Here is a 56,783-nt window from a genome sequence, read left to right as displayed (position 1 = left end):
GCGCTGCTACGCACCGGTGCCCGGTCCGGCGATGCGATTTTCGTGACCGGCACGATCGGCGATGCGGTGCTGGGGCTGGAGGCGGCGCGTGGCAACATCGCTGACCCGGGCGGTTTTTTTTCCACGCGCCGCTTGCTGCCAGAACCAAGGATAGGCCTGCCGCTCGCGGGCCCGGTTCATGCCGCGATCGATGTGTCCGACGGTCTGATCCAGGATCTCGCGCATCTCTGCACCAACGCACGCCTCGGCGCGGTGATCGAGGCGGCGCTGGTGCCGCAATCATCCGCCGCGCGCGCTGCCGGCGATGCCTGGCTCGAAACGCGCCTGACCGGCGGCGATGACTACGAATTGATCCTGGCCGCACCCGCCACGGCCGAGCCTGCGCTGCGCGCCGCGTGCGGCACGGTGCCGCTGACGCGGATCGGCACAATGACCGCCGCGCACAGCAACATCATCATCAACGATGCTTCAGGCACCCCTCTACATTTCGCCCGGCAAGGCTGGCAGCATTTCTGAGCCGGTTCAGGCCGGCGCGGTAAACGCCACGTCTTTCTTGAAGGAAAACGGATCGGTCGGGTTGCGCTGTGCCAAGATATCCGCAAGCCGCAACTCGACCGATCCCAGAATCCGGGGATGCGTCAGGCAGTAGAACTGATCCGCCTCGATCGCCGCAAAGGTCTTTGCCGCGACATCACCAGCACTCAGCCGCCCCGAAGTCACCGCCTTGCGCGTCTGTTCGTCGGCAAGCCGCTGGCTCTCGGTAGCCGGCGTCGTGTTCGTCAGACCCGTCGGCCGGTTGCGCCCGGCATCCTTGATGCCGGTATCGACGAAGGCTGGGCACAGCACAGTAACACCGAGCTTCGATCCGGTGATCCGCAAATCCTGAAACAGCGTTTCGGACAGCGTGACCACGCCATGCTTCGAAACATTGTACGGCCCCATCGTCTGCGCCGAGAGCAACCCTGCGACCGAGGCGGTGTTGATGATATGACCTTCATGTTTGCCCGCGATCATGCGCGGTACGAAGCAGCGCACACCGTGGATTACACCCCACAGATTGACCCCGAGCACCCATTGCCAATCGGCAACAGAATGTTCCCAGATCAAGCCGCCAGTGCCGACGCCGGCATTGTTGAACAGCAGATGCACATGGCCAAAGGTATCGAACACGGTGGCGGCGAACCCATCCATCGCATCGGCGTCACTAACATCGAGCCGATGCGCGATCACCGCAGCACCCGCAGCTTGAAGCTCTGCGGTGATGGCATCGAGTGCGTCCTGCTGGATATCCGCCAGCGCCAGTTTCATCCCCCGTGCCGCCGCAATCCGGGCAAACTCGCGCCCGAAGCCGCTGCCCGCCCCGGTAATGACGGCGATGCGATCTTTGAAAATCTTCATGGAACCACCACGATTTTTCCGGTCACCTTGCGGTCCGCCATGTCCTGCAGCGCCTGCGCCGTGTCGGCCAGCGGATAGGCCTTCGAAATCAGCGGCCGGATCTGGCCGTTCTGCAACATCGCGAACAAATCCTGCATCATCGCGATCTGGTTCTTGGGCTCGCGCCGGGCGAAATCGCCCCAGAACACGCCCACCAGCGAAGCCCCTTTGAGCAAGGGTAAATTAAGCGGCAGGCTAGGGATTTCACCATCCGCAAAGCCGATGACGAGATACCGGCCACGCCAGGCAATCGAACGGAACGCCGGTTCGGCAAACCGTCCGCCGACCGGGTCGAAAATAATATCGGGCCCGCGCCCCTCGGTATGTGTCTTGATCGCGGCGCGGAAATCCTCGGTGCTGTAGTTGATCGTGGCATCGGCGCCGCGGTCGCGGCAGATCACCAATTTGGCATCGTTCGAGGCAGCGGCGATCACTTTCGCGCCGCGCGCCTTCGCAATCTCGACCGCCGCCAGCCCCACGCCTCCGGCCGCACCCAGCACCAGCACGGTATCGCCCTGCTTAACGCCGCCGCGATCGATCAGCGCGTGGTGCGAGGTGCCGAACGCCAGAATGAAGCCTGCGGCGACATCGTAGGGCACATGGTCAGGGATCGGCACGCACAGATGCGCATTAAGCGCGATTTTCTCAGCAAACCCGCCGGTCGAGCACAAGGCTAGAACGCGATCGCCGATCTTGAAGTCGGTCACGCCTTCGCCAACCGCCTCGATCTCGCCTGCCACTTCCGCGCCCGGGGTGAACGGCAGGGTCGGCTGGACCTGATATTTTTTCTGAATAATCAGAACATCGGGAAAATTCACGCCCGCAGCATGAATTTTGATGACGACCTCACCCTCACGTGCGACCGGATCGGCAATCTCGCGATGCTGCAGCGTCTCCGGCCCGCCCCATGCCGCGCAGACGATTGCGCGCATTAGAGCGGCAATCCCGGTTCGGACAATCCATCCGCGATCATCACGTTCGGATAGCCGCCCGACCGTGCCGGATCGGTGTTCTGATAGCGGCGCTGTTCCAACCGCGCCAACTGGTCCCGGTGGACTTCATCGGGGCCATCCGCCAGTCGCAAGGTGCGCTGATGGGCGTAGGAGCTCGACAGCCAGGTATCCGCCACCCCGCCGCCGCCGAACGCCTGGATCGCCCAATCGACGATCTTGCACGCGATATTCGGTGCCACCACCTTAATCATCGCAATCTCGGCCCGGGCCCCCTTGTTGCCGACCGTGTCCATCATATACGCGGCTTTCAGCGTCAGCAGCCGCGCCTGATCGATCATGATCCGTGATTCCGCGATGCGCTCACGCCAGACGCTCTGCTCGGCAACCGGCTTGCCGAACGCGGTGCGCGATTCCAGCCGGCGGATCATGCGTTCCAGCGCGCGTTCGGCAACACCGATCGAGCGCATGCAGTGGTGAATCCGTCCCGGCCCAAGCCGGCCCTGGGCAATTTCGAAGCCGCGGCCCTCGCCTAACAGAATGTTTGCGGCCGGGACGCGCACATTGTCAAAAATCAACTCGGCATGGCCGTGCGGTGCATCATCATCGCCGAACACCGGCAGCGCACGCTTCATGGTGACGCCGGGATGGGGAAACGGCACCAGGATCATCGATTGCTGCTTATGTCGATCCGGGTTGGTCGAGTCTGATTTTCCCATCACGATCAGCACATGGCAGCGCGGATCCGGCGCGCCGGAGATCCACCATTTATGGCCATTGATGACATATTCATCGCCATCGCGCCGGATCTCGGTCTCGATATTGGTCGCATCGGACGATGCCACGCGCGGCTCGGTCATCGCGAAAGCCGAGCGGATTTCGCCGGCCAGCAGCGGCTTCAACCACCGCTCCTTGTGCTCCGCCGCCGCATAGCGGGTCAGCACTTCCATATTGCCGGTATCGGGCGCCGAACAATTGAACGCCTCAGGCCCGAACGGGCTGCGCCCCATGATTTCGGCAAGCGGCGCGTATTCCATATTGGTCAGCCCGGCGCCATGCTCGGACTGCGGCAGAAACAGATTCCACAACCCTTCGGCTTTGGCCCTCTGCTTGATCTCGCCTAACAAAGCGAGCGGCTGCCAGCGGTCGGCCTGGCTGTGCGCGGTATGGAACAGCGCCTGCTCGTTCGGATAGATATGCGCCGCCATGAAATCCGCGACGCGCGCGCGCAAGGCCTCGGTCTTGGTGGAATAGTCGAAGTCCATAGCGGCATTTCCCTTATCATCGTGCAATTTTCCCCGATTGTGCGGCTTGCCCTTGCGTTACGCAAGTCCCCCATGCGGCATTGCGCCGCAAGCTTGACACGCCGTGGCGCGATCAGGATGCTCCCTCCCAAGCGGAGGAAACTTGCATGAATGACGCATCGGCACCGAAACTGGTTGAGGTTCTGCCGCAGCATCGCCTCGATGATGCGCGGCTGACCGACTATCTCGCCCGTCACATCGCGGGCTTCACGCCGCCCGCCGTCATTCGCCAGTTCCAGGGCGGCCAATCGAACCCGACCTATCTGATCGAGGCATCGGGCCAGCGCTACGTGCTGCGCAAAAAACCACCCGGCACGCTGCTGCCCTCGGCCCACCAGATCGACCGTGAATACCGCATCCAGAGCGCGCTCGCTGCCACCGCCGTGCCGGTCGCGCCGATGCTGCACTACTGCGACGACGAAACGATTATCGGCACGAGCTTCTACCTCATGGCGCATGTCGCAGGTCGGGTGTTCCACGATGTCATGATGCCCGGCGTCAGCGCGTCCGATCGCGGGGCGATCCAGCGCAATCTGATCGAGGCGATCGCAGCGCTGCACAGCGTCGATTACCGTGCGGTCGGGCTCGAAAGCTTCGGCCGGCCGGACAATTACGTCGCCCGCCAGATCGATCGCTGGACCCGCCAATACGAGGCCTCGAAAACTGAAGACCTGCCGGCCATGACCAACCTGATCGCGTGGCTGCGTGCGAACATCCCCGCGCGCGACGAAACCGCGATCGTGCACGGCGATTTCCGGCTCGGCAACATGGTCGTCGATCAGGACCAACCCCGCATCGCGGCCGTGCTCGACTGGGAATTGTCCACGCTCGGCCATCCGCTCGCCGACCTCGCCTATTGCTGCATGTCCTACCACCTGCCGCCCGGATCGGGTCCCGCTATGGCTGGCTACCAGGGCATCGATGTCGCCGCGATGGGGCTGATGAGCGAGGCCGAAGCGCTCGCCCTCTACGCCAGCCTGACCGGGCGCGCGGCGATCGAACACTGGCAGTTCTTCATGGGATTCTCGCTTTTCCGCTCCGCCGCGATCGTCGAAGGCGTCTACGCCCGCTCCCTCGCCGGCAACGCGGCGGATGAACGCGCGGGACGCATGCACGACATGTGCATCGCTGTCGCTGAAACCGGTTGGAACGTCGTGCGCGCGCGTTAGGATCAGGTTAGAACTTCTTTTTTGTAAAAAAGAAGCAAAAAACTTTCTGACTCTGGGGCGCGGGCGGTTTCACGGCCACGGGCCCAGATTAACAGAGTTTTTTTTGCTTCTTTTTTGTTCACAAAAAAGAAGACCTTACCCTTCCCTTGCCCCCGCGCCCCGTCACCTTGCGCCCAAGCGTGCCCGCCCTGTATGGCTTAGCCCACACGATCGAGCGATCGCCAGCAAAAGGTCCCGGCCATGAAATTGTTCTACTCTGCCACCAGCCCCTATGTTCGCAAGGTGATGGCCTGCGCCATGGCGCGCGGCATCGAGGCGCAGCTCGAAAAAATCCCGACCAATCCGCACGAAAGCCCGGCCGCGCTGGTCGCCGCCAACCCGTTGTCGAAAGTGCCGTGCCTCGTCACGCCGGACGGGTTTGCCCTGTTCGACAGCCCGGTGATCTGTGAATATCTCGATACGATTGGCGAAGCCCTGCCGCTGTTTCCCGCCAGCGGTGCGGCGCGCTGGGTCGCGTTGCAGCATCAGGCGATCGGCGATGGCATTCTCGATGCCGCGGTGTCGCGGCGGATGGAGAGCGTCAAGCCCCAGGAAGCCGCGCGCGACGCCTATATGCTGCGCCAGAAACAAATCGTCGAGCGCAGCCTCGCGACGCTTGATCGCGATCTGCCAGGCAAATTGCTCGACATCGGCACCATCGCGCTCGGCTGCGCGCTCGGCTACCTCGATTTCCGCTTCGCCGATGAAGCCTGGCGCAACAACGCGCCCCGGCTGGCCGCCTGGTTCGACGGCATCGCGACCGATCGCGTCTTTGCGGAAACCGTCCCACCCGGCTGATCGCGCCCGATCGGCCTTGCGCCATCGTCCTGATGCGTGCCCTGATCCCCGATTTGACGTCCGTGCCCACCAGCGGTTGAATGCCTGAAAACAATCAGGAGGACGCCATGGATGCCATTGTCTCGCAACCGAGTCTGACCGTCACAGGCTGGCTCGACCGGTTCGGTGCCGCGCTGGAACGCGGCGATGTCGCTGGAGCGGTCGCGCTGTTCGCGGCCGATTGCTACTGGCGCGACCTCGTCACCTTCACCTGGAACATCAAGACGGTCGAAGGTCGCGACCAGATCACCGACATGCTCTCGACAGTCCTCGCGGACATCGCACCGAGACATTTCATCATCGAGGGTGAGGCGAGCGAGGCGGGTGGCGTGACCGAAGGGTGGTTCACCTTCGAAACCGCCACCGCGCGCGGCCGCGGCCATATCCGCCTGCAAGCGGGTCTGTGCTGGACCCTGCTGACCACCATGACCGAACTCAAGGGGTTCGAGGAACCGCGCGGCGCCGCCCGCCCGATGGGGGCGGCGCACGGCGTCCAACCCGGCCGTAAATCATGGCTCGATGAACGTCATGACGAAGCCGCCAGCCTCGGCATCACCGAGCAGCCCTATTGCGTCATCATCGGCGGCGGTCAGGGCGGCATCGCGCTCGGTGCCAGGCTGCGCCGGCTCGGCGTGCCGACCATCATTCTCGAAAAAAACGAGCGCGCGGGCGATAGCTGGCGCAAGCGCTACAAATCGCTCTGCCTGCACGATCCGGTCTGGTACGATCATCTACCGTATCTGCCGTTTCCGGATCACTGGCCGGTGTTCTCGCCGAAGGACAAGATCGGTGATTGGCTGGAATCCTACGTCAAGATCATGGAGCTGAATTACTGGACCCATACCGAGGCACAATCGGCCCGATACGACGATGCGGCGGGCACCTGGGTGATCGAGGTTCTGCGCAACGGCGTGCCGATCACGCTGCGGCCGCAGCATCTGGTCCTGGCCACCGGCGTGTCCGGCTTTCCCAACGTGCCCAGCTATCCGGGCCACGAAACCTTCCTGGGCGAGCAGCACCACTCCAGCCGCCACCCCGGCGGCGAGGCCTATGCCGGCAAGCGCGCCGTGGTGATCGGGTCGAACAATTCCGCGCATGATATCTGCGCCGGGCTGTGGGAGCACGGCGCGGACGTGACCATGGTGCAACGATCCTCCACCCATATCGCGCGGTCCGACACATTGATGGATCTCGCCCTGGGCGGGCTCTATTCCGAACAGGCGCTGGCCAACGGCATCACCACCGACAAGGCCGACCTGATCTTCGCCTCGATCCCGTACCGGATCATGGCCGAGTTCCAAAAGCCGGTTTACGCCGAGATGAAGCGCCGCGACGCCGATTTCTATGCCAGGCTCGAACAGGCCGGCTTCATGCTCGATTTCGGCGATGACGGTTCGGGCCTGTTCATGAAATACCTCCGCCGCGGCTCGGGCTATTACATCGATGTCGGCGCGTCCGACCTGGTCGCGAACGGCAGCATCAAGCTGAAATCGGGCGTCAGCGTCACGGCCATCAAGCCACACGCCGTCGTCCTCAGCGATGGCTCGGAACTGCCCGCCGATCTGATCGTCTACGCCACCGGCTATGGTTCGATGAACGGCTGGGCCGCGAAACTGATCAGCCAGGAGGTGGCCGACAAGGTCGGCAAATGCTGGGGCTTCGGCTCGGACACCACCAAGGACCCTGGCCCGTTCGAGGGCGAGCTGCGCAACATGTGGAAGCCCACCCAGCAGGACGGGCTATGGTTCCACGGCGGCAATCTGCACCAGTCGCGGCACTATTCCCTCTATCTGGCGCTGCAACTCAAGGCCCGGATGGCAGGCATCGCCGGCGCGGTTTACGGCCGGCAGGCGGTGCATCACCGCGCGTAGCAGCGCAGGGCGTTGGTCGCGAACACCGGCTCCGCCGCCGCGGGCATGACATCGCGCACCAGCGCCTGGGCGGCGGCGAGCCAGGGCTGGTAATCGGCGGCAAGGCGCAGCACCGGCCAGTCGCTGCCCCACATCACGCGCGCCGCGCCAAACCACTCCAGCACGCAGCGCGCCGCCGGCGCGACCGCGGCGAACGCCGGCGCCGGCCCGGCCTCGGTGATCAGGCCCGAGAGTTTGCAGCTGATATCGGTCTCCCCGGCAATGCGACGCATCCCGTCCGACCACGCCGTCACGTCATCCGAGGCGATGTCCGGCTTCGCCGCATGATCGATCACCATCGCGAGCTGGGGATGGCGTCGCGCCAGGGTGAGGCAATGCGGCAGATGGCGCGGGCGGATCAACAGATCGAGCACTAGCCCGCACGCCGCCATCGCGTCCAGCCCGCGCGCCACGTCAGGCCGCAGAATCCAAGCGGCATCGGCCATGTCCTGCAACATCGGCCGCAACCCGACCAGATCGGGCGCGCGGGCCAGCGCCTCGATCCGGCGGACCGCGTCAGGTGCTGCCAGATCGGTCCATCCCACCACGCCGTGCACGAAGCCGCCGGCGTGCTGCGCGACGTCGAGCAGATAATCCGTCTCCGCCGCGGTCGGTGCCGCCTGCACCAGCACCACGCGATCGACGCCGCTGGCAGCGGACCGCGCATCCGCGATGGTGAAATCACGGCAGATCGGCAGATCCGGCGTCAGCCAGCCGTAATCCCCCCGCCCGACCTGCCAGACATGCAGATGGGAATCGACGATCATAGCCCGGTCAGCGCGCGGTCCAGATGCACATAACCGCCATCCACATGGTGGAACTGCCCGGTGATGTGGCGCGCCGCATCCGACAGCAGAAACACCACGCTCGCGGCGATCTCGGCCGGTGTGGTCATCCGTGCCCCAAGCGGGATCATCCTTGTGATCGCCGCGCGCCGCGCCGCCGGATCGGGCATGCTTGCCAGCCACTGCCGATACATCGGCGTGTCGACCTCGGCCGGCACGACGGCATTGACCCGCACCCCGGCTCCGGCGAGTTCGGCCGCCCATTCCCGCGTCAGGCCCAGCTGCCCGGCCTTGGCGGCGGCATAGCCGGAGGCGCCGCCCTGACCGGTGAGCGCCACTTTCGAGGCGATATTGACCACCGCCCCCCGGCGCGCCCGCAGATGCGCCGCGCACAGATGCATCATGGTGTAATAGGGCACCAGGTTGCGTTCGAGCGAGGCGCGGAACGCCGCGACCCCGGCATCGAGCCCCGCGCCGTCGTTCACCCCGGCGTTATTGACCAGCCCATCGATCCGGCCGTGGGTCTCGATCACGTCGCTCACCGCCGCGGCACATTCAGCCGGATCACCAAGGTCGAGCGCATAGGCCTCGCCCGCAACCGGCCGCGCCGCGCGATCGAGCACGATCGGCACGGCATGTTCCGCGCGCAGCGCGGCAACGATCGCCTCACCGATGCCGGCGGCCCCGCCGGTCACCAGAATGACCCTTCCGGTCAGACCCATCTCCATCACGGCGCTCCGGTGAAGGCGTAATCGCGCAGCGATTGCGGCTTGATCGCAATCGAGTAGCCCGGCGCCCGCGGCGGCATATAGGCCGCATCGCGAACGACGCAGGGATCGATGAAATGCTCATGCAGATGATCGACATATTCGACCACGCGGTCGTCCATCGTGCCGGAAATCGCCAGGTAATCGATCATCGCCAGATGCTGCACATATTCGCACAGCCCCACCCCGCCGGCGTGGGGCCAGACCGGCAGCCGGTATTTCGCGGCCATCAACAAGACCGCCAGCACCTCGTTCAACCCGCCCAGCCGGCACGCATCGATCTGCACCACATCGATCGCGCCGCGCATGATGAACTGCTTGAACATCACCCGGTTCTGGCACATCTCGCCGGTCGCGACCCGGATCGGTGCCACCGCCGCGCGGATCGCCCGATGCCCCTCGACATCGTCAGGGCTGGTCGGCTCCTCGATGAACCACGGATCGGCAAAGGCCAGCCGGCCGACCCAGTCGATCGCTTCATCCACCTCCCAGACCTGATTGGCATCGATCATGAACCGGCACGCGGGGCCGGCGATCTCGCGCGCAATCCGTAACCGGCGGATATCATCCTCGACCGATTGGCCCACCTTGAACTTGATGTAGCGAAACCCCTGATCGACCGCCTCGCGCACCAACCGGCGCAGTTTATCATCGTCATACCCGAGCCACCCGGCCGAGGTGGTGTAGCACGGATACCCTTTCGCCAGCAGCGTCTGCATCCGCGCGTCCTTGCCGGCCGCCGCGTCGCGCAGCAGCGCCAGCGCTTCCTCTGGCGTGATGCAATCGGTGATGTAGCGAAAATCGATCGCGCGGACCAACGCCTCCGGGCTCATCTCGCCCACCAATTGCCAGACCGGCTTGCCTTCAGCCTTCGCCCATAAATCCCACACCGCATTGACGACGGCGGCGGTCCCGAGGTGGATCGCCCCCTTGTCCGGCCCGATCCAGCGCAGCTGGGAATCACCCGTCACATGCCGCCAGAACCGCCCGGAATTGTCGGTGATCCAATCAAGCTCCAACCCCACCACCAGCGGTGCGATCGCGCGGATCGCCGCAACCGCAATCTCGGTTCCCCGTCCGATGGTGAAGGTCAAGCCATGCCCGTCCAGCCCGTCCTGATCGGTATGCAAAATGACATAGGCGGCGGAATAATCCGGGTCCGGGTTCATCGCGTCGGACCCGTCCTTCAGCCGTGAGGTCGGAAACCGCAGATCGAACGTCTCAAACCCGGTAATCCGCACCTGCGTCATCTCCCCGTTTCATCGTTCGATCGCGGTACACTGGATCAATGGCCGGACCAATGATATGGCGTTATCAAATGCATCAGGGTCGCGCAAGCGGACCGCGAAGGAGTCCTCACCCATCATGGCACTGGCGCCCATCCGCAACCGCCGCCTGTACCGGCAGATCGCGGACCAGATCAGCGACCTGATCGCCGCCGGCACCTATCCGCCGGGCAGCTATCTGCCCGCCGAGCGCGACCTGTCGGCGAGCCTCGGCGTCAGCCGCTCCTCGGTGCGCGAGGCGCTGATCGCGCTCGAGGTGATCGGCCTGGTCGATGTCCGCGTGGGCGATGGCGTACAGGTATGCGCCCTGCCGCCGGAACCCATCGCGTCACCCGCCCGCGCCTCGCTGATGCAGCAGGCGATGCGCCTGACCAAACCAGGCCCCGATCCCGAATTGCCGGTGGCGCTCGACCTCGATATCGAAATCCCGCCCTTCGCTTTGTTGCAGGCACGGCGCGTGATCGAGCCCGAATCCGCCGCCCTGGCCGCACGGCGCGCGACCGAGGCCGATATCGCCGCGATCGAGGCCGCCTTCGCCGCCGATGCCGCCGAGACCCGCGCCCGTTCGACCACCCACCCCGGCGACCGGATGTTTCACATCCGCATCGCCCAGGCGAGCGGCAATGCGGCGTTCGAGCAATTCACCATCATCCTGCTCGGCCACGCCTATGGCGGCATGTTCCGTCGCCTGCAGTCGCTCTACACCACGACGGATATGGCGTCCCGCTCGCAGATCCAGCACGCCGCCATTCTCGATGCCATCCGCGCCGGCGCCGAGGCGCGCGCCCATGCTGCCATGGCCGCCCATCTCGATATGGTGATCGATGTTTTCATGCGCGACTGAGGTTATCGCGCGCTGACCCGCGCGGCGCCGCTTGTCAGACGCGGCGCTTGTTGGTACGCGGCATTATTGGTCCGACCTTTAGGCCAATAAATCAGGCCGGTGCGGCGGTCGCCGCCGTCGGCCAGGGGGAAACGAACATGCGGACATCATCCGCACCGCCGCACCGCCCGCCTGCGCGAGCAGGTCGATGAGCGCATCCGGGACCGCATCGAGCACCGCGGCGCTCGAAGTGTCCGGCATCGAAAAACGCTTCGGCGCGGTCGAAGTTTTGCGCGGCGTTTCGATGCAGGTCGCACCCGGCGAGGTGCTCGGCGTGGTGGGCGACAATGGCGCCGGCAAATCCACCCTGATGAAAGTGATCTCGGGCGTCCATCGGGCCGATGCCGGCCGCATCCGCCTCGCCGGCCACGATGTCGCGTTTCGCACGCCGCGCGATGCGCGCGACGCCGGAATCGAAACGATCTACCAGGATCTCGCGCTTGCCGACCATCTCGATGTCGGCGCCAACATCTTTCTCGGCCGCGAACCGATCCGCCGGTTCGCCGGGCTGATCCCGATGCTCGACGAACGCAAAATCCACGGCGAGGTCGCTGCCCTGCTCGGAAGGATCGAAAGCCACATCCCCGATCCCTCCGCCCGGGTGCTCGATCTTTCGGGCGGCCAGCGCCAGGCCGTCGCGATCGCCCGGGCGCTGTATTGGAAAGCCAAAATCGTCATCATGGACGAACCGACCGCGGCCCTCGCGGTGATGGAGACGGAAAACGTCCTGAAAATGGCCCGCCAGCTCGCCGCCGAGGGCATCGGCGTGCTGTTCATCGGCCATAATCTGGTCGAAATCCTGAAAATCTGCGACCGCGTGATGGTGATGTATCGCGGCCGCAAAGTGTTCGACGTGCGTTGCGCCGATACTTCGCAGACCGAACTGATCCGCTACATGACCGGCTACGCCGATGCTGAAACCAATAAAACCGAAGGGGAGTACCAATAATGTCAAGAATTACACTGTTGCTCGCAGGTGCCGCACTGCTTGCCGTCCCGCTGCAGGCGATGGCGAAAGACGCCACCGTCGCCGCACTCGCCACCCCGGCAAAACCGGCGAAGGCCTATCATTTCGAACTGATCACCAAATCGAACGCCTCGCCCTATTGGCTCGCGGTGCGGTCCGGCGCCGATGCGGCCGCCAAAAAATACGGTGCGACCGTCAGCTTCGAGGCACCCGCAAGCGGCCTCGATCTCGCCGGGCAGATCGGCATGGTCAACAACGCGGTCACCGCCGGCACCGATGGCCTGATCCTCGCCGCGCAAAACCCGCAGGCCCTGCTCAAACCGGTGAAATCAGCACTCGCCGCCCATATCCCGGTCGTCACGGTCGATTCCGGCCTGTCGCCCAACATCGCCGACACGTTCCTCGCGACCTCGAACATCGGTGCGGCAGCCGCGCTCGCCAAATACACCGCCGCACACCTGATGCACGGCAAGGGCCAATACGCAATCGTCGATTTCAACCACACCGCCTCGACCGGCATCGCCCGCCCGAAGGGCTTCATGCAGGGCATGAAAGCCTATACCGGCATCAAGCGGATGGGGCCGATCCAGTATTCACAAAACGACGTCAGCACCGGCCTGCGCATCGCGACGACCATGCTGACCCAGTATCCCAAGCTCGACGTGATTTTCGGTGCGAACGACCGCGCGGCGCTCGGCCCGGCCGAGGCGGTGCAGCGGGCGCATTCCAAGGTCAAGGTGGTCGGGTTCGACGCCGATCTGGGCGAGATCGCCTATGTCAAATCCGGCATCATCCAGGCCTCCATCCTGCAATCGCCCTACGACATGGGCTATTACGCTGTGGTCGCCCTGCTCGACAAAATCGCGGGCAAAACCCTGCCGAAGCGCATCAGCACGCCCTATTTCCTGCTGACACCGGCGAACCTCGGCTCCACCAAAGCGACCGCCGCAATCCGCCAGTACGCGCCCGACTACAAGCCGGCCGGCTGATCGCGGAAATGGACCAGAGCGTCGCGCCCAAGCCCGAAATCGAGACCGTGCCGCGCGGGCGCGCCGCCCTGCGCTTCGTGCGGCAACTGGCCTTCGCACTGATCAGCATTGTTGTGCTGATCATCATTTTCGGGATCCTGAACCCGCGCTTCCTCAGCGCGATCAACTGGTTCCACATCACCCAGCAGGTCGCCGTCATCGCGATTCTCGCAATCGGGCAGACCTTCATCATCGCAACCGCCGGCATCGACATCTCGCAGGGCTCGGTGGTGGCGTTATCCTCGATGATCTGCGCGATCATCCTGGTCGATACCCATCTGGGAATGATCGCGGCGGTGGCGCTGACCCTGCTGCTCGGTGCGGTGGTCGGTGCCATTGTGGGCGGCTCGATCGTGGTGCTCGGCGTGCCGCCGTTCATCGCGACCCTGGGCATGCTTGCCATTGCGATGGGGGCTGCCCTGCTCACCACCAACGGCACCCCGGTGTTCGGCCTGCCGAATGGTTTCCAGGCGATTTCGCAAGGCACCATCCTCGGGGTCCCGAACATGGGCTGGATCGCGATCGTGATCGCCCTGATCGCGGCCACCCTCGCGATCGGCAGCAACGCCGAGGCCGCACGGCGGGTGGGGATCAACGTACCGCGTCACCTGCTGATGATCTATATGCTCGGCGGCATCATCTCCGCGCTCGCCGGCATCGTCTACCTGTCCTACACCGCGGCGGCCCAGCCGACCTCAGGTGGCAATTATGAACTCTACGCCATCGCCGCCGTGGTGATCGGCGGCGGCTCCCTGTTCGGCGGCGTCGGCACCATTCTCGGCAGCGTGCTGGGCGCCCTGCTGATGACCATCCTGAAAAACGGCACCCAACTCGCCGGCATTTCCTCCTACGTGGAACAGGTCATCCTCGGCATCGTGGTCGTCGGCGCTGTCTACGTCGATAATTTGCGGCGACGGCTACGTTAGTCAGCACGACCCAGCCTCGGCGCATCCGGCTTATCAACCGTTGAAATCACTGAAAAAACTAGCTTAGGGAATATCCGCCATTAAATCACACCCATGTCATCGGGCTTTAGGGCATCAAGATTGGCGGGGTTTGGGAATGGGTTTGGGAGTTGGTTTCCCGGAGTGTGGCGCGCGGGGACGGATGGCTTCGTCGCGCGCGCGCCTTGTGATGACCGGGCGACGAGCGGTGGATGGGGGCGGTTATTCGTGCGCGAGCGCGTCGATGCGGGCCTGGGCGGTGATCAGGCGGTCCGAGGCGTTGCGCCAGGCAGTGGGGTCGGCTTCGTCGACTTCGCGGTATTCGGTTTCGGCGGCGGTGAGTTGTTCCGCGGCGGTGTCACGGTTGATGTCCGCGAGTTTCATGATTTCGTCGGCGAGGACCGTGCAGCGGGTTTCGGTGATTTCCGCGAAGCCGCCGGAGACAAAGAAGCGGTCGATGATTTCATCGTCCTCGTAGATGTCGATCATGCCGCCGCGCAGGGAGGTGATGAGTTTGGCGTGTTCGGGCAGGATGCCGAGGTCGCCTTCGGTGCCGGGGATGACGACCATGGAAACCTGCCGCGCGAGCAGCAGGCGTTCCGGGCTGATGATTTCGAGCGCGAGGGTCATTGGTTCAGACGGTGGCGTTGAGGGATTCGGCTTTTTTCACCGCGTCCTCGATGGTGCCGACCATGTAGAAGGCGGATTCCGGCAGATGATCGTATTCGCCGGCGCAGATGGCCTTGAAGCTGCGGACGGTGTCTTCGACGGCGACGAACAGGCCGGGCGAGCCGGTGAAAACCTCGGCGACGTGGAAGGGCTGCGAGAGGAAGCGTTCGATCTTGCGGGCGCGGGCGACGGTGAGTTTGTCGTCCTCCGAAAGCTCGTCCATGCCGAGAATCGCGATGATGTCCTGGAGGGATTTGTAGCTTTGCAGGATGCGCTGGACTTCGCGGGCGGTGTTGTAGTGTTCCTCGCCGACGATGCGCGGATCGAGCGCGCGGGAGGTGGAGTCGAGCGGGTCGACCGCCGGGTAGATGCCTTTTTCGGAGATCGCGCGGTTGAGCGTGGTGGTGGCATCGAGATGGGCGAAGGAGGCGGCGGGGGCGGGGTCGGTGAGGTCGTCGGCGGGGACGTAGATCGCCTGGACCGAGGTGATCGAGCCTTTTTTGGTCGAGGTGATGCGTTCCTGGAGCGCGCCCATGTCGGTTGCGAGTGTCGGTTGATAGCCGACGGCCGACGGGATGCGGCCGAGCAGGGCGGAGACTTCGGCGCCGGCTTGGGTGAAGCGGAAGATGTTATCGACGAAGAACAGCACGTCCTGGCCTTCCTCATCGCGGAAGTATTCGGCCATGGTGAGGCCGGACAGGCCGACGCGCATGCGGGCGCCGGGCGGCTCGTTCATCTGGCCGTAGACCAGAGCGACTTTGGAGCCTTCGGTGGTGTCGTCGCCGAGTTTGATGACGCCGGCATCGATCATTTCATGGTAGAGATCGTTGCCTTCGCGGGTGCGCTCGCCGACGCCGGCGAACACCGAGACGCCGCCGTGGCCCTTGGCGATGTTGTTGATCAGTTCCTGGATCAGAACGGTTTTGCCCACGCCGGCGCCGCCGAACAGGCCGATCTTGCCGCCCTTGAGGTAGGGAGCGAGCAGGTCGATGACCTTGATGCCGGTGACCAGGATTTCCGAGGAGGTGGCCTGATCCTGGAAGCTGGGGGCGTCGCGATGGATCGGCATGGTGGTTTTCGCACCGATCGGGCCGCGTTCGTCGATCGCTTCGCCGATCACGTTGAGGATGCGGCCGAGCACTTCCGGGCCGACCGGGACCGATATGGCGGCACCGGTGTCGGACACTTCGGCGCCGCGGGCGAGGCCATCGGTGCTGTCCATCGCGATGCAGCGGACGGTGCGTTCGCCGATTTCCTGGGCGACTTCGAGCACCAGGCGGCGGTCGCCGACCTTGGTTTCGAGCGCGTTGAGGATGAAGGGGAGGTCGCCTTCGAACTGAACGTCGATCACGGGGCCCATGATCTGGGTGATGCGGCCGGTGTTGTTGCTTGCCATGATATTGTTTTCCTAACTCGGTCTCACAGCGCTTCGGCGCCGGAGATGATCTCGATCAATTCGCGGGTGATGTTGGCCTGACGGGTGCGGTTGTAGTTCATGGTCAGGCGGTTGATCATGTCGCCGGCGTTGCGGCTCGCGCCATCCATCGCGGTCATCTGGCTCGCGTAGAAGCCGGCGCTGCTTTCGAGCAGGGCGCGGTAGATCTGGATGGCGAGGTTGCGCGGCAGCAGGCGGTCGAGCAGGGAGCCGTCATCGGGTTCGATTTCGTAGTCGGCCGTGCCGGATTGTTCGGGTTTTTCGTTGTCGTTCGCGGGGCCGCCGGCGGCCGGGATGAGGGGGGTTTCGGCGACGGTCTGGACCATGACCGAGACGAATTTGTTGAACATCAATGTGCAGACGTCGAATTGGCCGTCATTGAAGGCAGCGATGATGCGATCGGCGATCGCTTCGGCGTCCTTAAATTCGACGGTTTTGCGGCCGACGAAATTGACGTCGCCCATCATGATGTCCGCCATGTCGCGGCGGAAGGAGTCGCGGCCCTTGCGGCCGACCGCGAAGAGTTGGACGGATTTGCCCTCGGCTTGCAGGGCGCGGACGCGGGCTTTGGCGGCGCGGCTGATCGAGGCGTTGAACGGGCCGGCGAGGCCGCGATCGGCGGTGACGGCGACGATCAGGTGGCGCTTGTCCGCCCCGGTGCCGACCAGGAGTTTCGGCGCGTTGGGATTGCTGGCGGCACCCTGGGCGAGGGCCGCCATCATTGACGCCATGCGGGTGGCATAGGGTTGCGCGGCCTCGGCCTGGCTCTGGGCGCGGCGCAGCTTGGCGGCCGCGACCATTTTCATCGCCTTGGTGATCTTTTGCGTCGATTTGACGCTGGAGATACGGTTGCGGAGGGATTTCAGGCTGGGCATCGGTTGGGTCCGCCGATCACGCGAAGCTGTTGGCGAAGGATTTGATGAAGTCGATCAGTTTCGCTTCGGTGTCCTTTTTGATTTCACGGTCGTTGCGGATTGCGTCCATGATTTCGGGCGACTGGGCTTTCAGCTCGGAGAGGAGTTGGGCTTCGAAATCGCCGATCCGGTCGATTGCGATGGCATCGAGATAGCCGCGGGTGCCGACGAAGATCGAGACGACCTGCTCTTCGACCGGCAGTGGCTTGTACTGCGGCTGCTTGAGCAATTCGGTGAGGCGCGCACCGCGGGCGAGGAGTTTTTGGGTCGAGGCGTCGAGATCGGAGGCGAACTGGGCGAAGGCGGCCATTTCGCGGTACTGCGCGAGCTCGAGTTTGATCTTGCCGGCGACCTGTTTCATCGCTTTGATTTGCGCGGCGGAGCCGACGCGCGAGACCGAGGCGCCGACGTTGACGGCGGGGCGGATGCCTTTGAAGAACAATTCGGTTTCGAGGAAGATCTGGCCATCGGTGATCGAGATCACGTTGGTCGGGATGTAGCCGCCGATGTCGCCGGCCTGGGTTTCGATCACCGGCAGGGCGGTGAGGCTGCCGCCGCCGAATTCATCGGACATTTTCGCGGCGCGTTCGAGCAGGCGCGAGTGGACGTAGAACACGTCGCCCGGATAGGCTTCGCGGCCGGGCGGGCGGCGGAGCAGGAGCGACATCTGGCGGTAGGCGACGGCTTGTTTGGAGAGATCGTCGTACACGATCAGGGCGTGCATCGAATTGTCGCGGAAGTATTCGCCCATCGCGCAGCCGGTGTAGGGGGCGAGGAATTGCATCGGCGCCGGTTCGGAGGCGGTGGCGGCGACCACGATGGAGTACTCCATCGCGCCGTTTTCCTCGAGGGTGCGGACCAATTGGGCGACGGTGGAGCGTTTCTGGCCGATCGCGACGTAGATGCAATAGAGCTTCTTGTTTTCGTCGTCCTGGGCGTTGAGCGGCTTCTGGTTCAGGATGGTGTCGATGATGACGGCGGTCTTGCCGGTCTGGCGGTCGCCGATGATCAGTTCGCGCTGGCCGCGGCCGATCGGCACCAGGGCATCGATCGATTTGATGCCGGTCTGCATCGGTTCGAACACCGACTGGCGGGGCATGATGCCGGGGGCCTTGACCTCGACCATGCGGCGTTCGGTGGACTCGATCGGGCCTTTGCCGTCGATCGGGTTGCCGAGGGCATCGACGACGCGGCCGAGCAGCCCCTTGCCGACCGGGACATCGACGATCTTGCCGGTGCGGGTGACGGTGTCGCCCTCGCGGATGGCGCGGTCTTCGCCGAAGATGACGATGCCGACATTGTCGTTTTCGAGGTTGAGCGCCATGCCCTTGACGCCGGCGCTCGGGAAATCGACCAGTTCGCCGGCCATGACGTTGGCGAGGCCGAACACGCGGGCGATGCCGTCACCGACGGAGAGGACCTGACCGGTTTCGGCCACGTCGGTTTCGGTGTCGAAACTCGCGATCTGTTTTTTGAGGATTTCGGAGATTTCGGCGGGACGGATGTCCATGTCAGGCGGCTCCCTTCATTACAAAGCGCAGCCGTTGCAGGCGCGATTTCAAGCTGGTGTCGTAGAGTTTCGAACCGATCTTCACAACCAGGCCGCCGAGGAGGCTGGGGTCGACCGATTCGCTTATGGTGACGCGGCCATAGCCGGCTTCCGCGAGGCGGGCGGCGAGTTGGGCGCGCTGGGTATCGGTGAGGGGATGCGCGGAGGCGACCTCGGCGGTGATGATGCCGCGTTTTGCCGCGACATAGGCAGCGAATCCGCTGATCAGCTCCGGCAGGTCGCGCAGGCGGCGGTTCATGATGGCGGTGCCGATGAAATGGCGCACGAGGTCGGAGAAGCCCTGGCCGGCCAGCACGGCTTCCATCGCGCGCGCGCCTTCGGCGGCATCGATCGAGCGGCTGGCGATGAGCTGGCGGAGTGGGGCGGAATCGTCGATCAGGGTGCCGAGGGCGGAGATTTCGCTGACGGTCTGGTCGAGCTGCTTGCGCTCATCCGCGAGGTCGTAGAGCGCGCGGGCGTAGCGGGCGGACAGACCGGAGGCGCGGTCGGCGGGCGATGATGCGGCAATGGTGGACGACACAAGTTGGACCCTGCTCTCGGTTCATTCTGACGTTTCAACCCCGGAAGGACGTCTTGCGATGATCGTGCAATCACCATGGGCGCGTCTGTCCGTTCACTCCTTCGAGCGATGCGCGCCACTAGCATAGGCATCCTGTCCGCGCAACGCATTCGAGGTCAGGAATGAGATGGGAGATCACAGGAACGAGATGGGATCGATGTCGATATCGATGCGGGCGGCGCGGGGCAGGGTGGCGCGGGCGAGCCAGGCGCGGATGATCGGTTGCAGGGCGGTGGTGCGGGGGGCGCGCAGCAGCAGGCGGCGGCGGTGGCGGCCGCGCAGCATGGCGAAGGGCGCGGGGGCGGGGCCGAGAACGATGACATCGTCGGTGGGGGCGGTGCGGGCGAGGGCGTTGGCGGCGGCATCGGCGATTTCGGCCTGATCGGCGCTGATGATCACGCCGGCGAGGCGGCCGAACGGCGGCCAGTGGCCGGGTTCGCGCAAGCTGGCTTCGGCGGCGCGGAAGCCCGCGAGATCGCCCGAGCAGAGTGCGCGCATCACCGGATGATCCGGCGCGAAGCTTTGCAGGATGACGCGGCCGGGCAAGGCAGCACGCCCGGCGCGGCCGGCGACCTGGTGGAGCAGCTGGGCGCTGCGTTCGCCGGCCCGCAGATCGCCGCCGCCGAGGCCGAGATCGGCATCGACCACGCCGACCAGGGTGAGGTCGGGGAAATGCCAGGCCTTGGCGATCATTTGGGTGCCGATGATGATGTCGACATCGTGCGCGATGATGGCGCGGGTGGCGGCGGCGGCTTGTTCGGGCGTGGTGATGACGTCGCTCGCCATGACGATGCGGCGGGCATCGGGGAAGAGTTCGGCGACTTCCTCGGCGATGCGTTCGACGCCCGGGCCGATCGGGACGAAGCTGTGTTCGGCGCTGCAGGACGGGCAGAGGATGGGCTGGCGCTCGGTGTGGCCGCAATGGTGGCAGAGCAGGCTGATGCGGGCGCGGTGTTCGACCAGCCAGGCGGTGCAGTTGGGGCAGGTGACGCGGTGGCCGCAGGCGCGGCAGAGGGTGAGCGGGGCGTAGCCGCGGCGGTTGAGGAACAGCATCGACTGGCCGCCGGCGGCGAGCGTGGCGGTGAGGGCTTCGATCAATACCGGGGAGAGGAATTTGCCGCGCGGCGGCGGGGCGAGGCGGAGATCGAGGGTTTCGATGCTCGGCATCGCGGCACCGCCGTGGCGGGCGGTGAGGGTGATGTGGCGGTAGCGCCCGGCCTCGGCATTGATCGCGGATTCCAGGCTCGGCGTGGCGGATGCGAGGATGCAGCCGGCGGCGGCGAGGCGGGCGCGGACCACCGCCATGTCGCGCGCGTGGTAGATGACGCCGTCTTCCTGTTTGTAGGCGGCTTCGTGCTCTTCATCGACGATGATCGCGCCGAGATCGGTGAAGGGCAGAAACAGGGCGGAGCGCGCGCCGAGCACGAGCTGGGCGGTGCCGTTGGCGATGGCGTGCCAGTTGGCGCGGCGTGTCGCGGGCGAGAGGCCGGAATGCCAGAGGGTGGGGGCGGCGCCGAAGCGCGGAAGCGCGCGGCGAGGCGGGCGGTGAACTGGGTGGAGAGCGCGATTTCGGGCAGCAGGACCAAGGCCTGGCGGCCCTGGCGCAGGGCTTGCGCGACGGCTTCGCAATAGATTTCGGTCTTGCCTGAGCCGGTGACGCCTTCGAGCAAGGTGACGCTGAACACCTGGGCTTCGATGCTGGCGCGGATGGCTGCTGCGGCGGCGGCTTGTTCGGGCGAGAAGGTGGGGGGTGCGGCATCCGGATCGAGCCGCGGGGCGCCGCGGTCGCGCCGGATTTGGATGAGCAGCCCGGCATCGGCCATGGCGCGCACGATGGCGGGCGAGACGCCGGCGGCGGCGGCGAGGGCGGCGGTGTCCGGCCGGTCGAGCGTGGCGAGGGCATCGAGCACGGTTTGGCGGCGGGGGCTGGTTGCGGTGGTGGGGGGGGTCGCGGCCCAGCCGAAGCGGTCGGGCGGGCGGTCGAGCAGGTTGGATTTCAGGGCGAGGGCCAGCACCTCGCCGCGCGGGGCCATGGTGTAATTGGCGACCCAATCGATGAAGCGGCGCAGGGTTGCCGGCAGGGTTGGTGCGTCGATGATGGCCGCGATGGGTTTCAGGCGGTGGTCCGGCATGGCGGCGTCGGGCGGATCGTCCCACACCACGCCGGGCACCATGCGCTTGCCGAGCGGGACGGTGACGATGGTGCCTTGTGGCAAGGTGCCGGGCGTTGTGACGAGAGCGTCGGGCAGGATATAGTCGAACGCGCGGTCGAACGGGTAGGGCAGCAGCACCGCAACGCAGGTCGCGGTCATTGCGCTGGCTCAGACGTTGAAGCGGAACAGCAGGACATCGCCGTCCTGGACGGTGTAGTTGCGGCCTTCGATGCGCAGCTTGCCGGTATCGCGGGCACCGGCTTCGCCCTTGTTGGCGATGTAGTCATCGTACGCGATGGTTTCGCAGGCGATGAAGCCGCGTTCGAAATCGCCGTGGATCACGCCGGCGGCGGCGGGGGCGAGCATGCCGCGCGTGATGGTCCAGGCGCGGGTTTCCTTGGGGCCGACGGTGAAATAGGTGATCAGTCCCAACAGCTCGTAGCCGGCGCGGATCACGCGGTCGAGCCCGGAATCGGACAGGCCGAGGCCTTCGAGGAATTCGGCGCGTTCGTCGAGCGGGAGCTGGGCGACCTCGGCCTCGATCGCGGCGGAGACGACGACGGATCGTGCCCCCTGGGCGGCGGCCATGGCGGCGACGCGGGCGGATTGGGCGTTGCCGGTGGCCGCCGAGGCTTCCTCGACATTGCAGACGAACAGGACCGGCTTGGCGGTGAGCAGGTTGAGGCGCTTGACCGCTTCCTCCTCGCCCTTGGGGATGGCGGTGCGGGCGGGTTTGCCGGCTTCGAGCGCGGCGAGGATGGGTTCGACCAGAGCGAGCTCGGCGGCGGCGATGCGGTCGTTGCCGCGGGCTTTTTTCTGCAGGTTGGGGACGCGCTTGAGCAGGCTGTCCAGATCGGCGAGCATCAGCTCGGTCTCGACGGTTTCGGCATCGCGCAGCGGGTCGATACTGCCTTCGACATGGGTGACATCGTCATCGACGAAGCAGCGCAGCACATGGATGATGGCATCGACCTCGCGGATGTTGGCGAGGAACTGGTTGCCGAGACCTTCCCCTTTGGCCGCACCGCGGACCAGGCCGGCGATGTCGACGAATTCGAGGCTGGTCGGGACGATTTTCACCGATTTGCCGATTTTCGCCAGGGCGTCGAGCCTGGGATCGGGCACGGCGACGCGGCCGACGTTGGGCTCGATGGTGCAGAACGGATAGTTCGCCGCCTGCGCCGCGACGGTGGCGGTGAGCGCGTTGAACAGAGTGGATTTGCCGACGTTGGGGAGGCCGACGATGCCGCAGTTGAAGCCCATGGTTTTGCCTAGTGGTTGGGTGAGGAAGAAGACTTCTTTTTTGGAAAAAAGAAGCAAAAAACTTTTATTTGCTGGGCAGGAGGCACGGTGCCGTCAGGGGCAACGCACCGGGGGTCAGAAAGTTTTTTGGTTCTTTTTTTCAAAAAAGAACCCTTACCCTACCCCCTTCGTCTCCAGCGCCACCCTGGTCATGAACTCCTCTGGCTTGCCCTGCGCCAGCAGCGGCGCTGCATCCGACACCGATTCCAGCGTCGGGATCAACCAATCCTCGTCGCCCTTGGCGAAATTGCCCAGCACCCAGCCGTGGACGCGGGCTTTGTCACCCGGGTGGCCGATGCCGAGGCGGACGCGCCAGTACTCCGGCGAGGCGAGATGCTGGTCCATGCTGCGCAGCCCGTTGTGGCCGGCGGCACCGCCGCCGTGCTTGACCCGGATTTTGCCGGGAGCGAGGTCGAGCTCGTCGTGGAAAACGGTGATGGCGGCGGGTTCGAGCTTGTAGAAGGCGGCGGCCGGCTGCACCGAGAGGCCGGAATCGTTCATGTAGGTCAATGGTTTGAGGGCGACGATTTTTTCGGTACCGATCGTGCCCTCGGCCACCAGACCGGAAAATCGCCGCCGCCAGGGGGTGAACCCGTGGCGGTCGGCGATGATGTCGATCGCCATGAAGCCGATGTTGTGCCGGTGCCGCGCCATTCCCGGTTCGGGATTGCCGAGGCCGACCCACAGCTTCACGGCGGGTTACTTCTTGGCGGCGGGCTTGGCGGCGGCCTTGGCAGGAGCGGCCTTCGCGGCCGGTGCTGCGGCCTTGGCCGGACCACCCTTGCCACCCTTGGCCGGTGCGGCCGCCGGTGCGGCACCCGGCTCGGGCGCTGCTTCGGCGATGACCGTGGGGGCGGCGACCGTCGCGACCACGAAATCGCGGTCGATGATGGTCGGGCGGGTCTTTTCGGTGCCCTTCAGATCGTGCCAGCGGATGTTGTCGTTGATGTCGAGCGGGCCGAGATCGGCTTCGAAATGATCGGGGATCGTATCCGGATCGCACCAGACTTCGACCGAGTGGCGCACCACGTTCAGCACGCCGCCGCGCTTCATGCCGACCGAGAGCAATTCGTTCATGAAATTGACCGCAACCGCGACGCGGACCGGCTCACCGACGGCGAGGCGCTGGAAATCGATGTGTTCGGGCTGGTCGGTCACCGGGTGGAACTGCACGTCGCGCATCAGGGCGCGCGTCTTGCCGGTGGCGGTTTCGATTTCGTACAGGCGCGAACGCCAGCCGCCGCGCTTGAGTTCGCGCATCACCACGCGCGGGTCGATTGCGATCAGGCTCGGGTCCTGCTTTGCGCCATAGATTACGCCGGGCACCATGCCGGCTCGCCGTGTCGCACGCGCCACCCCCTTGCCGGCCCGCGCGCGATCCTCGGCCGCAATAGTCTCGAAATTGGCCATGTGTCGCTCCTTTAACCAATGAAAAAAGGTCGGCCTCCAGGGGTGCCGACTGGGGCGGGCAGTAGCGGATTGGGGGGGGTTAGGCAAGCGGCGGCGGGGTAGCGGGCGGGCGTTATTGATCCGCGTGGGGGTGCGGGGTGGAAACGGCCGGTGACGGGGCGCATGGAAACTGTTAGATTTTCGGTAACGTTGGGGGGTGTGCATGATTTCATACGGTCCGTTTGGTGATCCGGTCCGGGCGAAAATCGGGCTGAACCGTTTGATCGGTCACAAGCTTGGCGTCACGCGTGCGGCGAACATGGGGATCATGTGGCGAGACGGGGATCAGTGCCAGTTCCTCCAGCCATGTCTGCCGTATCCGAACGGGTATTCGGAACTGATGGTCGTGACGGCGGATCATGTGAAGAAGCCGGCGCCGAAGCTCGATGATGTATCGGCTGGTAAAATGGCTTGGGAGGTGGCGAATGACGTGGCGGATGCGGCGTTCGTTTATCTTTCGTACGCTGCCGCGACCGCAGCGATCAGCGTTGCCGCCGCCGCTGCTGCGGATGCCACTTTGACGGCCGGTGTTATTTTCATGGCGGCGTTCACGGGCGTTGAAGCTGTGGATGGGGTGACTCTTCTGCTGGCCGATGGAACGATGACAGTTTTGGACGCGATTGATAAGGCCACCGGAACGGATTACGCCCGGTCCCTGAAATCGAGCAAAATCTACAATTTCATTGAGACTTGGGGGCCGATTATCGCATTGCCGGCGGTTGCGCACGATATATTCCTGGCATCCAGTATTCCGCGCGATGTGCGTCTTTTGACTGAATTACGGGCCCAGATGCTGACGCGCGCGAGAGCGGTGCTGCGGGAAATGAGGGCGACGGAGGCGTTCATCGGCGCCGAGGGCGATCTGGCGGCACGCGATTCATACGAGTTCCTCAAGGAGAGCGTTCATGAGTTGCGGGAAAATCTGGTGGATATCAAGCGCGATCTAAAGCTACTGACGCGTGTTGGATTACCGGCTGATGCGATCGGTCTGATCAACGATGAAGTTAATTGGCACGATATTCGCGATGGTGCGATGGCGGATTTGACCAGCATGGATGTTTCGATACGGAGCGGTTTCACCGGCATCGATGCTGCGGCGGGACGATGGGCGCATAGTGCAGGGGCGTGGTTAGGGGCCGGCACGGCCCGCGCCGCTTCTCATATGCCGCGGCAGGTTGGGTCGAGTTACCAAGCTGCCCGGTTCGGTGGTATTCATAATAGTCCGGGCGAGGCCAAATTGAAGATTAAGAGCATGTTTCCGATCACGCTGCATCTGATTGGCGGAACCCATGCCAAGCGGGTAAAGGGCAAGAAATGAAAAACTTTCGATTCGAAGCAAGGGTACGTGATGATGATCGTTTTGCTGAGGGGAAGCGTTTCGGGTTTTATTTGATTTGTGCGATGAATTCTTATGCTTTTGCACTCATTACTGCTGGAGTTTTGATATTTCGTAGAAGTATAGGCTTTGATATAAATTTAATGGTGGCAGTGGTTATAAGTTTCGGCGTTGTCTTTTCGTTTTTTATGTATTTTGGCGTCATAAGAAAGCGAATGATCGTTATTCCCATTCTCAGGGTGTGGACGATCTGCTTTCTTATGTTGCAATGTTTGGTCTTTGTGGTCGCACTTGCGGTCTGGTTGCATTACGGGGTGCACAATCCGGCGCTTGCAGCGGCAGACAGCGCGCTGGCGGCGGGACTTTCGTTGATCGGCCTGTTTTTCGGAGTGTTCGGTCTGGTGCGTGGCATGAGGCATCGGTGGTTCGAGGCTGTGCTGCTGCCGCGGTAGCGGGGCGGCTTCATGGGCATTGCGGCTACTGCGGGACGATGGGCGCATCGTGCAGCGCATGGTTAAAGGGGCGGTACGGCCCGCGCCGCTTTTCATGCTCTGAGGCAAGTTGGGTCGAGTTACCAAGCTGCCCGGTTCGGTGGCATTCATGATAGTCCCGGCGAGGCCAAATTGAAGATTAGGAGCATGTTTCCGATCACGCTGCATCTGATTGGCGGAACTCATGCCAAGCGGGTGAAAGGCAAGAGATGAAAAACTATCGGTTGGATTCAGGGGAAGGTGAAGCTGACCGTTTAGCGGAGGCGACGCGGTTCGGCTTTTATTTGATTTGTGCGATGTTTTCTTATGGTTTCGCAGCCCTTACTTCTGGAATTTTGATATTTCGTAGAAGTTTAGACTTTGATATGAATTTAATGGTGGCCGTGGGCATAAGTCTCAGCGTCTTCTTGTTGGTATTTATGTATTTTGGTGCCATCAGAAAGCGAATGATCGTTATTCCCATTCTCAGGGTGTGGACGATCGGCTTTCTTACGTTGCAATGTTTGGTCTTTGTGGTCGCACTTGCGGTCTGGTTGCATTACGGGGTGCACAATCCGGCGCTCGCAGGGGCAGACAGCGCGCTGGCGGCGGGACTTTCGTTGATCGGCCTGTTTTTCGGGGTATTCGGTCTGGTGCGTGGCATAAGGCATCGGTGGTTCGAGGCTGTGCTGCTGCCGCGGTAGCGGGGCGGCCTGATGATCGAGCGTTTTTTGGTCCTTTTTTGCAAAAAAGAACAGGGTTCCTGGCTTTCCAAACGTTCAATCGGCGGGTCAGTCGGCGGCGGCCTGGATCGGGTTGATGGCTTCGTCGTGCCAGGCGCTGTCGCCGGTGAGGCGGAGGCGGCGGGTGTGGTATTTCACGATGGTGGAGCGGTGGCCGACGCTGATGATGGTGGCGCGGGGCAGGGCGGTGGTGAGGGTTTGATACATCAGGGCTTCGTAGTCTTCATCGAGGGCGGAGGTGGCTTCGTCGAGGATGATGACGTCGGGTTCGAGCAGGATGCAGCGGGCGAAGGCGATGCGTTGTTGTTCGCCGGGCGAGAGTTCGCGGTCCCAGGGTTCGGCGGTGTCCAGTTTGGTGGCGAGGCGGCCGAGGCCGACGCTGGTCAGCACGGCGGCGACGCGGGTGGGGTCGAGCGGTTGGTTGTAGGGGAAGGTGAGGCTCTGGATCAGGGCGCCGTTGGGCAGGTAGGGGCGTTGCGGGATGAACAGCACGCGCCCGGCGGGGGTGTGGACACTGCCCGCGCCGAACGGCCAGATGCCGGCGATGGCGCGGATGAGCGTGCTTTTGCCTGAGCCGGTCGGGCCGCTGATCAGCACGCGGTCGCCGGGGGCGACGTGGAGGTTGAGGTTGGCGATCAGGCAGCGATTGTCGGGCACGGTCAGCGAGAGATTGTCGATATCGAGGGCGCTGGTGGGGTTGGTGGCGTACTCGATCTGGGGCGCGGCGGCGTCGGTTTCATGGTGGCGGAGGCTGACTTCGAGCGTGTAGAGACGATCGATCACGGCGCGCCATTCGGTGATCGACAGATACCCCGATCCGAGCGTGCTGAAATTGTTGATGATGAAGGCGAAGGCCTGCTGCGTCTGGTTGAAGGCGCCGAAGGTCTGCGACACGGTGCCGATGAGGATGCGTTTGGCGAGGTAGGAGGGCAGCACCAAGAGAAACGGCAGAATGCCCGATGCGCCGGAGTAGGAAAACGAAAACAGATTGACCATGATGGTCCGCCGGATTCGTTGATAGAAGATATCGACGACCGGTGCGAAACGCGAGGTCAGGCGGGCGGCTTCGGCGCCGCCGCTGTGGGCGGTGGCGATGGTTTCGGAATTATCGCGGACGCGGATGAGTTCGAAGCGGAAGTCGCCGACGGCGCGCTGCTGGATGTTGTTGAGAAAGAACAGCGGACGGCCGATCAGCAGCATCAGATACGTGCCGCCGAAGGCATATACCAGATTGAACCAGAACAGCATGCCGGGGATGTAGACGCCGAACATGCGGAGATTGCGCGAAAGTCCCCAGAGCATGAAGCCGAACGAGACGATGGTGACCGCCGATTGCAGCGCGTTGATCGGCAGGTTGACGGTCTGGCCCGAGAAAAAATCGACGTCGTCGGAAATACGCTGGTCGGGGTTGTCGACCTTCGTGGCATCGATCTGCATGCGGTAATGGGTTTGATTGCGCATCCAACGGCCGAGCAGGTGATTGGTGAGCCAGCCGCGCCATTCGATTTGCAGTTTCTGGATCGTGTATTGCTGCACGGTGCTGATCAGGGTGATGACGGCGACGATGCCGAAGAACAGGAAGCCGAGAAACCAGAGGCGGTTGACGTCGTATTTCTGCATCGCGTTGTAGAAACTGCCGTTCCAGACGACGATGGCGTAGTTCGCTGCCACGACCAGCAGTGTCAGGACGACGTTGACGATCGCCAGGAACCATGCGGTTTTTTTGCGCTCGGAGCGAAAAAACGGCCCGACCAGATAGCGGAGCCGATAAAAAAATCCGGTGCGGGCAAGGTCAGCGTCCATCAATCTCTCCTAGAAGCGTCGGCATTGGCGGTGGCGAGCGTCCCTGATTCGAAAAGTTTTTTGGTTCTTTTTTTCAAAAAAGAACGCCTTACTTTTTCATCTACGCATCGATCTGCATAGCCCCCGACTGCCGGCGCCAGAGATTCGCATAAATCCCGCCGCGCGCAAGCAGTTCCTCGTGTTTGCCTTGTTCGACGATGCGGCCGGCGTCGAGGATGATCAGGCGGTCCATGCGTGCGATGGTCGAGAGGCGGTGGGCGATGGCGATGACGGTGCGGCCTTCCATCAAGCCGGCGAGTTGTTCCTGGATGGCGGCTTCGACTTCGGAATCCAGCGCCGAGGTCGCTTCGTCGAGCACCAGGATGGGTGCGTCCTTGAGGATGACGCGGGCGATGGCGATGCGCTGGCGCTGGCCGCCCGAGAGTTTGACGCCGCGTTCACCGACATGGGCATCGAAGCCGCGCCGACCGTCCCAGTCTTCGAGTTCCTCGATGAATTCGAGGGCGTGGGCTTCGCGGGCGGCGTCGAGCACGTCCTGCATGGTGGCTTCGGGGCGGCCGTAGCGGATGTTTTCGGCGATCGAGCGGTGCAGCAGCGAGGTATCCTGTGTCACCATGCCGATGGCGCCGCGGAGGGATTCCTGGGTGAGGGATTTGATATCCTGGCCATCGATGGTGATGCGGCCGGTGGCGGGGTCGTGGAAGCGGAGCAGCAGGTTGACCAGGGTGGATTTGCCGGCGCCGGAGCGGCCGATCAGGCCGACGCGTTCGCCGGGCTGGATATCGAGCGAGAGATCGTGCAGCACGCCGCCGCGCGCGCCTTTTTCACGGATGCGGCCGTAGTCGAAGGTGACGTGCTCGAATTTGATCAGGCCCCGGTGGAATTTGAAGGGGATGGCATCGGGTGCGTCGCCCATCTGGCGGGGTTGGGCGATCGAGCGCATGCCGTCCTGCACGACGCCGAGATTTTCGAAGATGGCCGAGATGCTCATTGAAATCCAGCCCGAGAAATTCGCCATGTTCCAGGCCATCGGCAGGGCGGTGGCGACGGCGGCGAGGCCGATTTTGCCGTGGACCCAGAGCGCGATGGCGACGGTGCCGGTGCCGGCGACCATCAGCGCGTTCAGCACGGTGAGCGAGAAGATCCAGCCGGTGACCATGCGGGTCTGGCGGCGGAAGATCCGGGTATGGTTATCGACGGTTTCCTGCACGAAGGAATCTTCATCCGACGAGCGGGCGAAGAGTTTGACGGTCAGGATGTTGGTGTAGCTGTCGACGATGCGCCCGGTCAGGGCCGAGCGTGCCTCGGACACGCCGCGCGAGCGTTCGCGCAGACGCGGCACGGTGAAGACCATCAGGCCGGCATAGGCGATCAGCCAGGTCAGGATGGGCAGGCCAAGCCGCCAATCGGCGTGGCTGAGCAGCAGGATGGCGGCGGTGCCGTAGACGATGAAGTACCAGACGGCGTTCGTGGTCATCACCATCGATTCGCGCAGGGCCGGGCCGGTCTGCATGACGCGGTTGGCGATGCGGCCGGCGAAATCGTTCTGAAAGAAACTCCAGCTTTGGCGCACCAGATGGAAGTGGTTCTGCCAGCGGATCAGGTTGGTCAGGCCGGGGTTGATCGCCTGGTTGGTGAACAGATCCTGCATCAGCCGCGCGGTCGGGCGGAGGATCAGCACGACGAAGCCCATCAGCGCGAGGATGCGCCAGTGGAGCGCGAGCAGGTTCTGCGGCGCCGTGTGGGACAGCATGCTGGTGATCTGGCCGATGAACAGCGGCAGGGTGAGGTCGAGCCCGGCGACCATGATGCCCGAGACGAACAGCCCGGCGATCAGCCAGGGTGCCTGGCGGAGAAAATGGACATAGAACCGGCCGAGCGCGCGGGGTTCGCCCTGGACCGGCAAGGGGCGGTGGGGTGGGCGCGCGGTCGGGTTGAGCAGGTGTTCGAAAAATGAAAACATCGGGGTTGATCGCCGCCGCGGCCGGGTAGCGTCAAGCAAAAAATGGCGGTGGGAGCGGCAATTATTTTCTGTCTTTCAGCGGCTTGCGGATGGTCGTTTGGATGGTTTTGGGCTTTAGAACGGTCATAAAATACTGTCGTGGGAGGCGCTGTCGCAATTTCGTGATCGGGTCACGGGAGTTTGGCTTGAACTGGTGGGGGCGGATGCCAACGCTAAGCAGGGTCGGCGGCGGCCGGTTTTCGTCACATTCATTCATATTGAATGTATGTAAATCATATCTTGCCGAGGTCTCCGGCGCACCGTAAGAGATTTCCCAACAGGAGGATCAACATGGCCAGCAGCAGCGACCACGCCAGCAACGAGCTTGCGCTCGCCCGTCAGAAAGAGGTGCTCGCGCGCCCGATGACCGAGACGCGGATGTTGGCCAATGCCGTTCGCGCCCTGTCGATCGATGGGGTGGAGGCTGCCAAGAACGGCCATCCCGGCATGCCGCTCGGCATGGCCGACGTGGCGACGGTGCTGTGGACCAAATTCATGAAATACGACGCGGCCGACCCGCATTGGGCGGATCGCGACCGGTTCATTCTCTCGGCGGGCCATGGCTCGATGCTGCTGTACAGCCTGCTGCATCTGACCGGCTATGAAAACATGTCGATCAACGATCTGAAGGCGTTCCGCACGCTGGGGTCGACCACCGCGGGGCATCCGGAGCGCCATGAGCATCCGGCGATCGAGATGACGACCGGGCCGCTCGGGCAGGGGATTTCGACCGCGACGGGTTTTGCGCTGGCGGAGAAGATGCTGGCGGCGCGGTTCGGCAAATCGCTGGTGGATCACCGGACCTGGGTGATCGCCTCGGACGGCGACATGATGGAGGGTGTTTCGCACGAGGCCTGCGCGATCGCGGGGCATCTGGCGCTCAACAAGCTGACCGTGCTGTATGACGATAATTCGATCTCGATCGACGGCGGCACCGAGATTGCGATGACCGATGATGTGGTCAAGCGCTTCATCGGGTACGGTTGGGCGGCGCGGCGGATCGACGGGCATGACCCGGCCGCGATCGAGGATGCGATCAAATGGGCGATGCGCAGCCGCAAGCCGACGCTGATTGCGTGCAAGACCATCATCGGGTTCGGCGCGCCGCATAAGGCGGGAACGTCGGGGACGCATGGCTCGCCGCTCGGCACCGACGAGGCGGCCGGGGCGAAGGCGCTGCTGGGCTGGACCGCGCCGCCGTTTACCGTGCCTGAGGATATTCTGACGCCGTGGCGCGCGGCGGGCGCCAAGGGTGCGGCGCCGCGGCGCGCATGGCTGAAGCGGATGGCGAGCAGCAACCGGCGCGCCGAGTTCGATGCCGCGATGGCGAGCGAATTGCCGGCGGCCTATGCGGACGCGATGGATGGGCTGCGCGCCAAGATCGCGGAGACCAAGCCGAATATCGCGACACGCCAGGCGAGCCAGATGGCGCTCGAGGCGATCGTGCCGGTGGTGCCCGAAATGGTCGGCGGTTCGGCCGATCTGACGCCGTCGAACAACACGTTCGTCAAATCGATGGGAACCTGCGTGCCGGGCGATTATGCCGGGCGCTATGTCCATTACGGCGTGCGCGAGCATGGCATGGCGACGACGCTGAACGGCTTGGCGCTGCATGGCGGTATTATTCCCTACGGCGGCACGTTTTTCGTGTTCAGCGATTACTGCCGTGCTGACGCACGACAGTATCGGCCTTGGCGCCGATGGGCCGACGCATCAGCCGATCGAGCATCTGGCGTCGTTCCGCGCGATGCCGAACGTGCTGGTGCTGCGCCCGGGTGATGCGATGGAGACCGCCGAGTGCTGGGACATCGCGATGCACCACAAGGACGGGCCGGTGCTGCTGGTGTTGAGCCGCCAGGCGATGCCGGCGCTGCCGCGCGACCATGGCGCGGAGAATCTGTCGGCGCGGGGTGGCTATATTGTGAAGGGTGCGACCGGGGCGCGGCGCGCGACGCTGATCGCCACCGGATCGGAAGTGTCGATCGCGATCAAGGCGCAGGCGATGCTGGCGGCCGAGGGGATCGGGGTGGCGGTTGCCTCGGTGCCGAGTTTCGAATTGCTGGCGCGCCAGGATCATGGCTACCGGATGGAAGTGCTGGGCGAGGCACCGCGCATCGGCATCGAGGCGGCGAGCGGCTTCGGCTGGGAGCGGCTGCTGGGCGATAACGGCACGTTCATCGGTATGCACGGGTTTGGCGCGAGCGCGCCGGAGGCGGATTTGTACAAGCATTTCGGCATCACGCCGGAGGCGGCGGTTGCCGCCGTCAAGGCGAAACTGTAACGGGATTTTGGGTTTTTAACGGAGGCTTAACGAATGGCTGTCAAAGTCGCGATCAATGGTTTTGGTCGCATCGGTCGGTTGCTGCTGCGCGCGATGATCGAAAGCGGGCGGACCGATATCGAATGCGTGCTGATCAACGATCTGGGCAGCGTCGAGGATAATGCGCATCTGTTGCGCTATGATTCGGTGCATGGGCGGTTTCCCGGTCATGTCGAGGTCAAGGGCGACAGCCTGGTGATTTCCCACGCCGGGCGGATTTATGCGCCGATCAGGGTTTCGGCCGAGCGCGATCCGGCGAAGGTGCCGTTGCAGGGCGTCGATGTGGCGATGGAGTGCACCGGGCTGTTCACCAAGCGCGATGCGGCGGCCAAGCTGATCGAGGCGGGGGCGCGCAAGGTGTTGGTCTCCGCACCGGCGGATGGGGTGGATGCGACGATCGTCTACGGCGTCAATCACCAGACACTGACCAAGGACATGACGATCATTTCCAACGCGTCCTGCACCACCAACTGCCTCGCACCGATGGCGATGGTGCTGCACGAGGCGTTCGGCATCGAGCGCGGTTATATGGTGACCATCCACTCCTATACCGGCGATCAGAAGACGGTGGATACGCTGCACAAGGACCGCCACCGGGCGCGGGCGGCCGCGCTGTCGATGATCCCGACCTCGACCGGTGCCGCCAAGGCGGTCGGGCTGGTGCTGCCGGAGCTGGCGGGCAGACTGGACGGCACCGCGATCCGCGTGCCGACGCCGAACGTGTCGCTGGTCTCGCTCGATGTGAATTTGAAGAAACACGCGAGCAAGGACGAGATCAACGCGGCGATGAAGGCGGCGAGCGAGGGCAAGCTCAAGGGTATTCTGGATTATTCGACCGAAGCGCTGGTGAGTTCGGATTTCAACCACGTCGCGTTCTCGTGCAGCTTCGATGCGCCGCAGACCGCCGTGGTCGATCATGCGCTGGCGCGCGTGATGGGCTGGTACGACAATGAATGGGGGTTCTCGAACCGGATGAGCGATACCGCGGCGCTGTTCGGGTCGCTGTAATGGCGTACCGGACGCTCGATGGGGTGGCGGTTGCGGGCAAGCGCGTGCTGCTGCGCGCGGATTTGAACGTGCCGCTGCGCGATGGCAAAATCACCGACCTGACACGGTTGGAACGCCTGTCCCCCACCATCGTCGAGCTGTCCGCCAAGGGCGCCAAGGTGATCATGCTGTCGCATTTCGATCGGCCGCAGGGCAAGCGGGTGGAGAGTATGTCGCTCCGCCCGGTTGCCGCGGCACTCGGCGTGGTGCTCGGCCGGACGATCGGGTTCGTCGATGATTGCGTCGGCGATCGGGTGAGCGAGGCGGTGGCCGCGATGCGGAACGGCGATGTGCTGGTGCTGGAAAACACCCGTTTCTACGCCGGCGAGGAGGCCAATGATGTCGCGCTCGCCACGCTGATCGCGACGCATGGCGAGATGTTCGTCAATGACGCGTTTTCCGCCGCACACCGCGCCCATGCGACGACCGAGGGGATCGCGCGGCTGCTGCCCTCCTATGCCGGGCGGTTGATGCAGGCGGAACTCGATGCGCTGAACGCGGCATTGGGCACGCCGGCGCGGCCGGTGGGGGCGATCGTCGGCGGGTCGAAAGTGTCGACCAAGCTCGATCTGCTGACCAATCTGATCACCAAGGTCGATCTGCTGGTGATCGGCGGGGCGATGGCCAATACGTTTCTTGCGGCACAAGGGGCGGAGCTGGGCAAATCGTTGCAGGAGACCGCGCTGCACCAGACGGCGCGGGACATCATGGCGGCGGCGGCGGCGAACCACTGCCAAATCCTGCTGCCGGTCGATTTCGTGGTGAGCGAAACATTCGCGGCCAATCCGCCGACCCAGGTGGTCTCGGCGCAGGCGGTGCCGGCGAACGCCATGGCGCTCGATGTCGGCCCGGCGACAACCGATGCGATCATCGAAGCGATCAAGGGATTGAAAACGCTGATCTGGAACGGTCCGCTGGGCGCGTTCGAGACGCCGCCGTTCGATACCGCGACCATGCGCCTCGCGGCCGCGGTGGCCGAAGCGACCGATTCCGGCATGATCTCGGTGGGCGGCGGCGGCGATACCGTGGCCGCGCTGAAACAGGCCGGGATCATCGAGCGGATGACCTATGTGTCGAGCGCTGGCGGGGCGTTTCTGGAGTGGATGGAAGGCAAGGCGCTGCCGGGGGTTGCGGCCCTCGCGATGTAATGAAAAAGATGTTAAGTTTGATGACCTGCGACGCGCGCGGACGTCAAGAATGTTTATTATAGGAGTTGTGGGTGAGACCAAGTCCAAAGCTGGATCGGATGGAAGGGCACACATTCATCGGTAACTGGATTACACCCCAGTCTGTTATTGTTGATTGTGGCATGAATGAAGGTGTTTTTGCGCGCCGGGTTATGGGCAAATATGGCTGCCGGGTGATTGGCATTGAGGCGAATCCAGGCCTTGCAGAGCAAAACCGAACAGATCGTGGCCTAGATTGTCACAATTTTGCGGTCTGCGGATGTGAAGGGGTGGTGAAGTTCCAGGTCGACCATGCTCATTCGATGAATAGTCGTATTGTCGACGGCGCGGCTGTGGGACCGGATATTGTGGAGGTTCAAGGGTCGACAATCGAGACGATTGTGCCATTAGTTAATGTCACCAATATCGATTTGTTGAAACTCGACATCGAAGGCGCGGAAATCGACGTCATCGAAACGGCTTCGCGTGAGTTTTTTTCGCGAATTCCCCAGATTGCCGTCGAATTTCATGCGTTTCTGGATAAAAGTAAGAAGTCTTCTGCCATAGACTGCATCAAGACCATCGAGTCTGCCGGTTTTACCTCATTTGATTTTTCAATGAACCTGGGTAATGTTCTATTCGTGAATCAGAAATTTTATAGAACGTCTTTGCTTGACATTGGATATTTCACTTTCGAAAAATATAGATCCGGGATTCGTCGAACAATCACAAAAACCCACGAATAAGGACTATCCAGCCGGTAGGTGGACGGGATTTTCCGCAGTCTGCCCTATCGGAATTACGTTTACGCCCAGAATGGTTATGGTCCCATGTGTCGCCGCGATATTCGTCACGCGTCGGTTGGCGAAAGGCCTCATCGGTGTGCACCTGCGGCGAATGCGGACCAGCGCGAGCATCAGGAGCAGCCGGGCGAAGCAGGGTACGGCCTCGATGTGGATGGCCGGGTTGGATGCAATTTATGCCTTGGCCGACCACGATAAATGTTGGAATTGCAGTCCGGCCTCAGCCGAGGCCGCCGGTGCGGACGATGAAATCGGCGATCTCGGCGACGCCCTGGCCGGCGCGGATATTGGCGAACACGAAGGGGCGCTCGCCGCGCATGCGTTTGGCGTCGCGGTCCATCACGCCGAGATCGGCGCCAACCATGGGGGCGAGGTCGATCTTGTTGATCACCAGCAGATCGCTGCGGGTGATGCCCGGGCCGCCCTTGCGGGGGATTTTGTCGCCGGCCGAAACATCGATGACATAGAGCGTGATATCCGCAAGCTCGGGGCTGAAGGTGGCGGCGAGGTTGTCGCCGCCGGATTCGATCAGGATGAGGTCGAGGCCGGGGAAACGGTGCTGCAGATCGGCCACGCCGGCGAGGTTGGCGCTGGCATCCTCGCGGATGGCGGTGTGCGGGCAGCCGCCGGTTTCGATGCCGAGGATGCGCTCGGGGACCAGCGAGCCGGCGCGGGTGAGGAATTCGGCGTCTTCCTTGGTGTAGATGTCGTTGGTGATCGCCGCGATGTCGAACCGGTCGCGGAAGGTGCGGCACAGCGCGTCCATCAGCGCGGTCTTGCCGGAGCCGACCGGGCCGCCGACGCCCACCCGCAGCGCGGTCTTGGTTTTGTGGTGCAGGGCGGTTTCACTCATGAGCGGAATAACCTTGTGTACTGGGTTTCATGGCGCATCGAGGCGATGTCGGCGGCGATGCAGCAGGCGGCGATGTCGTCCAATGCGGCATCGCGGGTTTGGTCGGCGATGGCGCGGATGATCGGTTCGAGGGCGGCCTGCACGGCAAGGCCGGCGCTTTGGCCGAGCGGGATCAGCCGCACGCCGGCGGAGACCAGGGTGGCGCACCAGGCGTGCAGATAGGCGATGGTGGTGGCCTCTTGATCGGTGCCGGTGGCACCGGCGAGGGCGCCGACCGCGACGGGGTAGGCGATCGGGCCGATCGCGGCCAAGGTTGCGGCGAGGTCGGGCGGCAGCCAGGGTTTCGCGGCGGCGACGAAGGCGGTGCCCTGGTTGAGCGTTTCGGCGGCGAGTTCGCGGGTGGGCGCGCAGGCGGCGGCGAAGGCGGCGATGCGCGGCAGATCATTGGCGTGATAGGCGTGGCGGAGCAGGATGGCATCGGTGCGGCCGGTACCGATCCGCAGCAGAGCGCCGATCCAGTCGTGCAGCATCGCACCATTGGTGACGTCGCCGGCTTCGACCGCGTATTCCAGCCCGTGCGAATAGGCGAAGCCGCCGGTCGGGAAGGCGGGCGAGAGCCAGGTGAGCAGGTGCAGCAGATCCTCAGCCATGGTCGTGCGCGTAGGCGCCGGATTCCGGGTCGAACGCGGCCTCGCTGCGGGTGATTGTGCCGCCGAGGCCGGTGACCATGGCTTCGATCACGTGATCGGACCGGATCAGCAGCGCGGTGCCGCGGAACGCGACATCGAGATGGCGGTTGCCGAGATGCCAGGCGAGGCGGATCAGGAGGTCAGGATCGCCGGTGATTTCGGCGAGCGGTTCGGTCGCGGCGATGACGCGGACGATGCCGTCGCCGCCGCAATCGAGCCCGTCGCCGTCGCGGAGATGGGTGGTTTCGGCCAGATCGAGCAGGAGATCGGCCCCGGCATCGGTGCGCAGGCGGATGCGCCGGCGGTGGCGGTGGTGATAGTCGAGCGTGATGGTGTCGGCAGCCTGCCAATCACCGTGGGGTCGAACCGCGGTGGCGCGCATCAGAACAGGAAGTAGCGCTGCGTCATCGGCAGGGTTGCCGCCGGTTCGCAGGTCAGGATTTCACCATCGGCGCGGACTTCGTAGGTTTCGGGATCGACCTCGATATGCGGGGTGGCATCGTTGTGGATCATGTCGCGCTTGCCGATGCCGCCGCGGGTGTTGGTGACCGGGCGGATCATGCGCGCTAGGTTCAGGCGCTGGGCGATGCCATCGTCGATCGCGGCCTGTGAGACGAAGGTGATGCAGGTCGCACCGATCGCGCGGCCGAACGCGCCAAACATCGGGCGGGCGTGGATCGGCTGCGGCGTCGGGATCGAGGCATTGGGGTCGCCCATCATGGCGAAGGCGATGGTGCCGCCCTTGACGATCAGATCGGGTTTCACCCCGAAAAACGCCGGGGTCCAGACGACCAGATCGGCGAGTTTGCCGACTTCGACCGAGCCGATCTCCCGCGAGAGCCCGTGCGCGATCGCGGGGTTGATGGTGTATTTCGCGACGTAGCGCTTGATCCGCGCGTTATCCGCCGCGCCATCGCCCAGCAAGGCGCCGCGTTGGAGTTTCATTTTATGCGCGGTCTGCCAGGTGCGGGTGATCACCTCGCCGATCCTGCCCATCGCCTGACTGTCCGACGACATCATCGAAAGCGCGCCGAGATCGTGCAGAATATCCTCGGCGGCGATGGTCTCCTTGCGGATGCGGCTTTCGGCGAAGGCGAGATCTTCGGGGATCGAGGGATCGAGGTGATGGCAGACCATCAACATGTCCAGATGCTCGTCGATCGTGTTGATCGTGTAGGGGCGGGTCGGGTTGGTCGAACTCGGCAGCACGTTGGGCAGGCCGGCGACCTTGATGATGTCCGGCGCGTGGCCGCCGCCCGCACCCTCGGTATGGAAGGCGTGGATGGTGCGGCCCTTGAACGCGGCGATGGTATCCTCGACGAAGCCGCTTTCGTTCAGCGTGTCGGAATGGATCATCACCTGCACGTCGAACGCATCGGCCACCGAAAGGCAGGTGTCGATCGCGGCGGGGGTGGTGCCCCAGTCTTCGTGCAGTTTCAGTGCACAGGCGCCGGCGCGGATCATTTCCTCCAACGCCGCCGGGCGCGAAGCGTTGCCCTTGCCGGCGAATCCGAGATTGACCGGCAGACCCTCGGCGGCTTCCAGCATCCGCGCCAGATGAAACGGGCCCGGTGTGCAGGTGGTGGCGGCGGTGCCGGTGGCGGGTCCGGTGCCGCCGCCGAGCATGGTGGACCTGCTGGGGGCAGATGAAATGGATATGCGCATCGATGCCGCCGGCGGTGATGATTTTCCCTTCGCCGGCGATGATTTCAGTGCCGGGGCCGATGATGATGGTCACACCGGGTTGGATGTCCGGATTGCCGGCCTTGCCGATGCCGCTGATCCGGCCCTGGGTGATGCCGATATCGGCCTTCACGATGCCCCAATGATCGATGATCAGCGCATTGGTGATCACGGTATCCGCCGCACCCTCGGCCTGGCTGCGCTGGGACTGGCCCATGCCGTCGCGGATCACCTTGCCGCCGCCGAATTTCACCTCTTCGCCGTAGATGGTGAAATCGCGTTCCACCTCGGCGAAGAGTTCGGTATCGGCGAGGCGGATGCGGTCGCCGGTGGTCGGGCCGAACATGTCGGCATAGGCGGTGCGGGAAAGCCGGGCCATTACAGCGCCCCCATGGTCAGGCCGCGCAACCCGTAGACGATGCGATCGCCGCGCAGCGGCACGAGGATGACATCGCGCGTCTGGCCGGGTTCGAAGCGGATGGCGGTGCCGGCCGGGATATCGAGCCGATGGCCGTGCGCTTTGGTGCGAGCGAACCGCAGGGCGGCGTTGGTTTCGGCGAAATGGTAGTGGCTGCCGACCTGGATCGGCCGGTCGCCGGTGTTGGCGATGGTCAATGTGAGGGTTTCGAGGCCGGCGTTCAGCTCGATATCGCCCTCGGCACACATGATTTCACCCGGAATCATCGCACTGTTCCCTTCATCGGATCGGATCGTGCACGGTGACCAGCTTGGTGCCGTCCGGAAACGTCGCTTCGACCTGAACATCCGGTATCATCTCGGCGATGCCCTCCATCACCTGTTCGCGGGTGAGGACATGGGCACCCTGTTCCATCAGGGCGGCGACGCTCATTCCATCGCGTGCGCCTTCGACCACGAAATCGGTGATCAGGGCGATGGCTTCGGGGTAGTTGAGCTTGACGCCGCGTTCGAGGCGGCGGCGCGCGACGATGGCAGCCATGGCGATGAGGAGTTTGTCTTTTTCGCGAGGGGAGAGATTCATGATGCCGGCTCATGGCGTGCAAGTTGGAACAGCAGATGGGTGCGTACGGTCGGCCATTCCGGCGCGGTGATGCTGTACACACACGTATCGCGCAGATTGCCGTCCTTGTCGCGCTGATGATGGCGCAGGACGCCATCGAGCTTGGCACCCAGCCGTTCGATCGCGCGGCGGCTCTGGTGGTTGAAGAAATGGGTGCGGAACTCGACCGCGATGCAGTGCAGCGTCTCGAACGCGTGGCCGAGCAGGAGGCGTTTGGCTTCGGTGTTCAGCGGGGTTTTCTGCACGCGTCTGGCATACCAGGTCGAGCCGATCTCGACCCGCCGGTGCACCGCATCGATGTTCATATAGGTGGTCATGCCGACGATTTTGCCCGATGCGTCGAACACCGCGAAAGGCAGCATCGAGCCGGAATCCTGCAAGGCGAGGCGGCGGTGGATTTCGGTTGCCATGGAATCGGGTGCCGGGATTGCGGTGTACCACAGGCGCCACAGGCTGCCGTCCTGCACTGCTGCGATCAGCCCCTCGGTATGGGCGATGCTCAGCGGTTCCAGCCGGACGTGCTCGCCGGTGAGCGTGACCGCGCGGAACGCGCCTGCGGGTGGCGGTGCATTCAGATCCATCAACATCCCCATACCCGTGGCATCGGCCGGTCCTGACGCAGGACCGACAAGACGCGCAGCGAGGCTACCCGCAGCGCCGCGCCATTGTGTGCCAGAAGCCGCACCAGAAGCAAGCCGTTCCAGGCGCTGGCGCCGGCTGTGATGGCAACATCATTGACGCCCAGCGCTTCGCGCACCGCATCGAGATGGGCGGCAGCATCGGGCGCCGCGAGCAGGATGGTGGCGATGGCGCTCGCGCCGCCGAACATCGCGCGATGCGTCTGCGCCGCGGCGAAATCGCGCGGTGGTTTTAGTGAATCGCGGAATACCAGTTCGTCGTCGCGGTGGAGTTCCACCGTGTCGGTCAGGTCGAGCGCCGCGACGGCTTCGCCCATCGCGGCGCGGCCGAAAATCAGGGATTCGATGCCGAGGTAGCGCGCCGAGCCGGCCAGATCGATCCGCAGGCTTCGGTTGAGGGCGGCGTTATCGAACAGGATGGTTTCCTGCGGCAGATATTCGAGAGTTGCGGCAGCACCTATGGCGATCCGCGTGGTGATGCGCGATGGCAGGTCGCCGATGCCGGCACGGTAGATGCGCTCGGCACCCTGGCTGCTCAGCGTGAGCGCGGTGCCCGGGGCGGCGGTGATATCGATCTGGTTGACATCGCCGCCCGCGATGCCGCCGCCGGTGTTGAGCAGGATGGCGGTGGTTGCGGTGTCGAGCTCCGCACTGATCAGCCGCAGCCGCAGTGGGCCGGATTGATGCAGCCGGTCGAGCACGGTGACGCCGTTGCGGGGTTTGACCGCGAGATCGATCCGGCCGGACGAGCGCTGCGGCGGCGCGATGCCGCGTGCCGAGGCGCTCAGTGGCCGATCATCCAGGGGCGCTTGCCGGGGAAGGATTTCTTCACATTGGCGTTGGGCACGACCGGCTTGCAGCAGCCGCAACTGGCCGGGTGCTTGCCGGTGCGGCGCGAGGTTTCCGGTGCGTTGGCGCTGCGCTCGTTGGTGGCGAAGGCGCGGCGCTGGGCCGAGCCCATGATCGCGAGCATAGGCACCGAGAGCAGGGCGCGCGGCGCGGCATCGCCGCAATCGGGGCAGGGCTGCGGCTGATCGAATTGCGCGATCGGGGCGATGGTTTCGAAACCGCCGCAGGTGGGGCATTCGTATTCGTAGACCGGCATTTCGGCTCCGTGGGCTAGGGAAAGGGACGATAAGCAAGCACTTCTTTTTTGTAAAAAAGAAGCAAAAAACTTTTTTTAATCTGGGGCATGGGCGTTTTCAAAGGCATGGGCCCAAACAAATAGAAGTTTTTTTGTTTCTTTTTTTTCAAAAAAAGAAGTGCTGTCCTCGCCTTACCTAAACGTCAGAGATCAGGCGCAAGCAGCACATCCGAGCCTGCCATATCCCGCGGCACCGGTCCATCCGCGCTCGGATTGATATCGAAATCGAAAATCTCGGTGGGCAGATAGAGTGTCGCGCAGGCGTTCGGAATATCGACCACACCGGAGATATGGCCGTGCACGGGTGCGGTGCCGAGGATGGCGTAGGCCTGGGCGCCGGAGTAGCCGAATTTTTTCAGGTAGTTGATCGCGTTCAGGCAGGCCTGCTGGTAGGCCACGAACACGTCGAGATAATGCTGCCCGCCTTGGTCATCGACCGAGATGCCTTCGAAGATCAGGAAGTCGTTGTAGTCGGGTTTGATCGGGCTCGGTTTGAAGATCGGGTTCTTGATGCCGTATTTGGCAACGCCGCCCTTGATCAGCGAGTGGATGCCAAGGTGGATCCAGCCAGGCATTTCGATGGCACCACAGAAGGTGATTTCACCATCGCCCTGGCTGAAATGCAGATCACCGACAGACAGGCCGGCGCCTTTGACATAGACCGGGAAATACACCCGCGCGCCGCGCGAGAGGTCCTTGATGTCGCAATTGCCGCCGTGTTCGCGCGGCGGCACCGTGCGGGCACCGGTTGCCGCGGCGGCGTCGCGCGCTTCGCCCTTCAGGCGGCCCATATGGGCGGTGCCGGCGAAAGGCGCGTTGGCCAGCGGCGGGATGCGGGTGGGGTTGGTGGCAATGAAATCGACCTCGCGCTTGTTCCAGGTCGCGAGCAGGGAGGGGTCGGGCAGGCAGCCGATCAGGCCGGGGTGGACCAGGCCGGCGAACCGCACGCCGGGGATGTGGCGCGAGGAGGTGAACATACCCTTGATGTCCCAGATCGATTTCTGCGCCTGGGGGAAGTAGTCGGTCAGAAACCCGCCGCCGTTGTTTTTCGAGAAAAACCCGTTGAAGCCCCATTCATTGCCGGGCAGGGTGCCGATGTCGAGAATATCGACCACCAGAAGGTCGCCGGGTTCGGCCCCTTCCACCGCGATCGGGCCGGACAGGAAATGGACGGTGGTGAGGTCGATATCGCGGACATCGGCGGCCGATTCGTCGTTTTTGATGAAGCCGCCGGTCCAGTCGTAGGTTTGCAGGATGAAATCATCGCCGGGTTTCACGGTCGCCACCATCGGCACATCCGGGTGCCAGCGGTTGTGGATCATGTCGTTTTCGTAGGGGGATTGGCTGAGATCGACCTTGATCAACGTTTCCGTCATGGCATTCTCCTTAAAAACCGGTCATTAATAAGTGCAGGGTCCGGCTTTATCGGGTCGGGCTGAATACGGGGTTCGGCGTATAGGCATGCGCAACATCGCGGGCGAAGACCCGGTCGGCCTCAGGGAAAGAGACGTCGCGTTATGGAAAGGGACACTCGTTTGGCATTGCGCCAACGTATTACCGCGCCGCGTCGTTCGTATAATCAATGGGTTGCGAACGAAACGATGGAGGATTACGCGCTGCGCTTCACCGCGCTGAGTGCGCGGCGATTCTCGGCCGGGCGCGTGGCGGATACCGCGTTCGGCGCCACGGCGTTTCTGGCACTCGAGGCGATCGGCGGCGCGATCACGCTGCGCTACGGCTTCGCCAATGCGATGCCGGCGATCCTGATTGCCGGGCTGATCATCGCGCTGACCGCCGGGCCGATTGCGCTGGTCGCGGCGCGTGCCGGCGTCGATATCGATCTGCTGACGCGCGGCGCCGGGTTCGGCTATCTGGGCTCGACCGTCACCTCGTTGATCTATGCCTCGTTCACCTTCATTTTTTTCGCGATCGAAGCATCGATCCTGTCGGGAATGCTGGCCTATTGCCTCGGGATTCCGGAATGGCTCGGCTATATCATTTCAGCCGGCATGGTGCTGCCGATGGTCGCGTTCGGCATCACCTTCATCAGCCGGTTCCAGTGGCGCACGCGCGGTCTTTGGCTGGTGCTGAATTTTGCGCCGCTGATCGCCATCATGCTGCTCGCGGCCCGGGGGCGGGTCGATCTCGGGCCGTGGGTGCAGTTCGGTGCGGGGTTCCGCTGGCTCGATTTCGGGGCGGCGCTGTCGGTGATCGTGTCGCTGATCGTGCAGATCGGCGAGCAGGTCGATTACCTGCGGTTCCTGCCGCCGCCGGGGCCGGGCGAGCGGGCAGCGTGGTGGCGCGCGGTGATCATCGCCGGGCCGGGTTGGGTGGTGCCGGGCATCGTGAAGCTCGCGGCGGGATCGCTGCTGGCGGTGCTGGCGGTGCGCGCGGGGGCGGCGATCAGCGAAGCGGGGCAGCCGGTGATGATGTACCGGACCGCCTGGGCGATCATTCTACCGCACGGATTGGCGTTCCTGGCGATTCCGCTGACCGTGGCGCTCGTGCTGGTCGCGCAGTTGAAAATCAACGTGACCAACGCCTACGCCGGGTCGATCGCGTGGTCGAATTTCTTCTCGCGCCTGACCCATCGGCATCCCGGGCGGATCGTGTGGGTGTTCTTCAACGTGGCGATCGCCCTGATGTTGATGGAGTTGGGGATTTATCGGGCGATCGAGCATATTCTGGCGTTCTATGCGGTGCTCGCCTGCGCCTGGGTCGGCGCGATTTTCGGTGATCTGGCGATCGCCAAGCCGCTCGGGCTGGCGCCTGCGCGCATCGAGTTCAAGCGGGCGCATCTGTTCGACATCAATCCGGTCGGGCTGGGCGCGATGGGGCTGGCCGTGCTGCTCGGCAGCGCGGCGATGGGCGGGCTGCTCGGGCCGATGGCGCGCGCGTTTGCCCCGATCGTGGCGCTGGTGATCGCAATCGGCGCGGCGCCGGCGATCGCGGCATTGACCCGTGGGCGGTTCTACCTCGCGCGTAAGCCGCGCAAATCATGGCAGGGCACGGCATCACGCGTGTGCGTGGTCTGCGCCAATGCGTTCGAGGGCGCGGACATGGCGCATTGCCCGGTCTATGCAGCCCCCATCTGCTCGCTGTGCTGCACGCTCGAGGCGCGCTGCCATGATGCGTGCAAGCCGCAGGGGCGGTATGGGATGCAGCTATCCGCCGTTTTCAAAGCCGCACTGCCGGGCTCGATCTATCGCCGCCTGTCGCCGGCGACGCTGCGGTTTGCCTTCGTGTTCGCGGTCGCGGTGCTGCTGCTCGGCGGCCTGCTCGCGGCGCTGTACGGCATCGCGGGTCCGGCCGATCCCGCCTCGTCCGCGCTGCTCGCGCGGGCGCTGTGGCGGGCGTTTCTGCTGCTCGCGATCGTGGCCGGCGTGGTGGCGTGGCTCGGGGTGCTGGCGCGGGAATCCCGCCGTGCCGCGGAAGGCGAGACTGCGCAGCAGACCCGCCTGCTGCTCGCCGAGATTGCCGCGCACAAGCGCACCGATGCCCAGTTGGCGCGCGCGCGCGAGGCGGCGGAATCGGCCAATCTGGCGAAAAGTCGTTTCGTGGTCGGCATCAGCCATGAATTGCGCTCGCCGCTCAACGCGATTCTGGGCTATGCGCAACTGCTCGAAGTCGACCCGACGATTCCGGAAAAACGGCGCCATGCGCTGCGGGTGATCCGGCGCTCCGGCGAGCATCTGTCCGGGCTGATCGAAGGGCTGATGGATATCGCGAAAATCGAGGCCGGGCGGATCGAGATCGAGCGGCGCGACATCCGGTTGCATGATTTCCTCAGCCAGATCGCCGACATGTTCCGCCACCAGGCCGAGGCGCGCGGGATCGGCTTCGTGTTCGATTGTCCGCAGACCCTGCCTGAAACCGTGACGACCGACCCGACGCGGTTGCGCCAGATTCTGATCAATCTGCTGTCCAACGCGATCAAATTCACCACCACCGGCGAGGTTCGGCTCGCCGTGCGGGTGCCGGGGCAGGTGGCGGAGTTCACCATCAGCGATACCGGGCCGGGCATCGCGCCGGAGCATCGGGCGCGGATTTTCGAGCCGTTCGAACGGATCGCGCCCAAGGCCGGCGCGGCGCCGCCCGGCATCGGGCTGGGGCTGACCATAACCAAGCTGCTCGCGCAGATTTTGGGCGGCGATATCAGCGTGACATCCGAACTTGGCCGGGGCAGCATCTTTACCGTGCGGCTGATGCTGTCGCACCGGGCTCGTGGGGTGGCGATTGCGCCGCCGCGCCCGGCAGTGACGGGCTATGCCGGTGCGCGCAAGCGCGTGCTGGTGACCGATGACAACGCGACCCACCGCGCCTTGCTGGAGGACGCGCTGACGCCGCTGGGATTTACGGTGCTCTCCGCACCGGATATCCGCTCCTGCCTCGATCTCGCGCAATCGACGTCGCCCGATCTGTTCATTCTCGATCTGACGATGCCGGATGGCGATGGCGTTTCGCTGGCGCATCGGCTGCGCGCGGCCGGGCATCAATCGACGCCGATGATCCTGGTTTCGGCCGATGCGGGTGAGGTGGCGCGATTGCGCGGCGGGGACTCGCCGTTCGATGCGTTGTTAGTCAAGCCGGTCGATCTGCGGCAGTTGGTCGCGGATATCGGCAGGCTGCTCGGGCTCGACTGGGAAACCGGGATGACGATGCCGATGGTTGCAACCGATGCTGCGCCAGCCTCGATGCGTCTGGTGCCATATGCCGGTGAGTTACGCCGCCTCGCCGAAATCGGGTTCGTGCGGCCATTGCGCGAGCGGATCGATGAATTGACCGCCACCGACCCCGGGGCAGCACCGGTGTTAGGCGAACTGCGCCGCCTGCTCGATGAGTTCCGCCTGCCGGAGTTGATCGCCGCACTCGCCGACCTCGATCGGGATGCCGCATGAATTTCCGCCCCACCATTCTCGTCGTCGATGATGATCCGGCGATGCTCGGCCTGTTGACCGAAACGCTGGAGGCGGCCGGCTACAACGTGCTGGTCGCGTTGCAGGGCGAGATGGCGCTGAGCATCATCGGCCGCATCACCCCCGATGCCGTGCTGCTCGATGCGATGCTGCCGGGGATCGATGGGTTCGAGACCTGCCGCCGCATCAAACAGCTCCCCGCCTGCGCGCTGGTGCCGGTGATTTTCATGACCGGGCTGGCCGAGACCAATCACGTGATCGATGGCTTGCAGGCCGGCGGTGTCGATTACGTGACCAAACCGGTGCGACCGGACGAGGTGGCGGCGCGGCTGAAAGTGCATCTGGCCAATGCCGGGCTGACCCGCAGCGTACAGGCGGCGATGGATGCGGCGGGGCGGTTTCTGCTCGCGTGCGACCGGCGCGGCAAAATATTATGGAGCACGCGCCAGGCGGCGAAACTCGCGGGGCTTGGCACCGGCGAGCCCTTGCCGGCGGCGATTGCGTCCTGGCTCGCCGAACGGATTGCGCGCGAGATTACCAGCGAGACGCAGATGCTCGATCTGGCGGATCGCGTGGTCGAGATCGCGCTGCTCGGCCAGATCGGCCCCGATGAGTTTTTGTTGCGGATCACGCAGCAGGATGTCGAGGCCGATCTGGCGCGGTTGCGCACCCATGCGGCGCTGACGCCGCGCGAGGCGGAGGTGCTGTTCTGGCTGGCGCGCGGCAAGTCCAACCGCGACATCGGGGCGATTTTGACGGTCAGCCCCCGCACGGTCGATAAGCATCTGGAACAAATATACGTCAAACTCGGGGTTGAAAACCGCGCCTCGGCGGTGGCGATTGCGATGCGCGCGCTCGGGTCTACGTAGCTTCACGTAGGGTAGCGCGCGATAAGCCGCATTCCTTTGCGAGGGCCATACATGGCCAGATGATTTTACTATTTGGTAATCTCTGTCCCTCGAAAGGTGCAACCATGTCGATCGTCATGCCCGACGGCGCCACCAAGCCGAAACGAAAATTCAACCGCTTTGTCAGTAATCCGGTTATCGAGGACTATTCGCTACGCTATGCGCCCAAGAGTTTCCGCACCTGGTCGCAATATGCGGTGTTCTCGGCGGCCCTCGGCGGCATCGCCTATCTGGCGGACCAGGCGATCGGCGGATCGCTGGCAGTACAGTACGGCTTCACCAACGCGTTCTACGGCATTCTCGCGGCCGCGACGGTGATTTTCCTCACCGGCATCCCGATTGCGTATTACTGCGCGAAATACAATGTCGACGTCGATTTGCTGACCCGCGGTGCGGGGTTCGGGTATTTGGGTTCGACTATCACGTCGGTCATCTATGCCAGTTTCACCTTCATTTTCTTCGCACTTGAAGGTTCGATCATGGCGCAGGCGTTCAACCTGTATTTCGGTATTCCGCTGCCGATCGGGTATGCCATCGGCTCGCTGATGATCATCCCGCTGGTCGCCTTCGGCATGACGCTGCTGTCGAAACTCCAGACCTGGACCCAGCCTTTGTGGCTGTTCCTGCTGTTCTCGCCGCCGATCGCGGTGCTTGCGGTCGATCCGCACGCGATCAGCCAGTGGACCAGCTTTGCCGGTTCCTCGCCCTCCGGCACCGCGTTCAACCCGCTGCTGTTCGGTGCCGCCGCCGGTATCGCGCTGTCGCTGATCGCGCAGATCGGCGAACAGGCGGACTATCTCCGCTTCATGCCGGACAAGACCTCGAAAAACTCGGTCGGCTGGTGGCTCGCCGTGCTCGGCGCCGGTCCGGGCTGGGTTATCCTTGGGGCGGCCAAACAGTTGATGGGCTCGTTCTTCGCCTCGGTCGCGTTCAACCACGGTACGCCGCTCGCCAAGGCCAATGAACCGATCCAGATGTATCATGCCGGTTTCACCGCCATGTTCGGCGCGGGCATGGTCGCGATTTCGGTGGCGACATTCTTCGTCATCCTCTCGCAGATCAAGATCAACGTGACCAACGCCTACTCAGGTTCGCTGTCGTGGTCGAACTTCTTCTCGCGCCTGCTGCATGCGCATCCGGGGCGCATCGTCTACATCTTCCTCAACATCGGCATTTCGCTGACCTTGATGGAAGCCAACATGTTCAGCTTCCTGGGCAAGATCCTTGGATTCTACTCGAACGTCGCGGTCGCCTGGATCGGTGCGGTGGTCGCCGACCTCGTGATCAACAAGCCGCTGCTGAAGCTCAGCCCGTCCTATATCGAGTTCAAGCGCGCGCATCTCTATAACTTCAACCCGGTCGGCTTCGGCGCCATGGTGATCGCTTCGATCATCTCGGTTGCGGCGTTCTTCGGGGCGTTCGGGGCCTATGGCGCGGCGTTCTCGTCCTTCATCGCACTCGGTGTCGCCTTCGTTGCATCGCCGATCATCGCGATCGCGACCAAGGGCAAATACTACATCGCCCGTACGGCGCCCTATGTTTCGGGTAGCGATCACAGCACGCTCAACTGCGTGTCCTGCGGCTATGAATACGAAAAGCAGGACATGACGACCTGCCCGTTCCATGCTGGCAGCATCTGCTCGCTCTGCTGCTCGCTCGACAGCGATTGCGGTGACATGTGCAAGAAACCGGATGTCTCTCCGGCGCTCACCTTCGGTGCGGCTTCGGTGACGTGATCGGCGAATTCGATTGAGTAACGCGGGCCGGATGGCAGCATCCGGCCCGTTCGTTTGCGGCACGCTTCTTGCGATGCCGTTTGGTGATTATCGTGTGGATCAGATCAGGAGTGATGAATGCTTGACGTGACGAAAGGACGATCGGTCATCGTGGCGGCGGCGGTTGCGCTGGGGCTCGCGGTGATCGGGTTGCAGGCAGCACAGGCCGCGCTACCGGAAGCGATGATGAAGTCGAAGACCATCCGCTACTGCAGCGCGATCAACCTGCCGCCGATGGAGTTCATGAGTCCGCAGACGAAACCTGAAGGTGTCGACATCGACCTTGGCGATGCGCTGGCCAAGAGCCTCGGGCTGAAGGCGGTCTATATCAACATGCCGTTTGCCGGGTTGATCCCCGCATTGCTCGCCGATCATTGCGACGCGATCATTTCGCAGCTGTTCATCAAGAAATCGCGCCTGCAGGTGATCGATGAAATCCCCTATATGCTCTCGCATGAGGCGGTCCTGCTGAAACCCGGCGCACCGAAAGTGCCCGACCTCGAGGCATTGTCGGGCAAGAAAGTGGCAACCGTGACCGGCACCACGGCGACGGTGCTGCTCGACAAGGCAAACGTGGCTCTGAAAGCGGCTGGCAAGACGCCGATCGACATTGTCGCGTTTCCGGAAAACACCCAGGCCTTGCAGCAATTGCAGTTCGGCCAGGTCGCGGCTTACGGCGTGGCCTACGAGACGGCGCGCTACTACGTGCACAAGGTACCCGGCCAGTTCGCCATGGGCGGGCCACCCTATTTCAAGATCGCAACCGGGATCGGCCTGCGCAAGAACGAGACCGCACTCAACCAAGCGCTATCGGCATCGCTCGCCACAATGATGAAGAACGGTGCCTATGCGACGATCTTCAAGAAATGGGATCTCGGAATCGACATGCTCAAGCCGGCCGGTGGTTGAGCGCCGATGCATTTCGATTGGCCGTATTTCTGGCATCAGTTGCTGGAGCCCGACGGCGCGTTCCTGCAGGGGCTATGGCTGACCATTTTGATCAGCGTCGGCGGGCAGGTCATCGGTCTGGTGATCGGCCTGCCAATGGCCCTCGCGCGGCGTTCGGCTTCGGTATTCCTGATGTGGCCAGCGCGGTTCTATATTTTTCTGATGCGCGGCACGCCGCTGCTGGTGCAGATCGTGTTCATCTACACCGGCTTGGCCGCGGCGGGCATTCTGCGGTTTCATGATATCAACGCCGGCCCGTTCACCATTTCGGGCAATGTGCAGGCGGGGATTCTGGCGCTCGGGCTGAACGAGGGCGCCTATATGGCCGAGATTTTCCGCGCCGGAATCGATGCGGTGGATCGCGGCCAGACCGAGGCAGCGAAATCGCTCGGCATGGTGCCGGGGCAGATTCTGCGCTTCGTCGTGCTGCCGCAGGCGCTGCGGATCATTCTGTTGCCGATCGGCAATCAGTTCAACATCATGCTGAAAAACTCGACGCTGGTCAGCGTCATCGGGGTTTCCGAAATGCTGCTGGTGACCGAGACGATCAACTCCGCGACGTTTCGCACCTTCGAGCTTTATTCGGTGCTCGCGCTATATTTTCTGGTTCTGACATCGATCTGGGGTGGGGTGATGCGCTATGTTGAGTGGCGGATGGATCGTGGTGCCGCGCGCGGCGATACGGCGGTGATCGGCACGCTGCAGGGCGAGCACATCTGATGGCGGACGTGCTGGTGCAGGCGGAGCGGGTCGAGAAATTCTTCGGCCCGAACAAGATCCTCGATGGCGTCAGCTTCACCGTGACGCGCGGCGAAACCGTGGTGCTGATCGGCTCATCGGGGTCGGGCAAGACCACGTTGCTGCGCTGTATCAATCATCTGGAAAAAATCGAGGCGGGACGTATCACGGTCAACGGCTTTCTGATCGGCTATCGGGACCGGCGCGGCGTGCTGATCGAGGATCGGGAGCGCAATATCGCGCGCCAGCGCCGCGATGTCGGCATGGTGTTTCAGCGGTTCAACCTGTTCGCCAATCTGAGCGCGCTCGACAACATCATCCTGGCGCCGATGCGGGTGCGCGGCGAAAACCGGGCGGTGGCGACCGAACGGGCAATGCGGCTGCTCGGGCGCGTCGGCCTCGCGGAAAAAGCGCGCAGCTTTCCAGCCTCGCTCTCGGGCGGCCAGCAACAACGCGTCGCAATCGCCCGCGCCCTCGCGATGGAGCCGGCCGTGATGCTGTTCGATGAACCGACCAGCGCACTCGACCCGGAAATGGTCGGCGAAGTGCTGGCCGTGATGCGTGGGCTCGCGCAGGACGGCATGACCATGATGATCGTGACCCACGAAATGGGCTTCGCGCGCCAGGTGGCCGACCGCATCATCGTGATGGACCAGGGTCGCATCGTGGAAGACGGCCCGCCCGAACGCTTGTTCAACGCCCCCACACACCCCAAAACCCGCACTTTGCTCGCAGTGAGGCATTGATAGGCTGAGGTGGGATATGAGGTGTTGGTAAGCAAGGCGGAGGGAGAGCCCCTGGCCTTGCTTACTCGCTCTTCAAAAACAACAGCAGTTTATCGATGGCTTCCTGTTTGCCGAGTCCTTCGAGGGCGCCGTATTCTGCGGCCAGTCGTTCCAGGGCGGCCTCGAAGATCTGGCGTTCGGAGAAGCTCTGGTCGGGTTGGCCGGCGTTGCGGTGCAGGTCGCGGACGACTTCGGCGATGGCCATTGGGTCGCCTGAGTTGATTTTGGCTTCGTATTCCTGGGCCCGGCGCGACCACATGGTGCGTTTGATGCGGGCGCGGCCTTTAAGCGCGGCGAGGACTTCGTCGAACTGTTTGCGGCCGGACAGTTTGCGCAGCCCGGCGGTGCGGGCTTTGTTGACCGGCACGCGCAGGGTCATGCGGTTTTCATCGAAGGTGATGTGGATGAGTTCGAGTTTCTGGCCGGCGATTTCTTCGGCGGCGATGCGCTCGACCTTACCGACGCCGTGGGTCGGGTAGACCACGTGATCGCCGGCCTTGAAGTTTTCCGCTTTGGCGATCGCGCGTTGCGGCAGCATTGGGCGCGGGCCGGGGGGCGGCATGGCATCGCGCTCGACGGCGGCGGGGGTTTCCTTGGGGGCAGGGGATTCGACGGCGATCTCGTCATCGGGTTCGGCGGCGGTTTTGGCGGCGGCTTGGGGTGTGGCAGTCATATCGGGTGGGGCGCCTTTTTTTGAAATCGAACGCACCGCGGCTGGTCTCATTGTCGCGGCTGGTTCGGGTGCGGGTTCAGCAGATTTGGCGGGCCGGGCGCGCGCCGGCGCGACCTTCGGATTTGTCGAGGGCTTATCGATCGTTTGCGTCGATTTTGCGGCGGATGATTCAGTCGCCGCCGGCGCTTTAGCGGTTGCCTTGCGCGCGGGCTTCACCGGTTTTTCGGCCTCGGCCTGGTCCTGTGTCATGATTACCCTCGTCGATGAACGGATGCGGCCGTAAAATGCCGCAGAGGGTCATGATACTATCACAAAAACGTCGAGTCGGGAACGCTGCCCTGCCGGGCGGTCAGGCGACGCCCGGTTCGGCGGAGAACAGCTCGGCTTTGCCGGGTTTGTCTTTCCAGGCATCGGCATCCTCCGGCGGGGTGCCCTTGCGGGTGATGTTCGGCCAGGTGAGGGCAAAATCGCGGTTTTTTTCGAGCCAGGCGGCCGCCTTGTCGTCGGAATCGGGCACGATGGCTTCGGCCGGGCACTCCGGCTCGCAGACGCCGCAATCGATGCATTCGTCGGGATGGATGACGAGCATGTTTTCGCCGACATAGAAGCAATCGACCGGACAGACTTCGACGCAGTCCATGAACTTACATTTGATGCAGTTTTCGGTGACCACATAGGTCATCGGGCACTCCTGAGACATGAAAAAACTTAACCGCGATATGCCCCCTACATGGCATTTGCGCAAGATTGGCCGGAACCGGCTTCTTTGACCTCGTCGTACAGCAGCCGTGCTTCCTCCGCCGGGCCGCGCCGATGGGCGAGGCTGCGGACCCGCACAACCAGCACATCGCGCGACAAAGCCAGGGTGAGCACATCGCCCGGGCGGAGTTTGGCGTGGGGTTTTTCGGTCATCTGCCGGTTGATCCGTACGCAGCCGGCGCCGATCAATGTGGCGGCGATGGCGCGGGTGCGGGCGAAGCGGGCATGGAACAGGAATTTGTCGAGCCGCTGCCAGCCGACATCTTCGATCTGCGCCGCCTGGCGGGGATCAGGAGGCTTCACGCCGATAGGCGGCGAGCACCGCGAAAGGGTGGTCGGGGTTCGGCGGCGGCGCGGGTTCGGCGGGCGGGGTGATCACCGGCTTGCGCGGGGCGGCGATGGCGATGCGCGGCGGTTGCGGCGGGCCGAACTGGGTATCGTCGAGCAGCTCGGCGGCGATCAGCCGCAGGCCGAGGCCGCGCAGCACCGGTGCCAGATCATCCTGGCCGATGCCGAGGCGCGAAGCGAGCCCGGGCGGGACCGGCGCGGGGCGGCGGCGGGCGGCGTAGCGCAGATCGGCCGCGATCCGTTCGGCGATGTCGAGCCGGACCGCGCGGGGGCCGCAATCGAGCCAGCCCATGAAGCTCGCGAGCCCGGCCGGCCAGTCGGGTGTCGAAATCGAGACCATGCCGGGGGCGGGCAGCGGCGGCAGCCAGCGTTTGCGCCACGCGGCCCACAGAATGGCGCGCAGGGTTGCCGGCCGGGGCTTGAGCAGGGCAGGCAGGTAGAGCGCGAAGGTGCCGGCGCGGACGCCGATGCGGCGCAGTTCAGGGCGCAGCGCCGCATCGATCGGTGCGGCGGGCAGGACGCCCGCCTGTTCGGCGAGGCGGTGGACGACGCCGCGCAAGGCCGGGTTCTGCTCGGCGGCACGGGCGGCGGCGAACAGGGGCATCAGGTCGTGGGCGATGATTGTATCGATATAGCGGGCGAGGCGGGCGCGCAGGGTTTCGCGCTGGGCGCCATCGAGGAATTCGCTGTCGATGATTTCGATGGCGGGTGCGAGCAGGGCGCTGCCCTGGCGCAGCCGTGCGATCGGGGCGCCCTGCCAGGCGATCACGCCATCGGGTTGCAGGGCGAAGGCACCGTCCGGTGCGGCTTCGACCTTGGCGACCCGGCGCGGCATTTCGCCGCCTAGGGCGCGGCGGGCGGCGCGCAGGACCAGGCGCTTGTCGGCGCCGCCGATCGTGGCATCCGGCTCGAAGCGGAACCCATCGACCCGGCCGACCGGATGACCTTCGACCACCACCTCGCCCGCGCCGGTGACCGCCGAGATCAGGCCGGCGGGCTCGCCGGCATCGAGGCCGCGGGTGATGCGGGCGGCGCGGCGATCGACGAAGCGGGCCATCAGTTTTTCATGCAGCGCATCCGACAGGAGGTCTTCCGCTTCGCGGGCGCGGCCCTGCCAGACCAGGGCGTTGCGCACCCAGTCCGCCCTTGCCGCGATATAGGCCCAGATGCGCACGTCCGCGAGGCGCTGCATCAGTGTGTCGATATCGCCATCGGTGCGGCCGAGCACCGCGATTTGTGCGGCGACCCATTCCTCCGGCAGCACGCCGTCGTCGAGCAGATGCTGGAACACGCGGGCGCACAGCTTGGTGTGGATATCGGTCGCGAGTTTGCGGAAATCCGGGATCTGGCAGGCTTCCCACAGCAGGCGGACGGCGCGGGGGGTGCGGGCGCGGTCGCTGATCGCGCGGTCGCCGGACAGGGACGACAGGGTCAACAGGTCGGACGCATCATGGCCGCGGGTAAGGCCCTGGCGGTCGGGGGCCGAGAGCAGGCTGGCGAGCAGCGCCTCGATCGAAGTGAAATCGAGGGTGGAATTGCGCCAGGCGAGTTGTTCGAGCGGTTCGAACGCATGGGCTTCGACCGCGGTGACCAGATCATCGGTCAGGGGGCGGCAGCGGCCGGTGGTGCCGAAGGTGCCGTCGCGCATGCCGCGCCCGGCGCGGCCGGCGATTTGCGCGATTTCGGCGGCGGCGAGCGGGCGGGGGCGGTGACCATCGAATTTCGAGAGGCCGGCGAAGGCGACGTGATCGACATCCATGTTCAGACCCATGCCGATCGCATCCGTTGCGACCAGGAAATCGACCTCCTTGTCCTGATACAGGGCGACCTGGGCGTTGCGGGTGCGCGGGCTGAGGCGGCCCATCACGACGGCGCAGCCGCCGCGGCGCGAGCGGACCGCTTCGGCGATGGCGTAGACCTCGGCGGCGGAGAAGGCGACGATCGCCGAGCGCGGCGGCAGGCGCGAGAGTTTGGTGGCACCGGCGAAGCTGAGTTGCGACAGGCGCGGCCTGGTTTCGATTTCGGCTTCGGGCACCAGGCGTTTGAGGAGTTTGCGGATGGTCTCGGCGCCGAGGAACATGGTCTCGACCATGCCGCGCGCGTTCAGCAGACGATCGGTGAAGACGTGGCCGCGATCGGCATCGGCGCAGAGCTGGATTTCATCGACCGCGATGAACTCCACCGGCCGGTCGAGCGGCATGGCCTCGACCGTGCAGGAGAACCAGCGGGCATCGGGGGGGACGATTTTTTCCTCGCCGGTGATCAAAGCGACGTTGCGGGCGCCTTTGATGCTCACCATGCGGTCGTAGTTTTCGCGGGCGAGCAGACGCAAGGGAAAGCCGATGATCCCTGAGGAATGGCCCAGCAGACGCTCGATGGCGAGATGCGTCTTGCCCGTATTGGTGGGGCCAAGCACCGCTTTCACACGCGGGGCGAATCCGGACATGAGGGGAGTGTGGCGATTTCTGGGTGGAAAGCAAGGCCGGGGGGTGGTTGGGCAGGGAAGGTTTAGGGCTTCTTTTTTGTAAAAAAGAAGCAAAAAACTTTCTGACCCTGGGGCACGGGCGTTTCCACCGGCACGGGCCCAAATGACCAAAGTTTTTTTTGCTTCTTTTTTGTTCACAAAAAAGAAGTGCTTTCCTAGTCTTTTGTGCTTGTCGTTTTGATATCGTAACGACATAGGCGTGCGAAATCATGGCCCCTTCCGCCAGAGTTTTTTGACGTTGAAGGACGGCACGAAGGGCTGGTGCCAGGGTGGCACGGGCGGTGGGGGTGGGCCGAGGATTTCGTGGAGTTGTTCTGGCGTGAAGTCGATGCTGCCGTCGGGGTTGATTTTGTAT

General features: G+C 64.0%; 51 protein-coding genes and 3 pseudogenes (1 of these 54 running past the window's edge). 23 read left to right on the top strand and 31 right to left on the bottom strand.

The window, feature by feature from the left end; translation table 11 throughout:
* Positions 1-516 carry the 3' portion of a thiamine-phosphate kinase gene (thiL, locus tag B7X49_RS06950; protein ID WP_286702712.1) on the top strand. The gene continues 426 nt to the left of window position 1, outside the view, so the window shows 516 of its 942 coding nt (coding positions 427-942); its start codon lies beyond the left edge, outside the window; its stop codon occupies positions 514-516.
* Between the two features lie 6 nt (positions 517-522).
* On the opposite strand, the gene B7X49_RS06945 is transcribed toward thiL, so the two are convergent.
* The 3 genes from B7X49_RS06945 to B7X49_RS06935 are packed head-to-tail and all read right to left on the bottom strand — an operon-like array spanning position 523 to position 3,652.
* The gene (locus B7X49_RS06945) at positions 523-1,398 is read right to left on the bottom strand and encodes an SDR family oxidoreductase (protein ID WP_286702713.1); all 876 of its coding nucleotides are present in this window, start codon (positions 1,396-1,398) and stop codon (positions 523-525) included.
* Positions 1,395-2,369, bottom strand: coding sequence for an NADPH:quinone oxidoreductase family protein (locus B7X49_RS06940; protein ID WP_286702714.1), 975 nt, complete (start codon positions 2,367-2,369; stop codon positions 1,395-1,397). Before B7X49_RS06940 ends, B7X49_RS06945 begins: the two co-directional genes overlap by 4 nt.
* Positions 2,369-3,652: an acyl-CoA dehydrogenase family protein gene (locus tag B7X49_RS06935; RefSeq protein ID WP_286702715.1), complete on the bottom strand. Its 1,284-nt coding sequence runs from the start codon at positions 3,650-3,652 to the stop codon at positions 2,369-2,371. The genes B7X49_RS06940 and B7X49_RS06935 overlap by 1 nt, the downstream gene beginning before the upstream one ends.
* A 146-nt stretch (positions 3,653-3,798) precedes the next feature.
* Here B7X49_RS06935 and B7X49_RS06930 point away from each other — a divergent pair, with 146 nt between their 5' ends.
* From B7X49_RS06930 to B7X49_RS06920, 3 genes are all read left to right on the top strand, one after another.
* The gene (locus tag B7X49_RS06930) at positions 3,799-4,860 is read left to right on the top strand and encodes a phosphotransferase family protein (protein WP_286702716.1); all 1,062 of its coding nucleotides are present in this window, start codon (positions 3,799-3,801) and stop codon (positions 4,858-4,860) included.
* Between the two features lie 240 nt (positions 4,861-5,100).
* Entirely contained in the window at positions 5,101-5,697 is a 597-nt protein-coding gene (locus B7X49_RS06925; protein WP_286702717.1) for a glutathione S-transferase N-terminal domain-containing protein, read from the top strand.
* Positions 5,698-5,804: 107 nt separating this feature from the next.
* Positions 5,805-7,607, top strand: a complete 1,803-nt coding sequence (locus B7X49_RS06920) for an NAD(P)/FAD-dependent oxidoreductase (RefSeq protein ID WP_286702718.1) — start codon at positions 5,805-5,807, stop codon at positions 7,605-7,607.
* On the opposite strand, the gene B7X49_RS06915 is transcribed toward B7X49_RS06920, so the two are convergent.
* From B7X49_RS06915 to B7X49_RS06905, 3 genes are read right to left on the bottom strand one after another with little or no spacing between them, the layout of a single operon-like run.
* Positions 7,595-8,413 (bottom strand): amidohydrolase, encoded by an 819-nt coding sequence (locus B7X49_RS06915; RefSeq protein WP_286702719.1) that lies wholly within the window; start codon positions 8,411-8,413, stop codon positions 7,595-7,597. The genes B7X49_RS06920 and B7X49_RS06915 overlap by 13 nt on opposite strands.
* Positions 8,410-9,159, bottom strand: a complete 750-nt coding sequence (locus tag B7X49_RS06910) for an SDR family oxidoreductase (RefSeq protein WP_286702720.1) — start codon at positions 9,157-9,159, stop codon at positions 8,410-8,412. The genes B7X49_RS06915 and B7X49_RS06910 overlap by 4 nt, the downstream gene beginning before the upstream one ends.
* Positions 9,159-10,448, bottom strand: a complete 1,290-nt coding sequence (locus B7X49_RS06905) for an L-fuconate dehydratase (RefSeq protein ID WP_286702721.1) — start codon at positions 10,446-10,448, stop codon at positions 9,159-9,161. Before B7X49_RS06905 ends, B7X49_RS06910 begins: the two co-directional genes overlap by 1 nt.
* Before the next feature lie 115 nt (positions 10,449-10,563).
* Between B7X49_RS06905 and B7X49_RS06900 the strand changes: the two genes are divergently transcribed.
* The 4 genes from B7X49_RS06900 to B7X49_RS06885 all read left to right on the top strand — a co-directional run bounded on the left by B7X49_RS06900 (position 10,564) and on the right by B7X49_RS06885 (position 14,288).
* Positions 10,564-11,328: a FadR/GntR family transcriptional regulator gene (locus B7X49_RS06900; protein ID WP_286702722.1), complete on the top strand. Its 765-nt coding sequence runs from the start codon at positions 10,564-10,566 to the stop codon at positions 11,326-11,328.
* Positions 11,329-11,515: 187 nt separating this feature from the next.
* A complete protein-coding gene (locus tag B7X49_RS06895; RefSeq protein WP_286702723.1) occupies positions 11,516-12,316 on the top strand; it encodes an ATP-binding cassette domain-containing protein in 801 nt (266 codons plus the stop codon).
* Complete coding sequence (locus tag B7X49_RS06890; RefSeq protein WP_286702724.1) at positions 12,316-13,323, top strand: substrate-binding domain-containing protein; 1,008 nt, start codon at positions 12,316-12,318, stop codon at positions 13,321-13,323. Before B7X49_RS06895 ends, B7X49_RS06890 begins: the two co-directional genes overlap by 1 nt.
* Positions 13,324-13,331: 8 nt before the next feature.
* Positions 13,332-14,288, top strand: a complete 957-nt coding sequence (locus B7X49_RS06885; RefSeq protein WP_286838767.1) for an ABC transporter permease — start codon at positions 13,332-13,334, stop codon at positions 14,286-14,288.
* Between the two features lie 240 nt (positions 14,289-14,528).
* Here the strand turns inward: B7X49_RS06885 and atpC are convergent, their stop codons facing one another.
* From atpC to B7X49_RS06840, 9 genes and pseudogenes are all read right to left on the bottom strand, one after another.
* Positions 14,529-14,936, bottom strand: a complete 408-nt coding sequence (gene atpC / locus B7X49_RS06880) for an ATP synthase F1 subunit epsilon (protein ID WP_286702726.1) — start codon at positions 14,934-14,936, stop codon at positions 14,529-14,531.
* 4 nt (positions 14,937-14,940) lie between these two features.
* Complete coding sequence (gene atpD, locus B7X49_RS06875) at positions 14,941-16,371, bottom strand: F0F1 ATP synthase subunit beta (protein ID WP_286702727.1); 1,431 nt, start codon at positions 16,369-16,371, stop codon at positions 14,941-14,943.
* Between the two features lie 23 nt (positions 16,372-16,394).
* Entirely contained in the window at positions 16,395-17,285 is an 891-nt protein-coding gene (locus tag B7X49_RS06870) for a F0F1 ATP synthase subunit gamma (protein WP_286702728.1), read from the bottom strand.
* A gap of 16 nt (positions 17,286-17,301) precedes the next feature.
* Positions 17,302-18,834 carry a F0F1 ATP synthase subunit alpha gene (atpA, locus tag B7X49_RS06865; RefSeq protein ID WP_286702729.1) on the bottom strand — a complete coding sequence of 511 codons (1,533 nt, stop codon included), beginning with the start codon at positions 18,832-18,834 and terminating at the stop codon, positions 17,302-17,304.
* Position 18,835: 1 nt separating this feature from the next.
* Positions 18,836-19,414, bottom strand: coding sequence for a F0F1 ATP synthase subunit delta (locus B7X49_RS06860; RefSeq protein WP_286702730.1), 579 nt, complete (start codon positions 19,412-19,414; stop codon positions 18,836-18,838).
* A gap of 174 nt (positions 19,415-19,588) precedes the next feature.
* Positions 19,589-21,765, bottom strand: a pseudogene (locus tag B7X49_RS06855) (primosomal protein N').
* Between the two features lie 9 nt (positions 21,766-21,774).
* Positions 21,775-22,869, bottom strand: a complete 1,095-nt coding sequence (gene ychF, locus B7X49_RS06850) for a redox-regulated ATPase YchF (protein ID WP_286702732.1) — start codon at positions 22,867-22,869, stop codon at positions 21,775-21,777.
* 153 nt (positions 22,870-23,022) lie between these two features.
* Positions 23,023-23,601 carry an aminoacyl-tRNA hydrolase gene (gene pth, locus B7X49_RS06845; protein ID WP_029312856.1) on the bottom strand — a complete coding sequence of 193 codons (579 nt, stop codon included), beginning with the start codon at positions 23,599-23,601 and terminating at the stop codon, positions 23,023-23,025.
* A 6-nt stretch (positions 23,602-23,607) separates the two neighbouring features.
* Positions 23,608-24,318: a 50S ribosomal protein L25/general stress protein Ctc gene (locus tag B7X49_RS06840; protein ID WP_029312855.1), complete on the bottom strand. Its 711-nt coding sequence runs from the start codon at positions 24,316-24,318 to the stop codon at positions 23,608-23,610.
* 202 nt (positions 24,319-24,520) lie between these two features.
* On the opposite strand from B7X49_RS06840, the gene B7X49_RS06835 reads away from it, so the two are divergent.
* The 3 genes from B7X49_RS06835 to B7X49_RS06825 all read left to right on the top strand — a co-directional run bounded on the left by B7X49_RS06835 (position 24,521) and on the right by B7X49_RS06825 (position 26,867).
* Positions 24,521-25,675, top strand: coding sequence for a hypothetical protein (locus B7X49_RS06835; protein ID WP_286702733.1), 1,155 nt, complete (start codon positions 24,521-24,523; stop codon positions 25,673-25,675).
* Positions 25,672-26,145 (top strand): hypothetical protein, encoded by a 474-nt coding sequence (locus B7X49_RS06830; RefSeq protein WP_286702734.1) that lies wholly within the window; start codon positions 25,672-25,674, stop codon positions 26,143-26,145. The genes B7X49_RS06835 and B7X49_RS06830 overlap by 4 nt, the downstream gene beginning before the upstream one ends.
* A gap of 248 nt (positions 26,146-26,393) precedes the next feature.
* Complete coding sequence (locus B7X49_RS06825; RefSeq protein WP_286702735.1) at positions 26,394-26,867, top strand: hypothetical protein; 474 nt, start codon at positions 26,394-26,396, stop codon at positions 26,865-26,867.
* A gap of 87 nt (positions 26,868-26,954) precedes the next feature.
* Here B7X49_RS06825 and B7X49_RS06820 read toward each other — a convergent pair whose 3' ends face one another.
* Entirely contained in the window at positions 26,955-28,709 is a 1,755-nt protein-coding gene (locus B7X49_RS06820) for an ABC transporter ATP-binding protein/permease (protein ID WP_286702736.1), read from the bottom strand.
* 100 nt (positions 28,710-28,809) lie between these two features.
* Complete coding sequence (locus B7X49_RS06815; RefSeq protein WP_029312850.1) at positions 28,810-30,672, bottom strand: ABC transporter ATP-binding protein; 1,863 nt, start codon at positions 30,670-30,672, stop codon at positions 28,810-28,812.
* Positions 30,673-30,933: 261 nt separating this feature from the next.
* On the opposite strand from B7X49_RS06815, the pseudogene B7X49_RS06810 reads away from it, so the two are divergent.
* The 5 genes and pseudogenes from B7X49_RS06810 to B7X49_RS06795 form a co-directional block, all read left to right on the top strand.
* A pseudogene (locus B7X49_RS06810) lies at positions 30,934-32,518 on the top strand (transketolase family protein); the annotation flags it as partial.
* Positions 32,495-32,992 carry a transketolase-like TK C-terminal-containing protein gene (locus tag B7X49_RS18760; protein ID WP_353744408.1) on the top strand — a complete coding sequence of 166 codons (498 nt, stop codon included), beginning with the start codon at positions 32,495-32,497 and terminating at the stop codon, positions 32,990-32,992. The pseudogene B7X49_RS06810 and the gene B7X49_RS18760, both read left to right, overlap by 24 nt.
* A 33-nt stretch (positions 32,993-33,025) precedes the next feature.
* A complete protein-coding gene (gap, locus tag B7X49_RS06805; RefSeq protein ID WP_029312848.1) occupies positions 33,026-34,039 on the top strand; it encodes a type I glyceraldehyde-3-phosphate dehydrogenase in 1,014 nt (337 codons plus the stop codon).
* Positions 34,039-35,226: a phosphoglycerate kinase gene (locus B7X49_RS06800; RefSeq protein ID WP_286702738.1), complete on the top strand. Its 1,188-nt coding sequence runs from the start codon at positions 34,039-34,041 to the stop codon at positions 35,224-35,226. Before gap ends, B7X49_RS06800 begins: the two co-directional genes overlap by 1 nt.
* 71 nt (positions 35,227-35,297) lie before the next feature.
* Positions 35,298-35,990, top strand: coding sequence for an FkbM family methyltransferase (locus B7X49_RS06795; RefSeq protein ID WP_286702739.1), 693 nt, complete (start codon positions 35,298-35,300; stop codon positions 35,988-35,990).
* A 277-nt stretch (positions 35,991-36,267) separates the two neighbouring features.
* Here the strand turns inward: B7X49_RS06795 and ureG are convergent, their stop codons facing one another.
* The 10 genes and pseudogenes from ureG to fmdA all read right to left on the bottom strand — a co-directional run bounded on the left by ureG (position 36,268) and on the right by fmdA (position 43,469).
* On the bottom strand, positions 36,268-36,900 hold the full coding sequence (gene ureG, locus B7X49_RS06790) for an urease accessory protein UreG (protein ID WP_286702740.1): 633 nt from the start codon (positions 36,898-36,900) through the stop codon (positions 36,268-36,270).
* Entirely contained in the window at positions 36,897-37,550 is a 654-nt protein-coding gene (locus B7X49_RS06785) for an urease accessory protein UreF (RefSeq protein WP_286702741.1), read from the bottom strand. The genes ureG and B7X49_RS06785 overlap by 4 nt, the downstream gene beginning before the upstream one ends.
* Positions 37,543-37,971, bottom strand: coding sequence for an urease accessory protein UreE (locus B7X49_RS06780; protein WP_286702742.1), 429 nt, complete (start codon positions 37,969-37,971; stop codon positions 37,543-37,545). The genes B7X49_RS06785 and B7X49_RS06780 overlap by 8 nt, the downstream gene beginning before the upstream one ends.
* Positions 37,971-39,651 (bottom strand): annotated as a pseudogene (ureC, locus tag B7X49_RS06775) (urease subunit alpha). The gene B7X49_RS06780 and the pseudogene ureC overlap by 1 nt, the downstream one beginning before the upstream one ends.
* On the bottom strand, positions 39,651-39,956 hold the full coding sequence (locus tag B7X49_RS06770) for an urease subunit beta (RefSeq protein WP_286702744.1): 306 nt from the start codon (positions 39,954-39,956) through the stop codon (positions 39,651-39,653). The pseudogene ureC and the gene B7X49_RS06770 overlap by 1 nt, the downstream one beginning before the upstream one ends.
* Positions 39,957-39,969: 13 nt before the next feature.
* Complete coding sequence (locus B7X49_RS06765; RefSeq protein WP_286702745.1) at positions 39,970-40,272, bottom strand: urease subunit gamma; 303 nt, start codon at positions 40,270-40,272, stop codon at positions 39,970-39,972.
* Complete coding sequence (locus B7X49_RS06760) at positions 40,269-40,892, bottom strand: GNAT family N-acetyltransferase (protein ID WP_286702746.1); 624 nt, start codon at positions 40,890-40,892, stop codon at positions 40,269-40,271. The genes B7X49_RS06765 and B7X49_RS06760 overlap by 4 nt, the downstream gene beginning before the upstream one ends.
* Positions 40,892-41,650: an urease accessory protein UreD gene (locus B7X49_RS06755; protein WP_286702747.1), complete on the bottom strand. Its 759-nt coding sequence runs from the start codon at positions 41,648-41,650 to the stop codon at positions 40,892-40,894. Before B7X49_RS06755 ends, B7X49_RS06760 begins: the two co-directional genes overlap by 1 nt.
* An 83-nt stretch (positions 41,651-41,733) precedes the next feature.
* Entirely contained in the window at positions 41,734-42,054 is a 321-nt protein-coding gene (locus B7X49_RS06750; RefSeq protein ID WP_029312837.1) for an FmdB family zinc ribbon protein, read from the bottom strand.
* A gap of 182 nt (positions 42,055-42,236) precedes the next feature.
* Complete coding sequence (fmdA, locus tag B7X49_RS06745) at positions 42,237-43,469, bottom strand: formamidase (RefSeq protein WP_286702748.1); 1,233 nt, start codon at positions 43,467-43,469, stop codon at positions 42,237-42,239.
* A gap of 159 nt (positions 43,470-43,628) precedes the next feature.
* On the opposite strand from fmdA, the gene B7X49_RS06740 reads away from it, so the two are divergent.
* The 6 genes from B7X49_RS06740 to B7X49_RS06715 all read left to right on the top strand — a co-directional run bounded on the left by B7X49_RS06740 (position 43,629) and on the right by B7X49_RS06715 (position 52,124).
* Positions 43,629-46,991, top strand: a complete 3,363-nt coding sequence (locus B7X49_RS06740) for an ATP-binding protein (protein WP_286702749.1) — start codon at positions 43,629-43,631, stop codon at positions 46,989-46,991.
* Positions 46,988-47,878 carry a response regulator gene (locus B7X49_RS06735; RefSeq protein WP_029312834.1) on the top strand — a complete coding sequence of 297 codons (891 nt, stop codon included), beginning with the start codon at positions 46,988-46,990 and terminating at the stop codon, positions 47,876-47,878. Before B7X49_RS06740 ends, B7X49_RS06735 begins: the two co-directional genes overlap by 4 nt.
* A gap of 104 nt (positions 47,879-47,982) precedes the next feature.
* Complete coding sequence (locus tag B7X49_RS06730; protein ID WP_286702750.1) at positions 47,983-49,653, top strand: cytosine permease; 1,671 nt, start codon at positions 47,983-47,985, stop codon at positions 49,651-49,653.
* A 117-nt stretch (positions 49,654-49,770) separates the two neighbouring features.
* A complete protein-coding gene (locus B7X49_RS06725; protein WP_286702751.1) occupies positions 49,771-50,601 on the top strand; it encodes an ABC transporter substrate-binding protein in 831 nt (276 codons plus the stop codon).
* 6 nt (positions 50,602-50,607) lie between these two features.
* Positions 50,608-51,360 carry an amino acid ABC transporter permease gene (locus tag B7X49_RS06720; protein WP_286702752.1) on the top strand — a complete coding sequence of 251 codons (753 nt, stop codon included), beginning with the start codon at positions 50,608-50,610 and terminating at the stop codon, positions 51,358-51,360.
* The gene (locus B7X49_RS06715; protein WP_286702753.1) at positions 51,360-52,124 is read left to right on the top strand and encodes an amino acid ABC transporter ATP-binding protein; all 765 of its coding nucleotides are present in this window, start codon (positions 51,360-51,362) and stop codon (positions 52,122-52,124) included. The genes B7X49_RS06720 and B7X49_RS06715 overlap by 1 nt, the downstream gene beginning before the upstream one ends.
* Positions 52,125-52,185: 61 nt before the next feature.
* Here the strand turns inward: B7X49_RS06715 and B7X49_RS06710 are convergent, their stop codons facing one another.
* Positions 52,186-52,836: a CarD family transcriptional regulator gene (locus B7X49_RS06710; RefSeq protein WP_286838722.1), complete on the bottom strand. Its 651-nt coding sequence runs from the start codon at positions 52,834-52,836 to the stop codon at positions 52,186-52,188.
* A gap of 85 nt (positions 52,837-52,921) precedes the next feature.
* Here B7X49_RS06710 and B7X49_RS06705 point away from each other — a divergent pair, with 85 nt between their 5' ends.
* Positions 52,922-53,119, top strand: coding sequence for a hypothetical protein (locus B7X49_RS06705; RefSeq protein ID WP_286838710.1), 198 nt, complete (start codon positions 52,922-52,924; stop codon positions 53,117-53,119).
* 66 nt (positions 53,120-53,185) lie between these two features.
* Here B7X49_RS06705 and fdxA read toward each other — a convergent pair whose 3' ends face one another.
* The 3 genes from fdxA to B7X49_RS06690 are packed head-to-tail and all read right to left on the bottom strand — an operon-like array spanning position 53,186 to position 56,389.
* Positions 53,186-53,518, bottom strand: coding sequence for a ferredoxin FdxA (gene fdxA, locus B7X49_RS06700; protein ID WP_029312828.1), 333 nt, complete (start codon positions 53,516-53,518; stop codon positions 53,186-53,188).
* A 44-nt stretch (positions 53,519-53,562) separates the two neighbouring features.
* Entirely contained in the window at positions 53,563-53,898 is a 336-nt protein-coding gene (locus tag B7X49_RS06695) for an RNA-binding S4 domain-containing protein (RefSeq protein WP_286702755.1), read from the bottom strand.
* On the bottom strand, positions 53,885-56,389 hold the full coding sequence (locus B7X49_RS06690; protein ID WP_286702756.1) for a helicase-related protein: 2,505 nt from the start codon (positions 56,387-56,389) through the stop codon (positions 53,885-53,887). The genes B7X49_RS06695 and B7X49_RS06690 overlap by 14 nt, the downstream gene beginning before the upstream one ends.
* Positions 56,390-56,783 lie beyond the last annotated feature (394 nt).

This window comes from Acidiphilium sp. 34-64-41, from assembly GCF_002282635.1.
GTDB classification, from domain to species: domain Bacteria; phylum Pseudomonadota; class Alphaproteobacteria; order Acetobacterales; family Acetobacteraceae; genus Acidiphilium; species Acidiphilium rubrum.
The sequence above is the reverse complement of the archived record's forward strand: the minus strand, read 5'-3'. Positions and strand labels throughout refer to the sequence as shown.

What these genes read in the sequence shown, in the direction of transcription:
- B7X49_RS06730 (WP_286702750.1), top strand. Translation starts at nt 47,983, where the DNA reads ATGTCGATCGTCATGCCCGACGGCGCCACCAAGCCGAAACGAAAATTC.
- B7X49_RS06905 (WP_286702721.1), bottom strand. Translation starts at nt 10,448, where the DNA reads ATGACGCAGGTGCGGATTACCGGGTTTGAGACGTTCGATCTGCGGTTT.
- fdxA (WP_029312828.1), bottom strand. Translation starts at nt 53,518, where the DNA reads ATGACCTATGTGGTCACCGAAAACTGCATCAAATGTAAGTTCATGGAC.
- B7X49_RS06835 (WP_286702733.1), top strand. Translation starts at nt 24,521, where the DNA reads ATGATTTCATACGGTCCGTTTGGTGATCCGGTCCGGGCGAAAATCGGG.
- B7X49_RS06930 (WP_286702716.1), top strand. Translation starts at nt 3,799, where the DNA reads ATGAATGACGCATCGGCACCGAAACTGGTTGAGGTTCTGCCGCAGCAT.
- B7X49_RS06815 (WP_029312850.1), bottom strand. Translation starts at nt 30,672, where the DNA reads ATGTTTTCATTTTTCGAACACCTGCTCAACCCGACCGCGCGCCCACCC.
- B7X49_RS06720 (WP_286702752.1), top strand. Translation starts at nt 50,608, where the DNA reads ATGCATTTCGATTGGCCGTATTTCTGGCATCAGTTGCTGGAGCCCGAC.
- B7X49_RS06890 (WP_286702724.1), top strand. Translation starts at nt 12,316, where the DNA reads ATGTCAAGAATTACACTGTTGCTCGCAGGTGCCGCACTGCTTGCCGTC.
- B7X49_RS06785 (WP_286702741.1), bottom strand. Translation starts at nt 37,550, where the DNA reads ATGGCTGAGGATCTGCTGCACCTGCTCACCTGGCTCTCGCCCGCCTTC.
- fmdA (WP_286702748.1), bottom strand. Translation starts at nt 43,469, where the DNA reads ATGACGGAAACGTTGATCAAGGTCGATCTCAGCCAATCCCCCTACGAA.
- B7X49_RS06945 (WP_286702713.1), bottom strand. Translation starts at nt 1,398, where the DNA reads ATGAAGATTTTCAAAGATCGCATCGCCGTCATTACCGGGGCGGGCAGC.
- B7X49_RS06900 (WP_286702722.1), top strand. Translation starts at nt 10,564, where the DNA reads ATGGCACTGGCGCCCATCCGCAACCGCCGCCTGTACCGGCAGATCGCG.
- B7X49_RS18760 (WP_353744408.1), top strand. Translation starts at nt 32,495, where the DNA reads ATGGAGACCGCCGAGTGCTGGGACATCGCGATGCACCACAAGGACGGG.
- B7X49_RS06840 (WP_029312855.1), bottom strand. Translation starts at nt 24,318, where the DNA reads ATGGCCAATTTCGAGACTATTGCGGCCGAGGATCGCGCGCGGGCCGGC.
- B7X49_RS06820 (WP_286702736.1), bottom strand. Translation starts at nt 28,709, where the DNA reads ATGGACGCTGACCTTGCCCGCACCGGATTTTTTTATCGGCTCCGCTAT.
- B7X49_RS06925 (WP_286702717.1), top strand. Translation starts at nt 5,101, where the DNA reads ATGAAATTGTTCTACTCTGCCACCAGCCCCTATGTTCGCAAGGTGATG.
- B7X49_RS06725 (WP_286702751.1), top strand. Translation starts at nt 49,771, where the DNA reads ATGCTTGACGTGACGAAAGGACGATCGGTCATCGTGGCGGCGGCGGTT.
- B7X49_RS06885 (WP_286838767.1), top strand. Translation starts at nt 13,332, where the DNA reads ATGGACCAGAGCGTCGCGCCCAAGCCCGAAATCGAGACCGTGCCGCGC.
- B7X49_RS06715 (WP_286702753.1), top strand. Translation starts at nt 51,360, where the DNA reads ATGGCGGACGTGCTGGTGCAGGCGGAGCGGGTCGAGAAATTCTTCGGC.
- atpA (WP_286702729.1), bottom strand. Translation starts at nt 18,834, where the DNA reads ATGGACATCCGTCCCGCCGAAATCTCCGAAATCCTCAAAAAACAGATC.
- B7X49_RS06800 (WP_286702738.1), top strand. Translation starts at nt 34,039, where the DNA reads ATGGCGTACCGGACGCTCGATGGGGTGGCGGTTGCGGGCAAGCGCGTG.
- B7X49_RS06920 (WP_286702718.1), top strand. Translation starts at nt 5,805, where the DNA reads ATGGATGCCATTGTCTCGCAACCGAGTCTGACCGTCACAGGCTGGCTC.
- B7X49_RS06690 (WP_286702756.1), bottom strand. Translation starts at nt 56,389, where the DNA reads ATGTCCGGATTCGCCCCGCGTGTGAAAGCGGTGCTTGGCCCCACCAAT.
- atpD (WP_286702727.1), bottom strand. Translation starts at nt 16,371, where the DNA reads ATGGCAAGCAACAACACCGGCCGCATCACCCAGATCATGGGCCCCGTG.
- gap (WP_029312848.1), top strand. Translation starts at nt 33,026, where the DNA reads ATGGCTGTCAAAGTCGCGATCAATGGTTTTGGTCGCATCGGTCGGTTG.
- B7X49_RS06895 (WP_286702723.1), top strand. Translation starts at nt 11,516, where the DNA reads ATGAGCGCATCCGGGACCGCATCGAGCACCGCGGCGCTCGAAGTGTCC.
- B7X49_RS06750 (WP_029312837.1), bottom strand. Translation starts at nt 42,054, where the DNA reads ATGCCGGTCTACGAATACGAATGCCCCACCTGCGGCGGTTTCGAAACC.
- B7X49_RS06765 (WP_286702745.1), bottom strand. Translation starts at nt 40,272, where the DNA reads ATGAATCTCTCCCCTCGCGAAAAAGACAAACTCCTCATCGCCATGGCT.
- B7X49_RS06770 (WP_286702744.1), bottom strand. Translation starts at nt 39,956, where the DNA reads ATGATTCCGGGTGAAATCATGTGTGCCGAGGGCGATATCGAGCTGAAC.
- ychF (WP_286702732.1), bottom strand. Translation starts at nt 22,869, where the DNA reads ATGGGCTTCAACTGCGGCATCGTCGGCCTCCCCAACGTCGGCAAATCC.
- ureG (WP_286702740.1), bottom strand. Translation starts at nt 36,900, where the DNA reads ATGAGTGAAACCGCCCTGCACCACAAAACCAAGACCGCGCTGCGGGTG.
- B7X49_RS06915 (WP_286702719.1), bottom strand. Translation starts at nt 8,413, where the DNA reads ATGATCGTCGATTCCCATCTGCATGTCTGGCAGGTCGGGCGGGGGGAT.
- B7X49_RS06710 (WP_286838722.1), bottom strand. Translation starts at nt 52,836, where the DNA reads ATGACTGCCACACCCCAAGCCGCCGCCAAAACCGCCGCCGAACCCGAT.
- B7X49_RS06735 (WP_029312834.1), top strand. Translation starts at nt 46,988, where the DNA reads ATGAATTTCCGCCCCACCATTCTCGTCGTCGATGATGATCCGGCGATG.
- B7X49_RS06780 (WP_286702742.1), bottom strand. Translation starts at nt 37,971, where the DNA reads ATGCGCGCCACCGCGGTTCGACCCCACGGTGATTGGCAGGCTGCCGAC.
- B7X49_RS06910 (WP_286702720.1), bottom strand. Translation starts at nt 9,159, where the DNA reads ATGGAGATGGGTCTGACCGGAAGGGTCATTCTGGTGACCGGCGGGGCC.
- B7X49_RS06870 (WP_286702728.1), bottom strand. Translation starts at nt 17,285, where the DNA reads ATGCCCAGCCTGAAATCCCTCCGCAACCGTATCTCCAGCGTCAAATCG.
- B7X49_RS06825 (WP_286702735.1), top strand. Translation starts at nt 26,394, where the DNA reads ATGAAAAACTATCGGTTGGATTCAGGGGAAGGTGAAGCTGACCGTTTA.
- B7X49_RS06940 (WP_286702714.1), bottom strand. Translation starts at nt 2,369, where the DNA reads ATGCGCGCAATCGTCTGCGCGGCATGGGGCGGGCCGGAGACGCTGCAG.
- B7X49_RS06760 (WP_286702746.1), bottom strand. Translation starts at nt 40,892, where the DNA reads ATGGATCTGAATGCACCGCCACCCGCAGGCGCGTTCCGCGCGGTCACG.
- B7X49_RS06830 (WP_286702734.1), top strand. Translation starts at nt 25,672, where the DNA reads ATGAAAAACTTTCGATTCGAAGCAAGGGTACGTGATGATGATCGTTTT.
- B7X49_RS06935 (WP_286702715.1), bottom strand. Translation starts at nt 3,652, where the DNA reads ATGGACTTCGACTATTCCACCAAGACCGAGGCCTTGCGCGCGCGCGTC.
- atpC (WP_286702726.1), bottom strand. Translation starts at nt 14,936, where the DNA reads ATGACCCTCGCGCTCGAAATCATCAGCCCGGAACGCCTGCTGCTCGCG.